This is a genomic window from Paenarthrobacter sp. GQ52 (assembly GCF_059759005.1).
On the sequence record NZ_JCAXEJ010000022.1, the window covers coordinates 1 to 55,865 of the forward strand.

Here is a 55,865-nt window from a genome sequence, read left to right on the forward strand (position 1 = left end):
ATGGACAAGGCTTGAGCTTTGGCGGGGGCTCGGATAGCGGCGACATGCTGATGCTAGCGGGCCGTCACCACTAACTTTGAGGGACCGTGGCGCCGCGACACCCCTTGAAAGCGGCGTGTCGGCCCGGATTGGAAATCAATGTAGGTGGTGGCCGCACGATGCGAAATCAAACAACCAACCGCAGCGGCCGCTGCCCCAACTGCACGGTGATTTCCTGTCCCCACGACGCCGTCAGCCGGTCATCTTCCATGCCGTCACCGAACACCACCAGCTGATCGGACGCCACGGTAATTCGCAGTACCTCGCCGGTTTCCAGGATGCCTTCGGTCAACGAGGCTCCCGTAACGGGTGATGGCCACGCTTCCCGGACGAACCATGCGAGCCGCGGATCGGACGGGGAGGGAAGGGCACGTCCACCACGTTCCAAGGCGATCGAGGCGCACCACCCGGTAGCGCCGGTGCCGGTGGAAACGATGAGGCCCGACGACGACTGCCGCTGAGTTTGTCCGCCGGGCTGGGTGAAACTCGGCGCTGTGATGGAGTACTTGGCCGACTGGTGCGAAGCGTGCCCGACGAAGACTTCATTGAGCGCCGAAAGCTGCTGGCCGTCGTCGAGCGTTGCCGTCACGGTGGTGAGGCTTTGGCAGCGCAGGCGTCCAACGTCGCCGGCACCCAGAAGGGCAGCGGCTGCCGACGGTGTGTGCCGGACAAGGATGCCGGGGTTCGCGCCGGGCTCGGGGTCGATGCCGATCACCGGTTGGCCGTTCAGATACTTGGCAACGTTCGCCACCAGGCCGTCCTGCCCCACCACGGCGATGATGTCTTCTGCAGTGAGCAGGAAACGGCTCAGGTCCGCGCGTTCCACTTCCGCTTGCCGCCAATCGGACGGTACTGCCGCCCTGATGGTTGCCAGGGCGGAGGTTAGCCGATCATGCCGGTCTTGCGCGTCCTGGATGCTGCGACCGCGGCTACGAAGGAAAAACTCGGCTTGGCCGCGGGTGGCGTGCCGGTCCAGAAGTTCCTGGAGTTCGGTTCGCCGGTGGACGATGACGATGCGCGGGGTTGCCATGACGGTCCTTACTTGGTGGCTTCTACAGGAGCGGCGGGTTCCTTGAACAGACCGGCAAGTGCTCCGCTGAGCAGGTCCGGAGTGATGGTGAGGTTCCCGATGTTCGGCAGGCTACCGGCTGCATCCTTGAGCGCCAAGGCGAGGAGCGTGGCCTGTTCCATACCGCGGTAGACCTCCATGGTTGCGGCTTCCCGGGCTGCGGCTGCTTCGCCAACCAGTCGGATCTGGTTTGCCTCCGCGGCGGCGCCGATGCCCTTTCGTTCAGCAGAGCCTTGGGCCTCAATCAAACCAGCGGCGGCCTTCTCTTCGGCAGCGCGGCGGGCGTTCGCGCCTTCCTGCGCCACCAGGTTCTCGCGGCGGACAGCCAGTTCGATTTGGCTCGCCATCTCATTCTCGGAGATCGTGCGTTCACGCTCGACGGCGACCGCCCGCCTTTCGTACACGGCGCGGTCCGCTTCGGCTTGGAGCTGCTCACGAACCGGAGTTTGCAGGGCACGTTCAACATCAGATTCGGGCCGCACGGCCAGTACCTGTACTCCGAGAATTTCGATGCCGGTGGACTGCAATCTGGCGTCTGCCCGGAGTGCTTCGGTGAGGACGAGCCGGAGCTGGCTCACTCCACGTTCGAGTGCTTCGGCGAGGGTTGTAGTGGCGATCTGGTCGATCGCGTGGCTCTGGCACAACTGCCCGATGATGGTGGAGACCTGCTCGCGTCCGGTCGCCGGCGCCGAGCCAGCGGTTTGGAGCCCGAAGTCGAGTCGGGTGGATACGGCCACGGGATCGATGAAGCGGTACGTGACGTTGGCTTGAACGCTCACGTCTTGGTGATCACGGGTGATGGCGTGGAACAGGGTCGGCAGTTCCTGATCGTCTACCGGAACTTCGCTCAGAACGGAGTTCGCTGGCCGGAACCAGAAGGCTTGGCCCACTCCTTGGTGGCGCACGGCACCCTTCTGCAGGTGCACGACGTAACCGGTGGGGCTGCCGAGGAAGTGGCTGATCCAGGGGTAGCGCTTGATGGTGGCCATGATGTTCGCCTCTTTCGTTTAGTTGTCGTCAAATTGACGATAACTAAACATTAGGGTCAGTCCGGCTTTATTGTCAACATGACGATAATTACCTACGATTACTTCATGCCTGAAACCCACGCGGCGCCCGAGCGCTTTCCGGTAACCGTCGACGTCGTAGCCCTCACGGTGCGCGACGGCGAGCTGAACGTCCTCCTCATCACGCGCCTCCTCGAGCCTTTCCGCGGAAAGCTGGCGCTCCCTGGTGGTTTCGTCCTCGCGGGTGAGGACCTGCTGGAGGCGGCTGGCCGGGAGCTCGCGGAGGAGGCCGGCGTCGAACATCTTCCGGGGCACTTGGAGCAACTGGGCAGTTACGGCCCGAAGGGGCGCGACCCTCGCGGTGACGTCCTCACCGTGGCGCACCTGCTGCTGGCGCCGGACTTTCCGGTGTTGTCGGCTGGAAGTGACGCTGAACAGGCTGCGTGGTGCGCGGTTCGCGACGTCCTGGAGGGGAAGCTTGAACTAGCTTTCGACCACGCGCGGATCCTTGACGACGCCCTGGAGCGGGCAAAGTCGAAGCTTGAATACTCGCCCCTGGGCGCTGCCTTCTGTGGTGAGGAATTCACCATCGCTCAACTCCGAAGCGTGTATGAGGCTGTGTGGGGCACGCGCCTGGACCCGCGGAACTTCCACAGAAAAGCCACGGGGACGCCAGGTTTTCTGGAGGACACCGGCCGAATGACAACGGGCGACGCCGGACGGCCGGCTGCGTTGTTCAGGCTCGCCCCCGAAGCGCGTCCGACGCCGGGCCAGCCCACCCGGGCGGTACTCAACCCGCCGCTGATGCGCCCGCGGGATTAGGCTGCGCGCCGAACCAGGGGGAAGGTAACGCTCTAGTGGCGCTTTCAGCTCGACCGGAACAGCCCCTCTGCAGGCGTTTGGCTAGGCGCCGACCGCCACCTTGGCCGCCATCACGCGATTTACCTGAGCCATGACTTCGTCAGGTTCGCCGTTTGCATCCACCACCACGAAGTCATCGAACTCAGGTAGCGAACGGTAAGCATCCCGGAATGCCCGCAGGTCGGCCACGGTCTCCTGGTCGGTGCCGCGTGCCGTGACGCGCTCGTGCGCGACGGTGGGATCAGCGTCGAAGTGCATGTGAAGATCAGCGGCAGGGAGCTTTTCCAGCAGCCATGGGAGCAAACGCCCGCGCTGCAATCCACTGGCTTGGCGTAGCGCGAGTTGGCAGTGCAGATGGCGATCCATGACTACCGGGCCGTCGAACTGCCGGGCGCGCGCATGGTTCACCAGCACGTTGAATAGGCGAACACCTGTTTCGATGAAGTCCGCAACCCGTGGCGCCACCTTCCAGCCATATCGCATCGAGAGAAGCGACATCCTCCGGCGAGCAGCGTGATTACTGAGCAGCAGGGCGCTTCGTCCTTCAGCGCGAGCCGAATCGACCAGGGCGTGGGCCGCCGTCGTTTTTCCTGAACCGTCAATGCCTGTCAGAACAATGAGCATGAGCCCTCCCTTCGTCTTCTGTGGGACTCGTTCTATGTACAACGCGGGGTTGGCCTCAGTTGTGCCAAGTGAGGTATAGATCACACACTGGCGCTGTTCGCTACGCTGCGTCGTGACAGGAGCGGCTCCGCAAAAGGGTACTAAGTTTCCTGTTCAAATACTTCGCCCCAGCGGAGTGCGCGCCTATCATGATGCTATGTACGTGCCCCTCAAGGGATGTGGTTCCGGTTTGAACCTAATTCCGCGGGGGTACGTAAGCGATATGGAGAGTAATTCTCCGATCGGTGCCCGTTGGCATGGGTGGCGCTTCAGAAATGGAGTACCAGCGGACGCCTTCCTGAATAGACAACCGTTATTGAAGGGATGCGTAGCTCAATGAATACACTTTTGATAATCGCCGGTGTTATAGCGATCATCTTGCTCCTCGTCGGCGGATTCAACCAAGCCCTCAGCTTCCTCCTGTGGGTGGGAATTATCCTGCTGGTGTTGGCCCTTATTGGCTGGGTACTAGGCCGTGGCCGGTCGCGCGTATGACGACTGATCCAAGCGAGGTTGCCGGCTTCGCGCAGGTTCGCGATGGGACAACCACGCCCGGACATCCCATTCCCAGGGATCCCGGGACGCCGGAAGCAAGCAACCAGGTACCTGTGGGTGATTCGTCGTCGGAAAGTCCGGAAGACTCCGTCGACGCTGGTCCCAGCGAATCAGCCAACCCGCCCGGGCCGGCAGAAGAGAAGGACGAAAAGACTGCGGACCATCGCGGTCTGACAACCGAAACCAACCCTACGGATTGAGCAGGGCAGGCGCGGCTGCGGACGGGAGGGATCCCGGTCCGCGGCCGCGTTTCTTTGGTCTTCGGCACCTTTGTCAGTATGCTTACTAATAGCTGGGGGTTATCAGTTCAGCGATTGGGGTAGTGATGCGGATCGGGTCGACTGTGGGGCTGTTCGTGGTGGTGTGGCTCATTATTGGGGCCGTGGCAGCAGGTCAGCGCGGGTACTTCACGGCTCCGCCCGCGCAGTGCTCGCAGCTTGCCACCATTGCACTAAATATTGTTGCGGGTCCATTGAATTACACAGGCTTGGATCCCCAGGGTGGCTGTGAGATTCCACAACCGTCTTGATGCGCCAGCGTTTTGGGGCTGTACGTAACGCATTCACCCTCAAATTGCTAAGATTGCTGACTAATTTCGTCAGAGCATGGACAGGCCACCAGCTGCACTTATAGGTTCGAAGTGTTCCATAAACACGTTCACCGCTTTGGAAAGGACAGGTCTCATGGACAAGCAAAACGCCACACCGGAAGAGGAAGTGGGAGGCTACGGTACTCCTACGGCAGAGCAAGAGGCCGGCGGCGGCCAGGCACAGCCCCGCGTGGAAGAAGACATCGAGGAAGCCGCCCTCGGAGAAGGCACCGGCGCCCCGAACCTTAGCCATTTGGATCCCGAGGACTCCGACAGTTCCGGAGAGCCAGGCGCGGGCCGCTTTGGCGGAACTGACGAGCAGTACTTGGCTGAGCAGTCCACCCAGCCGGACGGAAACGACGGCGACCTGCCGGACGGCAGCGGCAATGACCTTCCCCAGGAAGAGTCACCCAACGACGATGACGAAGAAAGTTTCGACGCCGGCTAAGAGCTTTGGCTGGCGCGCTTTAGACAGGCGCGCCACTGGTTAAGCAGCCAGCTGGCTGGCGCGCCACCAGCATTACCGCATGAGCACCCGAGACACGATCGAAGGAGCAAAACCTTGGCTACGGTAAATAAGTCAATCGAAGTGGATGTACCTGTATCTGTTGCCTACAACCAGTGGACGCAGTTTGAGACCTTCCCTCAGTTCATGAATGGAGTGGAGGCCGTTGAACAGATCGATGAAACGGGCCTTCATTTTTCGACCAATGTTGGTGGTGTGAAGCGGGAGTACAACGCCCAGATCATTGAGCAGGTCCCTGATTCCCTGGTCAGTTGGGCAAGCGTGGACGGACCCCGCAACGGCGGAACGGTGAGCTTCGAGCCACTCGACACCGGCAGGACCCGGGTCAACGTGGAGATCGTCTGGGAGCCGGATGGCCTCGCGGAAAAGGCCGGCTCCGCCCTTGGCGTGGACAGCATGCGCGTAGGTGCGGACTTGGACAAGTTCAAGAAGTTCATCGAGGCCCAGAGGCATGAAACGGGTGCCTGGCGTGGCACGGTTTCCGGTGGCGATGTTGATGACACCGGTGAAACCTTCGGTAGTGGCGCAGTGGCAACGGCTGAGTTCCCGCCCGTCGATCCGGATCTCGCAGCGCCGGCTGCCAATGAAGGGCCCGCCGAGCCGCCGCAGCCGCGCACTCCGGGGATCTAGCGCGACGGGTTGATCTAACTCAAACTGGACATGGAACCACATAAGCAGCTCCAACGAGGGCCGGCCATCACAACGGGCCGGCCCTCGCGGCATATCCCCGAAAGGCAGGAATTCCGCGGTCATGGCAACCTCCAGCAATGTGGAAGCTGAACAGAAATTCGACGCCGAAGCGTCCACTCCGCTCCCTGCCCTCGAAGCAATTGACGGGATAGGGAGTGTGGGTGAACCCGCGAGCCACAGCCTGGAAGCCATTTACTTTGACACCCGCCACCTGGCCCTGGCATCCCGCGGAATCACACTGCGCCGCCGGACCGGTGGGCCGGACGCCGGCTGGCACCTGAAGCTCCCGCACAGTGCGGGCAAGCGAACAGAGATCCAGGCACCGTTGGGCAACGCCGACGCTGTCCCGGTGGAACTCATGGACCGCGTGCTTGCCTACACCCGGGGTCACGCAGTGGCGGCTGTCGCAACCCTGAACACGGAACGAACCAGCTACGCCTTGTACGGCGAGGATGGCCATCGACTGGCTGAATTCGTGGATGACTACGTTCGTGCCAGAGCGATGCTTGGCGAACCCCGCGAGCTGGAGTGGAGGGAGTGGGAGGTGGAGCTGGCACCGGAAGAGGCCGACGACGATGCCGACACCTTGCTGAGCACCCTGACACAGCAACTCTCCGACGCCGGAGCAAAGCCGAGCGAGCGCACGTCCAAGCTGGCCACCGCCTTAGGCGACTCATGGCCTGCTTCGAAGCTAACAGACCGCGAAGAGCCCAGCGGCAACGGTCCAGCCGTCATTCCCGTGCTCAAGTACCTGAACGAGCAAGTGGCCGATCTGCTCCTTCAGGACTCCCATGTCCGCCTTGCCCGTGACGATTCAGTGCACCAAATGCGGTCACAGATACGCCGAATCCGTGCTGTCCTGCATGGTTACAGGGATCTCTTTGAACCGGACCCCGTGAAGGATCTCGAAAAGGAACTGAAGTCGCTCGCCAAGACCCTTGGCCGGTACCGGGATGTGGAGGTCTTGCACGAACGCTTGAAGAGCAGCTTCGACGAACTGCCAAGAAAGCTCGTCCTGGGTCAACTCCGCAATGAGCTGGAAGAGCGTATGGCATTGAGGGCCGAAACTGCGATGTCTGCCGTAAGGAACAGGTTGAACAGTCCCCGCTACTTCAAGTTGCTGGACGCTATGGAAGCCTTCATCGACGCTCCGCCCACAACGTCAAAGGGTGAGGCAGCGGCAAAGGAGACCACGGCGAAGCTCGTCAACAAGGCCGGCAAAAGGCTCCGCAAACGGCACGCCGAAGCGGTGGGTGCCGCCGTCGGGCCTCAACGCGATAAGGCATTCCACGAAGTGCGGAAGGCCGCCAAGAAGCTGCGCTTTGCCGCAGCGGCTGTGGAAGGCATCCACGGCAAACGCGCCGTGAAATTGGAAGACGCGGCGCACAGGATTCAGTCAATTCTTGGCGACCATCAGGACAGTGTGATGGCGCGGGCGGAACTGCTGAAGCTGGGTTCTGCGCCGGGCGTCAGCAACGGTGCTTTCACTTATGGAGTGCTCCACGCGATGGAGCGCACCGCCGCTGACGCCACTCAGCAGGAGTACCTGCGAAAGGGCAAGAAGGCGCGGAACCTACGCCTCAAAAAGTAGCTCCACGTTTTACTTCTTGAGGAACGCCAGCAGGGCCTCGTTGATTTCTGCACCATGCGTCCAGAGCAAGCCGTGCGGTGCGCCCTCGATTTCAAGGTACTCGGCGCTGGGCAGGGCATCCTTGAATCGCCGACCCGTGACGTCGATAGGCAGGATGTTGTCCGCCGTGCCGTGGACGATCAAGGCCGGGACATCGATCTTGGGAATGTCCGATCGGAAGTCCGTCAGCCAGGTGGGCTGGGCGGCTACTGAGGCGAACGCACCGGATTTGCTGGCAAGGTTCCAGCTGGCATCCACTGATTCCTGGCTGAGCCGTGCGGTGCCAAGGAAGGTGTCCGTGTTGTAGAAGTTCTTGAAGAAGTCGGTGAAGAAGGCGTACCGGTCGGCCTTAACGGACTCGGCGAGGCCATCGAAGACCTCCTGGGGGACGCCGTCAGGGTTGTCGTCGGTCTTCAGAAGGAAAGGCTCCAGCGAACCGAGGAACACGGCCTTTGCAACGCGCGCCGAGCCGTAGGTGCTGATGTAGCGCGCAACTTCGCCTGTACCCATGGAGAAGCCCACCAAAACGGCGTCGTTCAGGTCCAGGGTGTCCAGCACGGTCTTCAAGTCTGCTGCGAAGGTGTCGTAGTCGTAGCCTTCGGTCGGTTGGCTGGACTTGCCGAACCCGCGGCGATCGTACGTGATGACGCGATATCCGGCGTCGAGCAGTGCGGCCGTCTGCTTCTCCCAGGAGGATCCGTCCAACGGATAGCCATGAATCAGGACCACTGGCTGGCCGGTCCCATGGTCCTCGTAGTAAAGCTCAATCTCAGTGCTGTTTTCGTTTCCGACGGTGATGTAAGCCAAAACTCAAGTCCCTTCGATGCAGTTCAACACGAACGTTTCCAGCCTACTGTCCGGGGCTGACACTGACACCGGCTCCGGCTCAGGGTGGTGTTCCCACCACCACCATCCGCGGACACTGGTTGCCGACGCTGTTGCAGTGGATTCTTGGATCACCGCCGATGACGAAACCAAGGAACACTCATGCCCCTTGCCCTACGCCCCGCCACCGAGAGTTACGCCTCAATCGACGACCTCCTGGGCGACGGACGCCGCCGCTTCTTCAGCCACGGTTACAAGACCACCAACCCGCGGCTGCGGAACCTTCGCGTTGCCCACACCGTCGCTGAGTCCACACTGACTGCCCGAGCCAGCTTGGGTGTCGCGGGAGTTTGGTCAGTCAAAGGCAATCAAAAGCAAACACCGCACCTTGGCACCACGGACGTCCTTGTCCTTGCCTGCAGAATGGCGGAAGCCCTGCTGGCCAGCAGGTTTTCGCCGGATATATTGCCAGCCGCTTACCTGACGTCCGTCACCATCTCCGGCGGCAGTGAACCGGTGGAAGACACCTTGGGTGATCTTGGCTGCAAGGCTACGCTGCAGGACCACGGTGAAGGGTCCGTCCTGAGGTGCTCGGTGGCCTCCATGAGCGCGGTCCTTGAAGTAACCCACGCTCCGGCTGAACTTGGACTTGCTTCCGTCGAGTCACCCTCAGAAGAGGCGTTGGTGGGCGACGCCGCCACGCGACTCTATGGTGCCCTGTGGGCCGAACGGCAAGTCACGTTGTCAGACGTGGTTCTCGAAGCGGCACAGGGTGCAGCCCACGCGCAGCTCTCGTTTCGCCAGCAACCCACGTTGGGCCACCAGCTGGGTGACCGGCGCGGCCTGGAAGCTGCGTACCCGCAGGCGCTGTCCGCCGTCGAGTACTTTGTGGCCACCCTGCAACTAGGGCAGGTCCTGCTCTACAGCTTGGACGCCATGAACCGTTCCGACAGCAACACGCTCTGGATGCGCAAGACACGGGTTACTTTTACCGGTCCCGGCCCGAAGATTGGGGGCGGGCAGGGAACCGGTCTGAGTGTGGGGTTGCAGAAGAGCCGGCTGATCGGAAAGGACGGCGGGTCCTGGCGCTGCGCCGATGTAGTGGGAACGTTCGACGGCGGCGAGGTAGTCTGCAGCGTCGCTCACCAACTGCCGGCAGGGGCTGTTCAATGAGCGCGAAATCCGCGGTGGTCCGAGGCCTGGGCGGCGCACTTCCCGAACGCGTGGTCACGAATGAGCACCTCTCCTCCGTCATGGATACCTCCGATGAATGGATCCGGCGCCGGACCGGCATCGCCGAGCGGCGCCACTCAGACGAATCTGAGAGCACCAGCGTCCTTGCCACAACAGCTGGCCGACGAGCGTTGGCAAGCGCCGGCGTCGATTCCGTGGGACTGCTGATCGTGGCGACCTCGACGCCGGACAAGGTCTGCCCTGCCACTGCACCAAAGGTTGCGGCGAACCTTGGGCTACAAGGGATTGCCGCGTTCGATATCTCGGCGGTTTGTTCAGGATTTGTCTACGCGCTCGCTACGGCCAGCTGGGCCATTACCTCCGGCTCCGTTGGCTCTGCACTGGTGATTGGCGCGGACACCTTCACCCGGCTGCTGGACCCGACGGACCGCACCACGTCCGTGATCTTCGGCGACGGCGCAGGAGCCGCCTACCTCTCGGCCGGTACCGCAGAAGAACCCGGGGCCATCCTTGCTACAACGCTGCACTCCGACGGCGACGGGGAAACGCTGATTCAAGTTCCACGCAGCGCCGGTGCCTTCTTTGAGATGCAGGGCAAAGAAGTGTTCACGCAGGCGGTGACGGCGATGTCGGACTCCGTGCAGACCGTGCTGGCGAGTGTTGGCTGGACGGCTGGCGACGTCGATTCCCTGATCGCGCATCAGGCCAACCTGCGGATCCTCAACACGGTGGCCTCGGTGACCGGAATACCCGGCTCCAAAGCCGAGGTCCACTTGGACAGGGTGGGAAATACTTCAGCTGCCTCGATTCCACTGGCCATGACCGACGCCGGCACCAAGGGCCACAGGTCTCCCGGGGACAAAGTGGTCCTGACGGCCTTCGGCGGGGGAACCACCTGGGGTGCCATCGCCATGACCTGGCCTTCGATCTCGGTTGTGGACCCGCATTAGGGCCACTACCGATTCCTGCGGGCAGGGTGCCTTGCGGGATCACCGTGGCCCGGCCATCCCGGGCCACACTACAAAGGGGGAAACCACATGGAAATTACAGCTTTGGACGTCGTCGAGGCTATCCGATCCACCATGGACGAGCTCAGCCACATGGGCCCGGACGACTCCTTCGCGGACCTGGACATCGATTCACTGTCCCTCGTTGAAGCGGCCGTCATCCTCAGCAACAAGTTCGGCGTGCGCGTGGACGAATTCGAACTTGCAGACGCAGGAACTGCCCGGGTTGCGGCCGGACTGGTGACCGGGAAGCTTGCCCTGCAACCCGCCGTCTAACCGGAATCCACTAACGAGTCACCTAGCCAACACATAGACACAGATACAAACAGTGAGGACACCCATGGCCACTCCGGCAATTGCAGTTGTTTACTATTCAGGCTCCGGTCACACCAAGGTCCTCGCGGACGCAGTGGTGTCCGCTGCCGCCTCCACGGGAGCCACCGCAGCCCTCCTGCGCGTGGATGAACTTACCCAGGAGTCCTGGGACTTCATTGATGAAGCCGATGCCATCATCTTCGGCGCACCCACGTACATGGGTACTGCACCTTCAGCGTTCCACGCCTTCGCAGAAAAGACCGCAGGCCGTTGGGCTGTGCAGAAGTGGCACAACAAGCTGGGTGCGGGTTTCACCAACGCCGCATGCAAGGCAGGGGACAAAAACTCAACCTTGGATTACTTCGCTACTTTTGGCGCCCAGCACGGCATGAACTGGATCAACCTCGGCCTGCTCCCAGGCTGGAAGAGCACCAAGGGTACCGAAAACGACCTCAACCGCTTCGGCTACTTCAACGGTGCTGCCGCACAAACCTTCTCGGACGTTGGGATCGAGGGCGTCCACCCCGCGGATATCGCTACGGCCGCCCACTTGGGCCGACGCGTTGCGGAAATCAGTGCGGTCTTCGCCGCCGGAAAGGCCGCCCTGGAGAACCGCACCTCCGGGAATCACAGCTCAGACCGGGAACTCATCAGCACGGGAGCCTAGCCGTCCTCGCGCCGAGGAGCGGGCGGACAAGGATAACGCCTGGCGACACGGATAAGCCTGGCGACACGGATAACTCCTAGCGCCACGGATAAAGCCTGGTGACACCCATATTTGGGTGGCGCCAGGCTTTATCCGTGGCGCTGATCCGTCTGGGCGTCCCTACTCGGCTCCGGGGACAGGGTCTTTTCCACGAGTAACCGCACGGCAGGGTTGCCCAGGTGGAACAGATGACCTCCAGTGTCCAGTTTCATCAACCGTGGCTCGGCCGCACACCATGCCGCCCAGCGGAGGGAATCGGCAACAGGCACCACGGGATCGTCTGCGCTGTAGAGGACGGTGGCTGGAACTTCCAACTGTTTCCCGGGTGGTCTTCCCGGATACCCCGCTAGGAGATCGAGGTCCTCAAGGAGGACTTCCCGGGCGCGCGGGGACAGTGCGCCCGCAGCGGCAATTGCGGCAGCACCGGCGTCGTGCATTCCCGACGGCGGGCGCGTGGCGGCGAGGAAGACGTGGGCCACCCGCCCTGTGTGCTGTAACCGCAGGGCGATCTCGAATGCGAGGACAGCCCCCATGCTGTGGCCGTACAGGGCTAGCCGGGCAGACGCCGACGCCGTCACGCGCTCTGCGAGGGCATCAGCAGCCGCCCCCAAGGACATGAAGTCCCAGCCACGGTAGCTGAGTTTGGTCACCGTCACGCCGTCGAAGCGCCAGCCTGCGAAGCTGGCCGTGGTCCCACCGGCATGGTGTAGGCAAAACAGGTGCACGCCGGGGTCCTGGCCGTCAGTTGAAGGCGAGCCGGTGGCGGTCGTGCTCCAAACGGGACGCAGCAACATCATCCATGTGCTCCTCCGCCCACTCCTTCATTTCAAAGATGATGCGCAGCAGCGAGCGGCCGCGGGGAGTGAGTTCGTAGTCGGTGCGGATGGGAACAGACACCGTGACATGCCGGAGGACCAACCCATCGCGTTCCAGGGAGCGGAGGGTGGATGTCAGCATCTTCTGGCTGGCACCTGGTATGAGCTTCCGCAGGTCACTGTGGCGCTGCTGGCCGTCCTCAAGGGCAAGCATCACCAAGGTGACCCACTTGCTGCTGATGGCCTCCAGCAATTGCCGGGCCGGGCAAAGGTCCAAGGACGCGTTGTAGTGCTTCCGGGCTTTCTGGCGTTTCTGTTCAGCCGTGAGAGTCATATCCCCAATACTTTCCTCATCAAGTGGACTGCTGGGCTCAGTTTACTTGGGGCCTCTGACAGCTCGGGGAACGGTGTCGTAAACCTTAACTCACCGGCGTGGCTGAGACCCTCAGCTTGGCGTCAACCAACAGGGATTCCCCTGCCAAGGCCATGAATTGGAGATCCGAATGATGGTCCCCGTAAGCGAAGCTGCCCGCGAGATCAACGTTGTTCGCTAACGCGTGGGCCAGGACGGCCCGGGCTTTGGCATCACCCACCAGTGCTTGCTCGATCCCACCCGTGTACGTGCCATCGGCCACCAACGGGCGGGTGCATAACAGCTCAAGGTGGGGCCACCGCCGTCGAACCCGTACCAAGGCCGGCTCGAACGATGCCGTGACTGCAACCAGCTGCCGCCCGGAGTCCGCATGGGCGTCCAGGATGGACACCACAGGCTCCAGGAAAGCCCAGTCGGCCGCCTGCCCATCCTGCAGATCCGCCCAGCGCTCGCCGAGTTCGGCCACCTCTGTGACGCTTCGGCCGCGCCACCAGCGGAAGTAGTGGGCGTTCGTCGCCGAACGCGGGACCCCGTTCTCGGCTGCAGCCCGCAGACCTGCGAGGAACTCCCCGGCCTCTTCAGCGCGGGCATGTTCGGCGGCGTCGAAGCGAAGGAATTCGAAAATGGTGTTGTAAGCGGTGACGGTGCCGTCGATGTCTGTGTAGGCAGCTTGGATGCGGCTGCGGGAGGATTCTTCCACAGGAAGAATCCTAGGGACCGATCCGCCGTTCGGAAGCCCCTCAGGGCAGGGCACTTTGAGGTGCCCTGGGCACAAAAAAGTGCGTTCTTACGCGGCGCCGCGCTGTCAGTGAGGATCGATGACGGGGCACAAAGCGTCCCCGAAAGCACAGCCTCGAAAGGAAGCCAATGCCTACCATCCTCCACATCAACGCCTCACCGCGCTACGCCAACAGCGACTCACTGCGGTTGGCCCGGCACTTCATCGATTCCGTCCAGACTGCCGGTGCGGAGAGTTTCGAAGTGGAGACGCTGAACCTGTTCGACGACGGCGCGCTGCCCGTTTTCGGTCGCGTCGCCGCCGCTGCGAAGATGGCTGTTTTCACCGGACAGGACCAGACTCCCGATCAGGTTGCTGCGTGGGAATCCGCCCGTGCAGTATTCGACCAGTTCGCTGCCGCCGACGCCTACGTCTTCAACATCCCCATGTGGAACTCGGGCGTTCCGTATGTCCTGAAGCAGTGGATCGACATCATCACCCAACCCGGCTGGAGCTTTGGTTTCGACCCCGAGCAGGGCTACCGCGGCCTGCTGGAGGGCAAGCAGGCCCTGGCAATCCACACCAGCGGCGTTTACGCACCGGGCGTTCCGGCCGCGTTCGGCTCTGACTTCAGCAGCACTTTCTTTGCCGACTGGCTGAACTTCGTGGGCATCCAGGACGCCACGCACGTCCGCTTCGCCCCCACGGTGCTCAACGGAGACGTGGATGGCACCCGTAAGGTTGCCGAGGCGGACCTCAGTGACGCCGCCATCGAGTTCGCCGGCAAGCTCAGCGCCGCGGGAACCCTCCAGCTCGTCAACGACTAAGGCGGACGCAGTGCGCATCGGCATTTCAGGTACCTACTCCTCGGGCAAGACGTTCACGTCCATGGCCTTGTCCCACTACACGGGGCTGCCCCGGACCCGGGCAAGGACCATGCGTGAAATCCTCCCCGAGGCCGCGCCGGGCAAGACCCTTGAGGAGTGCACGGCCGCGGAGCTTATCCAGATGATCGTGACCCGCCACGTTGAGCGGGCCGTTTACGAGGACAAGCTCTCGGCAGGGTTCATTTCCGACGGATCATCCTTGCAGGAATGGATCTATGGGTCTGTGCGGGTTTCGCTTGGCCTGAATCCCAGTGCCTCGGCGCATCTTTCGGCGGGCGAGACCGTGGAGAAGACGCCGGAACTCGCCTTCTTCGAAGAGGTGATGACCAGCCTTGGCAACAGCTTCAAGAGGCACGTGCAGAACTCCTTCGATGTGTTCGTGCACCTGAAGAACGAGCTCCCGCTCTCCGCCGACGGGCACCGCCCGGTCAATGATCAGTTCCGGAACATGTCCGACGCCATCTTGCAGCAAACCATGGACGAGCTGGGGATGCCGTTCCATGTGGTGTCCGGTTCCGTGGAGGAGCGACTCGAGCAGATCGCTTCCCTGTTCAAGCTGGAGCCACGCATGAGCCCGGAGGATGCTGCTCGTTTGGCCTCCGAAGAGTACGCACAGTTGGACGTCCGTTCTGAAAAGGAACGCGTCCTGCAGTAATCCGCCTGACCCAGGATTCCGGATTCGACTCACCCGTTCGTCCGGCCGACTGCCATAAAGCGGTCGGCCGGACGCTCGTCATTAGTGGAGAACCCATGCCCACCCATCCTTCTGCTTCCCACCAAGCGCGGTCCAACCACGCGCGACTAGGCGAGTTCTTCCGCACCCGCCGCGAGCAGACCCGGCCGGAGGACGTCGGGTTACCGGTCAGCCCACGACGCCGGACTCCCGGACTCAGGCGGGAAGAGGTGGCCGTCCTGGCGAACGTTGGGGTCTCCTGGTACACCTGGCTGGAGCAGGGGCGGGCCATCGGGGCCTCCGCAGAAATTTTGGACGCGATAGCCAATGCCCTGCAGCTCAGCCTGGAAGACAGGAACTATGTCCGCAGGCTGGCGTCCGGGCGTCGGCCCAGCCCTGACGCCGGCAACAGACAAGCCGCTCACAGCGGCTTTCAGGGGACCGGGGAGGGTGGACAGCGTTTCGACGTCGACAACACCCAGCTGGCGCTTCTGCAGCAACTGGTGGATGCCATGGCAAATCCCAGCTACATCGCAGACCCGTTCTGGACCGTCGTGGCAATGAACCCGGCCGCGGCTGACACCTTTGATACCAGGGTGGGCGAAAGCTGCCTCCACCGCTTCTTCACCGATCCGGAGCTTGCCCGGCCCCACGTCCACAAAGAGATGATGGCCCGATCCATGGTTGCCCAGTTTCGTGCGCAATCAGCCAAGTTCCCTGACGATCCCCGGTTCGACACCATGGCCCGGAGCCTCTGTGAGGTTTCGAAGGCCTTCAACGAACTGTGGCAGCGCCAGGTGGTGAGCGACTCGTACCATGTGGACGTTGTCTACGACCACCCAACACTCGGCCGGCTCAGCTTCGCCCCCATGGTTCTGGGCGTGCCGCAGTTTCCCGCCCTCCGCCTCTTTACCTACCTGCCCAAAAGCGGGACAGGGACGCAGGCGGCACTGTCGGGGCTTGGCCGGAAGGCTGTTGTCTAGTGCGGGTCAGAGGTTCGTCATCCGTTCGCCGGCCTCGTTGTAGCGCCCACCCTCCACAGTGATTTTCGCTGCGGCGGCTTCGATCCCGTCAAGCTCTGCAGGCGAAAGTTCGACGTCGGCCGCCGCCAGGTTTTCTTCGAGGCGGTGCAGTTTCCGTGTGCCTGGAATAGGCACGATCCACGGCTTCTGCGCCAGCAACCATGCCAAGGCGATCTGGCCCGGCGTCGCGCCTTTTCGTTCTGCAATGCCGGCGAGCAGGTCCACCACAGCCTGGTTATTTTGCATGGCCTCGGGGGTGAACCGGGGGATGGTGCTGCGGATGTCGTTGCCGGATTCGAAGTTGGTGGAAGCGTTGATGGTGCCGGTCAGGAAGCCCTTGCCCAGCGGGCTGAAGGGAACGAAGCCGATGCCAAGTTCTTCGCAAACGTCCAGGACTTCTTCCTCCGGTCGGCGCCACCACAACGAGTACTCGCTCTGGACGGCAGCCACGGGAAGGACTGCATGGGCCCGGCGGATGGTGCCTGCCGCAGCCTCGGACATGCCGAAGTGCTTCACTTTTCCGGCGTCGACGAGTTCCTTGACGGCACCCGCCACGTCCTCGATGGGGACGTCCGGATCAACCCGGTGCTGGTAGTAGAGATCCAGGGCGTCCACTCCCAGCCGCTGCAGTGATCCTTCGACTACCTCTTTGATGACCTCGGGGCGGCTGGTGACCTTGCCGCTGGCCTTCCGCGCGGCGGGGTCAATGTCCCAACCGAATTTGGTGGCGATGACCACCTGGTCCTTGAACGGGGCCAGTGCTTCGCCGACGAGTTCCTCATTAGCGTAGGGTCCGTAGATCTCGGCGGTGTCGAAGAACGTCACGCCGCGCTCCACGCCTGTGCGGATGAGCGAGATCATTTCCTCGCGGTCCGGCCTCTCGCTGTAGCCGCCTGTCATGCTCATGCATCCCATGCCAATGGCGGAAACCTCAAGGCCGCCGGTGCCGAGTGTGCGCTTTTCCATGTTTGGTCTCCTATGGTGTTCGAGCTGATTGCTACCTCGACGGTATGGCCATGCTGAGACGCGAGGGAGTCCCTGGCATTACCCCTCAGTTCCCCTAGTTGCCCACAGCAACCAGACGTAAACTGGCCTTCGGTTCACATCGCCTGGCTCGGAGATTCCATGCTGTGGAAGGTACTTGTTCGCTTCCTGCGGCCGCATCAGCGGCTGCTGATCGCCGTCGTCGTCTTCCAGTTGGCCCAGTCCATCGCATCCCTTTACCTTCCCACCCTGAACGCTGACATCATCGACAACGGGGTGGCCACCGGGGATACCGACTACATCCTGCGCATGGGCGGCCTCATGCTGCTCATTACCTTGCTCCAGATCGCGTGTGCGGTGGTGGCCGTGTACTTCGGCGCGAAGGCAGCCATGGGAATGGGCCGCGACCTGCGGGACGCCGTCTTTGCAAGGGTGGGGGAGTTCTCGGAGCAGGAGGTCACCAGGTTCGGGGCGCCATCCTTGATCACCCGGTCCACCAACGACGTCCAGCAGGTGCAGCAGCTGGTCCTCATGTCCTGCACGCTCATGGTCGCCGCTCCCATGCTGAGCATTGGCGGCGTGATCATGGCTGTGCGGCAGGACGCGCAATTATCCTGGCTGATTGCCGTTTGCGTTCCGGTGTTGCTGGTGGCGGTCGGGCTGATCGTGACGCGGATGGTGCCGCTGTTCCGGAAGATGCAGGTCCGGATCGACGCCGTGAACAGGGTCCTCCGCGAGCAGCTCACCGGCATTCGTGTGGTGCGGGCGTTCGTCCGCGAGGACATGGAGACAGCCCGGTTCGGCAAAGCGAACGACGACGTTACTGATGTTGCGCTCCGGGCCGGCCGTTTGATGGCGCTCATGTTCCCTATGGTCATGCTTGTCATGAACGTTTCCAGCGTGGCGGTCATCTGGTTCGGATCTTTCCGGATCGAGGACGGCTCCATGCAGGTGGGCACCCTGATCGCGTTCCTGAGCTATCTGATGCAGATCCTCATGTCCGTCATGATGGCCACGTTCATGGCCGTGATGATCCCGCGCGCGTCCGTTTCCGCCGACCGCATCGGCGAGGTCCTGGACACCGATTCAAGCGTCCAGCCGCCGTCGAACCCTGTAACTGGCGGGATACGCCGCGGCGAACTGGAAATGCGCGACGTCGGATTCGCCTACCCGGGTGCCGAGCAGCCGGTGCTGAGCGGGCTTTCGTTGACCGCCCGGGCGGGGAAGACCACCGCCATTATCGGCAGCACCGGCGCTGGCAAGACCACTTTGGTGAACCTCATGCCTCGGTTGTTCGATGCGACCAGCGGATCCGTGCGGATGGATGGCGTGGATGTCCGGGAGCTGCACCCGGACCTGCTGTGGGGGCACATCGGGCTGGTGCCGCAGCGGCCCTACCTGTTCTCCGGGACGGTCCGCAGCAACCTGCAGTATGGCAAGCCCGATGCCACTGAGGACGAGTTGTGGCAGGCGCTCCGGGTGGCCCAGGCTGAGGACTTCGTGCTGGAAATGGAGGGCGGCCTGGATGCGGCGATCTCGCAGGGCGGTACCAACGTCTCCGGCGGACAGAGGCAAAGGCTCGCGATCGCCCGGGCACTGGTGAAACAACCTGAGCTCTACATCTTTGACGACTCCTTCTCCTCCCTGGATACCGCCACCGACGCCAGGCTCCGGCAGGCCCTCAAGCGCCACACCAACGGCGCCACGTTGGTGATCGTCGCGCAGCGCGTCTCCAGCATCGCGGACGCGGACCAGATCCTAGTGCTTGACGACGGCAGGATCGTTGGGCGCGGAACGCACGATGAGCTGTTGGAGACCTCCGAAACCTACAGGGAAATCGTGTCCTCCCAGCTCGCGGCGGAGGAGGCGGCATGAGTGCTGTGCCAGCCGGTCCCCGTGGTCCGCAGCGGCCGGCGATGGGCCCGGGCCGCGGAGGCCCCTTCGCCGGAATGAACATTCCTGCCGAGAAAGCCTCGAATTTTGGTGCCTCGGCACGGCGTTTGCTGGGGACCCTGCGGCCTGAACGCTTTTGGTTGATACTGGTGCTGGTCTTCGCCGTGGTCAGCGTTACTTTGTCCGTCATCGGACCCCGTTTGCTGGGCGAGGGCACCAACCTGATCTTCGCCGGCGTCGTCTCCAAACAGCTGCCCGAAGGCGCGTCCAAAGCCGAAGTGATCGCAGGCTTGCGTGCATCCGGCGAGGACAGCAAGGCCGACATGCTGGGGGCCATGACCCTGACCCCCGGCGTCGGAATCGACTTCACGGCGCTGGCTTCGGTGCTGCTGTGGGCGCTGGCACTCTACGTCCTGGCCTCGGCGTTCGGTTGGATTCAGGCGTACGTACTCAACGGCGTCGTGCAGCGGACCGTGTACCGCCTCCGCCAGCGAATTGAAGCGAAAATCCATCGGCTGCCCCTGCGCTATTTCGACTCCATCCAGCGCGGTGAGCTGCTGAGCCGGGTGACCAATGATGTGGACAACATCTCCCAAAGCCTGCAGCAATCCATCAGCCAAGTGGTCTCGTCCCTGTTGACGGTGGTGGGCGTGCTGGTGATGATGTTCCTGCTCTCGCCGCTGCTGGCGCTGATTGCCTTGGTGACTATTCCGTTGACGCTGGGGACCACGCTGCTGATCGCCAAGCGCTCGCAGAAACTGTTCGTGGCGCAGTGGAAGAACACCGGCGAACTCAATGGCCAGATCGAGGAAACGTACACCGGGCACGCGCTGGTGAAGGTGTTCGGACGGCAGAACGAAGTCCAGGAGAAGTTCCGCGCGAAGAACGGCGAGCTATATCAGGCGAGCTTCGGGGCGCAGTTCGTGAGCGGTCTGATCATGCCGGCCATGACGTTCATCGGGAACCTGGTCTACGTGGGGATCGCCGTGGTTGGTGGCCTGCAGGTGGCCTCCGGCTCAATGCAGTTGGGCGACGTGCAGGCATTTATCCAGTACTCCCGGCAGTTCACCATGCCGTTGGCTCAGCTCGGATCCATGGCGAATATGCTGCAGTCCGGTGTTGCCTCGGCCGAGCGGGTTTTCGACTTGGTGGATGAGGAGGAAGAGTCGCCCGAACCTGACCCTGTTCCGCCGTCGGGTCCGTCGCGCGGGCGTCTCGTCTTCGAGAATGTGTCCTTCCGGTACTCGCCGGACAAGCCACTGATCACGAACCTCAGCCTGGTGGCGGAGCCGGGGCAGAGCATCGCAATAGTTGGGCCGACGGGAGCTGGTAAGACCACCCTGGTGAACCTCATGATGCGCTTCTACGAGCTTGATTCCGGGCGCATAACCCTCGATGGCGTAGACATCACTTCACTGTCGCGGCAGGAACTTCGCTCGCGGATGGGCATGGTCCTCCAGGACACTTGGCTGTTCGGCGGGACGATCCGCGACAACATCGCCTATGGGCGCCCTTCCGCTTCCGAGACCGAGATTATGGAGGCCGCACAAGCAACGTACGTGGACCGGTTCGTAAAGTCGCTGCCCGAAGGGTACGACACCTTGCTCGACGACGAAGGCGGCAACGTATCGGCAGGTGAGAAACAGCTGCTCACCATTGCCAGGGCCTTCCTGTCCCGCCCATCGGTGCTGATTCTTGATGAGGCCACCAGCTCCGTGGATACCCGCACAGAGGTATTGGTGCAGAAGGCCATGAACGCGTTGAGGTCCGACCGGACCAGCTTCGTGATCGCCCACCGGCTCTCCACTATCCGGGACGCCGACCTCATCCTGGTGATGGAAGCCGGGCAGATCGTTGAGCAGGGGACCCACGCCGAACTGCTTGCCTCGCGCGGGGCGTACTCCCGGCTGTATGAGGCGCAGTTCGCGGCACCTGCTGCGCTTGAACCCTAGATTTATTGGGCCTGTGGCACTGGCCCAACTAACCGCGTCCTACCCGCGTCGGCGGGCCAAGGCGTAGGAAGGTTCACGCAGTCGCCTCGTCCAGCCGTACGTTCCTGCTGTTGGAAGCGGATTGAGGACCGGATCATATCGCTCAGCGGTATCTTGGCCCAGGGAGTCGGCGGGGCTGAGGGTCAACGTTCCGAACCTGGTCCACGGACCCAGCGGACTGGCGTGATGGAGTTCAAGGATCCACGAACCGCTGCCAAGGAGTGAGCGGAAAGCGCTCGGTTCGACGGGCAACCTGTCCGGGCTCCTGATGGTCCTTGCTGCTATCAAAACGGGGCCGTCATCAGACTTGTAGGGCATCATGCTGGAGAAAACCGCCGCCGCGGCATCCCGACGGAGCCGGAGGATGAAACGCCCAAGTCCTGTCGGTCCGGTGGTAGCAAGAAGCATGTCCGAGAGTTTGTCCTGCTCTGTGAAGCGCACGGCCAGTCCGATGATGTCCGGGAAGGCATCAGGCAGTCCGATCGAGCGGGAAAGCCTGGCATCCACCACGTTGCTCCCGGCGGTGTCCAGCCAAGGGATGCCCGAGGGCGCGCGCACACCGGAGTCCCTTTCCAAAGTTCCGACCAGCTGGATGCCCTTTGGGTGGATCGGCCTCTGCGGACGCACGACCTTGATGGCCCGGAAGACCGCGGCAAACGCGGATCCGGCGACGGCTTGCACTTTGCTGCTCACGGTAGCCACTTGACCACCCTATGCGGCGAAACGCTTGATTGACAGGCTCCTGACTTTCTCGGGTGTATCTTTTGCAGACGCAGGGTGGAGATGCTTAGGGCAACCGAGTTGGCCGCAGAGCGTTGGCGTCCCCGGCCTTCTTCGGGTCGAGCGGCACGGGACTAATCAGCACGGCCGGACCTCGATTCAACACGCCTCCGGCGATCACTTGGCATCGTACGCCGCCACGCCCACGCATCGCCTTATGGGCGCCCGGGGCAAGCATTTCATCCATCCACGCGCAAGGATGGGCCGGTCGCCCGGCTTTGAGCCGCACGGTGTCCTCACCGGACTCAAGCGTGAACTCATGGCCAAGCAAAGGCGCCAACTCCACTCCCCGCAGGATTACGTTCCGCCGGGTCAACAGGGGATCCAAGGGCCCGGCCTCGAGTTCCGACGCGATGGCTTCGAGGGCCTCCACCGCGAACAACGTCACGGCGGCATCCATGTGTGCGGCCTTGCCGAAGAACCTGTCGCCAACAATGCCTTTGCCCGCCACCAACTCGGCCTGCATGGCATCGGTAGTGGGGACGTCTGCCGCCCCTTCGCGGGCACGGCCAAAGTAGGCGTGTGCCGGCGACACCAAAAGGTGCAGCACTTCGACGTCGTACCTGTACTCAGCGGTCATCCCTCAACGCTAGACCCAGCTCGGACACTACGCATCAGCTATTGCCCGCCAAAGTAAAGGATGCTTTACTTTTCCCATGAGTAAAGCTTCCTTTACATCGAGGCGCGCGCCGGCCCACCACTACGTCTTGGCGGTCATCCTCGGCGTCATCCTGACGGTGGTGGTTTCCGTCGTGGTGGGAGCGTCGAACCCGGATGACTTCTGGCTCGCTGCAGCGATTGGCGCCCTTTGCGCCGCCTACCCGGCGATGTCCCTGGGCGGCAAGGTGTTCGTATCCAATCACACGATCACCCGCGATCCGCACGGCGAACAAAGCGTGGAATTGCAGTGGATGCGGCAAGCGGGAGCGGGGGCTTTCCTGGATGTCCTGGTCGCTATCGTGGTCGCTTCACTGGTGCTGGCCATCGGCCGTTTCGCCGTGGACGCACTTCCGGTCCTTATTGGCCTGATTGCCCTGAGCGCGGTTGACGCCGGGCTGCGATACGTGGCCATTCGCCACCGCGCGCTCAAGTGAAGAACAACCTCGCGGAGCGGCGCACCGAACGGCGCTGGACACAGGCGGACCTGGCGGCGGCACTTGGAGTTTCCCGGCAGACCGTCATATCCATCGAGCGGGAGAAGTTTGATCCCTCGCTTCCGTTGGCCTTCCTCATTGCGCGGACGTTTGACTGTGCCATTGAGGACATTTTCACCGCGGACTAGCGTGCTTGTGTCCCACGCCGCAGCGCTTTGAGCCCCTCCCGGATACTGTGGCACGGTGAACTTTGCTGAGGCCGCCGACGGCGCTGAAATCGCCTGGACATCGGAAGGCGAAGGCGAGCCGATGCTGCTCATCGCCGGACAGGCGACAGCCATGGATGGTTGGGGTCCGACGGCGGGGCTTCTGTCGCGCTATTACCGCGTCATCCGCTTCGATCACCGGGGGATAGGTCGGAGTGGGAAGGGCGAAGCCGAGCGCTACACTACGCGGCTCCTCGCGGAGGATGCAGCAGCTGTCCTTGACGCTGCAGGAGTGGATTTAGCACACGTGTACGGTCATTCGATGGGTGGTCGAGTTGGGCAGTGGCTCGCTATCGACTACCCGCAAAAAGTCCGCACGCTGATCCTCGCCGCAACGAGCGGTGGAAGATCGCCGGACGCCGGAATGCAGCCGGACAGGGCGGCCTTGGATGCGCTGGTTAGTGGTGACATGTCCCGGCTTGAACCGCTCTTCTTCGACGCGGATTGGGTCCAGTGCAATCCCGCGGCGACGCACACGTTCTTCAACTCCCACGCGTCAGCATGGGCCAAAGCGCGCCACTTCAAGGCCAGCCGCGAGCATGATGCCTGGCGGGACCTCAGCTCCATCCGGTCGCCGACTCTGATACTTCACGGCGTCGAGGACGCGTTGACGCCCTTGCCCAACGCGCTGCTCCTCCGCGAGCACATTCCCCGCTCGGTGCTGGTGAGGGTTCCTGGTGCTGGCCATGGCTTGCACCTGGACCATCCCGAAACGGTTGAGTGGATCCGGCAATTCATCGCCGGAAAGAGCCGTTCGTCAGGATGATTGGCAGGCCTGCTTGGGTGGTCGGCCCTAGAGGGAATGCCCACCAAGGTGCCGGACCAAGGCATCGACGATAGGGAGTTGCCCTTTGACGAGCTTTGTCCGGGCCACGGATTCTTCAAGCCACCGGGCGTCGTCGATCTCCGGGAATTCCTTGATGGCACCCGAGCCCTTGGGCCATTCCATGGGAAAGGTGTTGCTGACAATCTGCTGAGGTTGAAAGTCGCTGGCTTCGGCAGTGAACGCGGTGATTAGTTTGCCGGAGGGCTGCCGAAAAACGCCCAGGAGGTCGTAGTGGGCCGCTGGCGGTGGTGTGCCAATTTCTTCGGTGAATTCCCGTTGGGCGGCAACCAAAGGGTCTTCGTCCTCGGGGAATTCTCCCTTGGGAATTGACCAGGCGTGTTCATCTTTGCGGGCCCAAAAGGGCCCACCCATGTGGGCTATCCACAGTTCCAATTGACCGGCGGTGTTTCGTCGGTGAAGGAGGATGCCTGCGCTGCGTATTGTGATGTGCCCTCCCGGGGTCAGACCCTGCGCGAAAATTCTCAACCACGTCAAGGCTACTCGTGGAGTTGGCGCCGTTATCCAATTGATGTTGTGTGGCCGAATTTGCTTGTTCATTTCGCTTCCGGCAGGACCCGGGCTACTTGATAATCGAGGACAGGCGTTTCTCGGGGGTGGAACGTCGCTGCGGTCAGCGGCATCAGCCGTTGACGGTTCCGGGCGCATCAGCAGGAGGAAACAGCTATGGCATTGTCAGTGAGGCTCCTTCCACGTGGGGGAAGAAAAGCAATGGGGTTGGCCGTCGTCGTTGCGGTTGGCTTATCGATGTTCACAGGAATAGGCCCCTCGCATGCAGCGGACACCACGCCCATGGCTGAGGATCCTGGCCCCGTGGGCAGCTTTGCGTGGAAAGGGTTCAACTGGCAGAAGCGCTTTTGGGGCGGGGCGCCTATGTATAACGCGAGTTGGGATGCCAATAACGTGAGCACCCCGGACGCAAACGGGTACGTCAAGTTGTCCATCAGCAACCCCACGGGATCGGCTCCTAAGGGAGCGGAATTCCAATCCACGCGTGAAGGCTTCGGCTACGGAACGTACAGCACCACCGTGGAAAAGGATGTCAGCGCCCTCCAGAAGGAAGTGGTGTGGGGATGCCTGTTCACCTACGACCCCAATGCGGTGCCTGGCTATACGGAGATTGACCTTTGTGAAGCCTCGGCCTGGGGTGGGGGCGCCGCCTATGGTGAAAACTGGCCCGTGACCCAAGGGCATGGATATTGGTTTGACGCCAGCTTGCCTCCGGGGCAGGGAAACAACACCGTCACTTTTGATGTCACCAATGCCCCGATCCTCACCCACAGGATGGTCTGGGAACCAGGCAAGCTGACCTACGAGACATTTGCCGGGGAAGGCTACGACGGCACATTGCTCAAGAGGACCGTTTTGGAGGGATCCACGGTCCCGCTCCCGGCCAAGGAACAGATTCACTTCAACCTCTGGGTAACAGGTGGTGGAGGCGGAGATGCAGCACACGTGGTTCCCGAAACAGTCACCATCCGGGACTTCTCCTTCGTTCCCGCGAACCAAGGTCAGCTCACTGCGCCAACACCCACCATCTCAGGCGCAGCAGCCGTAGGCTCAACATTGACCGCAGTTCCGGGAACCTGGACCACCGGGACAGCCCTGAGCTATCAGTGGTTCCGGAACGGCACGGCTATTGCCGGCGCAACCAGCGCCGCCAGGGTCCTTGCCGCCGCGGATCAGGGCACCAGCCTGACGGTCCGCGTCACGGGAACCAAGGCTGGCTACGCAACTGCCGTCAGGGAGTCTGCTCCCACGGCGATAGTAGTAGCCGGGACTTTGGTAGCACCTACACCGATTATCACGGGAGCGCTGACGGTGGGTTCAACGCTCATTGCCAACCCTGGTACGTGGACGTCCGGGACCACCTTGACGTATCAGTGGTATCGCTCCGGTGTGGCAATCCCCGGGGCAACAGCCCGTTCCTACAAGCTGGTGAGTGCTGACCAGGCTGACGCGATGAGCGTGAGGGTTACCGGCACCAAAGCCGGCTACACCACGGTGGTCAAGTACTCAGCCAGCACGACCCCGGTGCAGTAAGCCAATGGGGCTGTAGACCAGTACGGCGAATACAACAAACCCGCCGTTGTGTCGCGCTGGAGGTAGCGACACAACTGCGGGTTCGTTGGTGAATGTGGTTCTTTTAGCCTACTTTTGTGCCCGGACTGGAACGATCCTCTTAACGGCGAGTCCGAGAGCCAGCATGGCAAAGGCCGCCAGTGCGAACCAGAAGAGGTCTCCGGCTCCGGTCAATGCGAGCGTGCCTGAGCCCATTCCAGCTGCTACTGCCCCTGTCACCGGGGTTACTGCGTTGTTGTACATGAGTCGATTTACCAAACTTTCTTTCTGTTGAATGCTGCATCCAGGTACGCCTTGGCGTGGACAGCCTGGAGGAAGATATCGATGACGGTTTCGTACATGGTTGCGGCCAGGAGCATGTACCTCCAGCCCCGGTAACGCACAGTGACTATGCGTTCCAGGATGAAAATGCCGGTGACGGTAATCCAGAAGGGCTGAAGGTTCAGGCCCATGCCGGAAATCAACGCGAACAGGAGGGAGCCGAAGTAGGCCAGCGTCACTAAGACGCCGATCATGGAAAGAAACTGGCGTCCCCAATATGGCCTGGTTACTTTGGTCCATCCATATTGCACGCAGTTCTCCACCGCGCCGCGCTTCCATCGCAGTCGCTGTGACCACAGTTCACGCCACGTGGGCATGACCTCGGTGACCAACGTGCAGTTGGATGGAGATGCGATGCGGTAGCCCAGGGTCAACAGGGCAAAGGAGAGTTCGTTGTCCTCGGTCAGCACCGAGGTGTCATAGACGCCGCCGTTGCCATTGCCGGGAGGGAGCATGCCCTTCAACCGGGCGGCCACGACGTCCCGCAGTGTCTTGACGCGGAAAAGCGCCGCTGTGCCGGTGACTACCAGGCACTTGCCGTGAAGTCGCTTCACGTCACGCGCGTAACGGGCGTATTCGTTGCGCTGCAGATGGCCAACAAAGCCGCCGCCCGGACCGCCGCTGAACACTCCGCCCACAGCGACTAGCAGTTCGTCCGCGAGCAGGTTCCTGGTGGCGTTCTCGATGAAGTCGACGGCCAGTTGCGAGTCGGCATCCTGGACCAGGAACAGGTCCTCCGGGTCAGCATCCGGAAGGAGCTCGCTGAGGGCGAAGTTCAGGGCACCGGCCTTCTTGTCTTTGTTGCCCACGGTGCGCATGACTTCGGCGCCCTGAGCGAGGGCAAGCTCTTCGGTGTCATCGGTGCAGTTGTCTGCCACCACGATCACGCGGTCCGGGCGCTGAGTCTGGTTATTCAAGGAGAGCAGCGTCTCGGTGATGCCGGCAGACTCGTTGTGTGCCGGAACCAGGACGGTGACCACCCCGCCTGGCGCCCGGTGGGATCGTCGCGGCCTGACAGCCGTCTCCGGCGCGTTAGCCGGTGCAGCTGCGTTGGCCGTGGTTTCCGTGAGCACTGTGATCCCTCCGTTCGTGCGTTGAAGCGTTGACTCACTTAGAGTTCCAACGCGAACGCAAGATCAGGGGAGGGAAACCATCAAGGAAGTCTCAAGGTTCCATCAGGACTTTCTGTATGGCGTCACGAACAGGGGGTAGGGACCACTGGTGCCAACTTTCCGGTGGAACCCGGACTTGTTCGCGTCACGAGCCGTACAACGCCGGGGGAGGCGTACAACTGCGGGGGGAGCTTAAACGCAAGAGGACGACGTCGGGAGGTCCCGGCGTCGTCCTCTTGCGTAGTGCTTGAGCTGCTTAGCGGTTCAGGCTGACCGTGAAGGTCTTAGGGCCGCTCAGGGTAACTGCGATTCCGCAATTTTCGGCGGCAGCGCGGTGTGAGAGGGATTCAATGGCGGCATCGATGGTGTGGTCGATTGCCGACTTGTCCCAGATTTTCAGCGTGATGGAGTCAGTATGTGTCGTCATTGTCAGTACTTTCACTCAGGCCGTTAACAGCCCCAAGCTTCTTCGCAGGGGCCGCATCCTCGTCGGTGAGGATTGCTGATTCAGCTTGTATGGGAACGAATTCCCTCATTCATGGTTCATGCTGCCCACCACGGTTGACAAGTAAATCCGGCTAAGTGTGACCGATTACACGTTCCTCATGACTCCGTTTAACCGCCATGGATAACGGTACAAAACCGAACATTCCCCACCGAAATCTCACAGTCATTTCGCGCCAGACTCTTGACCGCGTGATTCACGCGCTGGTAAACCTTGTGAGCGGAAATCGTTTTCTCACTGCGTTGCACCATCGCCCGATGATCGAAGGCGGTTCTGCTCGCGGTGTGTGAAACGTTCCAATCAAGGTGTGGCAGATCCCCCTGCCGCCCAGCATCAAAGGAGATGTTCTTTGGCTTACCCCTCGAAATGTTCCTACCGCAGTACCGGTGGCCGTGTATGGAAGGCCGTCCCCATGGCGGCCTCCGCTTCACTCGCTGCCGCGGCCATCGCACTGACGGGCGTCCCGCTCGCTCAAGCAGCCCCCGCCCAACTCCCGCAAGCAGCGCAAGCCGGCCTCCCCGGCGTCGTGCCTGCTGCGAAGGATCCATCCACCCTCAAGCGACAAGTGGAGAACCTGGACCGGGCGCCGGTTGCTGTCCTGACGGATCAGGGCGTCACGGTGAGCTGGCGCATGCTCGGCCTGGACAAGGACAGCGTCGGCTTCCAAGTCCTGCGCGACGGGGTAAACATCACCCCGGAACCCCTCCGAAGCGCCACAATGTTCGTGGACCCGGATGGAACGGCGGAGTCCAACTACGTCATAAAAACCGTCGGCAATGGGCAGGGCGAGGACAAGCTGAGCGAAGCGGTGACGCCGCTGGCGCAGAACCATGTGGCCATCAAGCTGGATAAGCCGGCCGATGGAGTGACCCCAGACGGCAAGCCCTACACCTACTCCGCCAACGATGCGACTGTCGCGGACCTCGACGGTGATGGCAAATATGAGGTCATTCAAACCTGGGCACCTTCCAACGCCAAGGACAACTCCCAGTCCGGATACACGGGCAACGTCTACGTGGACGCCTACAAGCTCGATGGCACCAAGCTGTGGCGCATTGACTTGGGCCGCAACATCCGCGCTGGCGCGCATTACACCCAGGTTTTGGCCTACGACTTCGACGGCGATGGCAAGGCTGAGGTTTCCCTCAAGACTGCCGATGGCACCCGCGATGCCGCCGGAACGGTCATCGGGAACGCCGACGCCGACTTCCGCAACAGTGCCGGTTACATCCTTTCCGGTCCTGAATTCCTGACCGTCTTCAAGGGCGGGACCGGCACCATCATGGACACTGTGGCCTACGAGCCCCCGCGTGGCACTGTCGGCGGCTGGGGCGACAACTACGGAAATCGTGTAGACCGCTTCCTGGCCGGAGTGGCCTACCTCGACGGGGTACATCCATCCATGATGGTCAGCCGCGGCTACTACACGCGCACCGTCCTGGTCACCTACGATCTGGTGGACGGCAAGCTCGTGAAGCGCTGGACCTTCGATTCGAACCTTGCCGGGGATGAATACAAGGGGCAGGGTAACCACAACTTGTCTGTTGCTGACGTGGACCAGGACGGCAAGGACGAGTTCGTCTTCGGTTCCATGACCATCGACGACAATGGCCAGCCTCTTTACAACACCAAGCTTGGCCACGGCGATGCCATACACACCAGCGACCTCGACCCGTCCAGGCCTGGGCTGGAGACGTTCGCGGTCCACGAGAGCATGCGCCAGAGCGGCAACCGGGGAGCAACATTCCGTGACGCCGCTACCGGTGAAGTCCTCTGGAGCATCCCCGCGGCCAGGGACACCGGTCGCGGTGCGGCAGGTGACATCGATCCCCGCTATGCCGGGGCGGAAGGCTGGGCCGTCGGAGGTACGGCCGCGTGGGATTCACCCGTTGGTCAGTTGGTATCGGCCAAGGGTGAGCTGATCGCCGGGAAGATCCCCGCCGCGAACTTCCTGGCATGGTGGGATGGTGACCTGCTCCGCGAAATTGTGGACCACGACTATGACGCAACGTTGTCCCGCGGCGTTCCCACCATCTCCAAATGGAACTGGGAAACCGAGTCCAGCGATCGGCTCCTGACTGCCGAAGGTGCACGCAGTAACAACACCACCAAGGGCAACCCGTCAATCCAAGCGGACATCCTGGGTGACTGGCGCGAAGAGATCGCCTGGCCGTCCACCGACAGCAGCGAGTTGCGGATCTACACCACTACGGCCCCCACCGAGGTTCGCCTGCGGACGCTCATGCATGACACGGTCTACCGCACAGCTGTGGCCCGCGAAAACGTCGCTTACAACCAGCCGCCGCACCCGAGCTTCTTCATTGGTGAGGGCATGCAGGCTCCGGCGATTCCCGATGTCGTCTACACGGGGACCAAGAAGTAGGCGGTTCCCTGCGGGCGAAGGCCCTTTAACGCAGAGTGCTTAATAAGTGAGTGCCGCCCGGGTCGCGTTGAAGCGGGCGGCATTCACTCTTTGGGGCTCACCGCTGTCCCGGCAGCCAGCCGCTCTGAGGCGGGATGAAGCCTGGGCCGCGGTCCTCATCATTCTGCCGTTCGGCGGCACTGCGGGTGTCGCTGTCAGCGGTTTCATCGGAGTCGCCCTCAAGGTCCACCAACCCGTTGGTTTGGTCAAAGACGTGGGTGACGGGATCGACGATCGGCGGCGAATCCGAGGTGGGGGTGCCGGAAGTCCCCGTGCCGGTTGCGCTGGCCGTGGTGGTTGACCCCGTGGTCTCGACGCTGGTCTCCGGTGCCTGCTTCTCGATGTACTCCTTGAACTTCTTCAAGTCTGACTCAGCCTGCCTTTCAACAATGTGCAACTTGTCTCCCAGGAATTCGAGGACGCCGTGCGGTTCGTATTCCAGGGACAGATGCAGGGACGTCTGGCTGGGGCCCGCCTCCTTGAAATCAACCCAGCCGGCATTCTTGGCACCCTCGACGGCGGCCCAGGCCACAGCGCGGTCCACGTCCTGCTGAACGATCTTGGCCTCCCAGCGGCGATGGACGCCCGCTATTTCGGCCACCCATTCCAGTCGGTCGTCGCTGAGCCGTGTCACGCGCTCGACCCCGCCCATGAAGTGCGGAAACTCCTCGAACTTGGTCCACTGCCTGTAGGCCGTACTGACCGGAACGTTGACCATGATGGTCTTGTTCACTTTCGTGGTCATCATGTCCTCCTACTCGATATTGATCAGCATACTTACATTATCGAGCTTTTGGGAGGGTAATAACAGGCCCGGTCAGCCCAAACGCTCTCTCACCTAACGGCCCCTTCCGCCCAACGCTCTATCACCGGGTGATAGAGCGTCGGCGGAAATGGCGCGTTAGGTGAGAGAGCGTCGGGAAGGACTGCACATGCGGCAGGCACAGAAGCTAGGAGATCACCCGGCCATTCTGGATGAGGTACTCAAGATGCCCGGAGATGTCGGCCAGCACGGAAATATCCGCAACAGGGTCGGCCCCGAGGACCAGCAGGTCAGCATCCGCGCCCGGCGCGATCACGCCAAGTTCACCTTCGCGCTCAAGCAGCAGCGCCGCCGTCGTGGTTGCGGAGCGGATGGCGTCAATTGCCGGCTGGACCTTGCCGAGCAGCCTGAACTGCTCGTTCTGGTGTCGGTGCATCCCGCCCAGAAGGTCCGAACCGAAGGCCATTTTGACTCCCGCTTCGTGGGCGCGGGCGATCGCTTCGAGTCCGCTGGTGAGGACGGAATCCACTTTGGCCCACATTTCCTCCGTGAGCCCGAATTCCTTGCCCTCTTCCTTCAGCGCCCAGTACGTGACAAGGGTGGGGACCAGGAAAGCGTCCTTTTCCAGGAATAGCTTGAGGCTCTCGTCGTCCAAAAGGTTGCCGTGTTCGATCGAGCGGACACCTGCTTCCAGGGCGCGGTTGATAGCGCGGGCGGTGTAGGCGTGGGCGGCGACGTAGCGGTTGGCGGCTTGGGCCTCTTCCACGGCGGCGCGCATCTCTTCCATGGAGTACTGGGTGGAGTCGATGCGGTCCGTGGGAGAAGAGACGCCGCCGGATGCCATGATCTTGATGTGGTGGGCGCCTTTGCGGATCTCGTCGCGAGCGGCGGCGCGGACCGCATCCACGCCGTCGGCCACGCGGCCGATGCCGCAACAGCCGCGCCCGTTGGGGTCATGGTCTTCGCCTGGCAGGCGCATATCTCCGTGACCGCCGGTCTGGCTGAGCGCGTGACCGCAGAAGTGGATCTTAGGACCCTCGAGCAGACCTTCCTCCTGAGCCATCGCCAGCCCAAAATCGGCGCCGGACAGGTCTCGGACAGTCGTGAAGCCGCGACGCAGCATCTGTCCCATGATCCGAGCCGTTTGCGCGTAAACGTAGGACGCCGGGGTGTAGGTGAGTGAACGGAAGTCGGCGCTGGACGCCACCACGTGGACGTGCGCATCGATCAGGCCGGGGATAACAAATTTGCCGGTGCCGTCGATGACCCGCGCGCCGGAGGGCATTTCGGCGTTCGGTCCGACGCTGCTGATCTTTCCGTCAACGCTTACGACGTCGGCAGTGGAGTAAGTGCCGGCCTCAACGTCCAGGACGCTCGCGTTGCGGATGACCAACGGGGTGGTTTCTGGGGTGGTACTCACGTTAAACGGCGTCCTTCGCAGGGGTTTCGGGGGCTTTGGTGGGATGCGCTTCAAAGGCCTGAACCAGTTCAGCCCGGTTCGCGTTGATGACGTCGACGGCGGTTTCCACACTTTCCTGCGTGTACTTGCCTTCTGCGTCCAACAGGGCCAGGACGCCCACAACATTGTGCTGCTGGTCAAGGACGGGCACGTTGATGACGGCGCCGCAGCCCAGTTGCTGGATGAGTCCGGAGTCTGAAAAGACTTCCCGTAGCGCTTCCAGATCGGGGGCGAGGAACGGCTTCTTGTCCTCAATGACCGTTCCCAACCAGCCGGGGGAGATCTCCACGGTCTTCTCGCCGCCTACCGGGTATTCGGCCGGGTGGCTGGTGAAAAGTCGCTTCAGGCTGGAGCGTTCCGGAATCCACTGCAGGGCGGTGAACAGGATGACTCCTGGTCCCTGCTGGATTGCCTCGAAGGTTTGCTGGAAAACTGCGTCTGCATTCATCGCTTTCACTTGCTTCCTGCCGCGGCCGGATCATGTTCGGCGCGGGCGTTGATGTCCTCCAACGACTTGCCCGCTGTGGAGGCGCCGAAGATCACGACGCCCAACACGCCGATGGTCAGTACCACCGTGGTCATGGTGAACACTCCACCGAAGCCAAGGGAAGCGGCGAAGATACCGATGATGGACGGAGCCAGGATGCTGCCGATACGGCCTACCGCGCTGGCCAGGCCGACACCTGTGGCACGCATCCAGGTGGGGAAGAGCTCCGGAGTGTAGGCGTAGACGCCGGCGTACGTTCCGTTAAGGAAGAAGGACAACGTTGCGGCTGCTACGAGGATCATGCCGGAGTCGTTGGATTGGCTCAACCAGAAGGCGCTGATGGCCGATCCCGCCAAGTACAGGGCAATGGTGTTCTTACGGTCAATCCGGTCACACAACCAAGCGGCGGAGAAGTAGCCCGGGATCTGCGCCAGATAAATGAGGATGGAGAACTCGAAGCTCTTGGTGATGGTGATGCCGCGGCCTACAAGGAGGGTGGGAATCCAGGAGAAGAAGCCGTAGTAGGAGAACGTGATGACGAACCAGATCAACCAGATCACGGCGGTCCGACGACGCATGGCCTTGGACCACATGAACTTGAGGGCGTTCCAGATGCTGATCTTCTGCTCGTGTTTAGTGATCTCTTCCTCGGCGGGCGGCAGGGGCGCGAGTGGTTTGCCGGTGGCCTTCACTACGCTCTGCTCAAAACGATCCACCACTTCCGTGGCCTCAGCTATGCGGCCACGACTGATGAGGTATCGCGGTGATTCCGGCAGGCTGCGGCGCCACCAGAGAAGGAGCAGGATGGGAATTGCAGTGATCACCTGGGCCCACCGCCAGCCGTCCTCGCCCAGCGGGACAACGAAGCGGCCGATGAGTGCAGCGCCCACGAAGCCGAAGGAGAAGAAGCCGGCCAAGGTTCCGATGAACCAGCCGCGACGCCTCGGAGGAATGAACTCGGAGAGGAACGGTGCAATGATCACACTTTCAGCACCTGCACCCAAACCTGCAAAGATCCGTGCAATGAGGAAGACTTCAAAGTTCGGGGCCATGGCCGCCACCACTGACATGACGCAGTAGAAGGCGAGTGCCCAGAGCATGACCTTCTTACGGCCAAAGCGGTCGCCCATCCAGCCGGCCAGGATTGCGCCGAAGAAGAAACCGAACGGGGCCGCCGAGCCCACCAAGCCGAGGCTGGCGGTGTTGAGGCCCCACAGTTCCTGGATGCGCGGGAGCAGGAATGCGACCACTGCCCCGTCCATACCGTCGAACGAGTAGCCGAGGCCTCCAATGAGGAGAAGCTTGTAGTGTGGTCGACTGAGAGCCAGACGATCCAAGCGTGCTGTAAGAGACATGGTGATTCCTGCCAAAGTGGGCCAAGTTGTACATTTTGAGGAATATGCACGGGTCTGTGCAGAAGCGATGTATCGAAGTTACGGCCAAAGTGTGAGGTAGGTCAATAGGTGGAAGAAGATTTCGACTCGTCAACGTTGACCGAGTGGCTGGATAGTCGCGTCCAAGGGCGGAAGCTCGCGGCGCGCCAAATGCAAGTGATCGGCATTCTGCGATCCCAGCCCCGGCTTGCGTCTTACGGCTCCGTCAGCGACATTGCCGCAGTGGCCGCCTCGAACGCCTCAACCGTGACCAGAACCGCGCAAACACTGGGATTTAAAGGGTGGGCGGACTTTCAATTTGAGCTGCGCTCGCGGTTCCTGGCGTCGCTGAGCGCAGTGGAGGTTGCGGCCGAACACAACGGCCACATCAGCAGTCCTGCTCAGGCTGCAGTGTCCACAGACCGCGCGAACCTGGCCCATTTTGAGCGCACCTTGGATGCGGACACGCTTCACAATATTGCGAAGGCAATCGCTGGTGCACGGCAAACTTTCATCATCGCTGCAGGAAGCTATGCCATCCCCGGCAAGGCGCTGGAGCACAACGCGATCATTGCCGGCTACAACGTCCGGCTCCTCGATGCAGATGTCGCTGCTCTCACCAATGCCATTGCACGGCTCGGTGCAGAGGACCTGGTGATCGCCATCAGTCTCTGGCGGGTTTACGACAGCACCATGCGGGCTGTGGACATCGCCCACAATCTGGGCACGCCCATCGTTTCCATCACCGACAGTGCGGGATCGCCCGTGGCGGTGCACGCTGACCATCGGATTGTGGTGCCCACGGAGGGCGCAGGCTTCTTCCCTTCCCTGACAGGTGCGGTGGCCGCGGTCCAGGCGATCGCCGTCGAGCTTGCCTCCTTGGACCGCGAACGCTCCAACCAGAACATCGCCGCCTCGGAGCGGACCTGGGATCAGATGCGTATCATGCATCCCCGCTCAAGTTCATAGGTCCGCCTCCTCAGCGGGGGCGGTGGGCCGCGCAAGTACTCTCGCGCCGCGATAATTCATCCTCGACACCCACATCCGGGCGTCCCCGGTGAATTTGCGTGTCGCCAGCGAATTGATGCCGACGACGGCGGGTGCCTCCCGTCGTCGTCGGCGTATGGTTAAGTCCCGGCTGCCTCTCGAAACGGACCAGTGTCATGGCGCGATTGATCATCATGGGCCCTCCGGGTTCCGGCAAAGGCACGCAGGCGGAGCATATCGCGCGGCATTTTGGGATCCCTGCCATTTCTACTGGTGAGCTGTTCCGCGCCCACGTCCTCGACAAGACGGAGTTGGGTGCTGAAGCCAGCGGATATATGGATCGCGGCGAATTTGTGCCGGACCACGTCACCACGGCCATGCTGAGGGTGCGGCTTGAAGAAGCCGATGCCGCGGCCGGTTTCCTCCTGGACGGCTACCCCAGGACCGTCATCCAGATTGGTGCGCTGGACGAGATCCTCGCTGATCGGCAGCAAGCCCTTGAAGCGGTCCTCGAACTAACGGGTTCCGATGATGAACTCATTGCCCGGATGCTGCTCCGAGCGCAGGAAGAGGGGCGTGCCGATGACACGGAACCCGTGATCCAACGCCGTCTGGAACTGTACCGGGACGAGACGCAACCGGTGCTGACGGCTTACGCGCACCGCGGGATTCTGCTTCGTATTGATGGATCCGGGCAACGGGAAACGATCACGAAGGCAGCGATTGCCGCGTTGGAGGGGGCGCTGAGGGGATAAGCGCTGGCGGGCTAGCTGCTGGCGGGTTAGCCGCTGGCGGCAGTCGGAAGCCCGGCAGGGGGCAGCTCAGCTGCAAGGGAGCGCAGATACGCGGCGAATCCTTCCGGAGCACGGGCGTGCGTCCGCCCCGAGGTCAAAACGCGGATGGTGTCCGTGGCGGTGACCGCAAAACCATGCCGGCGGAGCCGCTCAACCAGGACGCGGTCCTCGTGGGCGCGCAGCGCCGGGAAGCCGCCTGCAGTGAGATAGGCCGAGGCACGGATGCCCAGATTGGCGCCATAAATGTGCTGGTGATCCTCACGAAACGGATGGAGTTCCAGCCAACGGCGATGGATAACGGGATCCATGTCTGCCGGGTCGGGTTCCACCGATCCAAGTATGGCGTCCGCTCCCGCGTTGGCCAGTTCCACCTGCCGTGTCAACCAATGCTGCGGAACGGTGGAATCGGCGTCTGTGGTGGCCAGCCAGATACCCTCCGGCCCGTTCGCTGGCAGGCATTCCAATGCCGTGCGGAAACCGAAATCCCGGCTCGCCCCCGTGCTCCGCAGCTTGACGTTGACCACGCGGAAGCGAGGATCGTTGGAGACACGCGCGGCGGTGATCTCAGCCGAACGGTCACTGCAGTTATCCAACACCACAACGATCTTGGCTTCCATGGCGCGGTGCCGCCGTTCCAGCGCATCAGCGGCCGTCTTCAGCGCGAGCAGGGCCTTACCGATGTGTTGCTCCTCGTTGTGCGCAGGCATCACGACTCCCACGCTCTTGATATCGCGTCCGCCGGGCACGGTTATCCTGTCCCGCCCGGAGCGAGAAGGACCTCCAGCATGAAATCTTTCTCGCGGTAGAGTCCGTGCGTTGACCAGCCGGGTTGGTTGCGGGCCATCGCATGGACCGCCTCCGCATCCAATTCCCATCCGGAGATGGGGTGCCGCCAATGGCACAGGAGCAGTGTGCCGCCGGGACGGGTGGATGCTTCGATATTTGCCAGTAGTTCGGTGAGCTCATCCGGCGAAAGGTAATAGCCCGTCTCGGACAACACCACCAAATCGAAGGTACCCTCGGGCCACTCGCCGGGCATTGTGAGGTGTCTTGCCTCCGCGGATGGGAACTGGGAAAGCCGCTCAGTTGCCTGGGCAAGTGCAGCACTGCTGGCGTCCACAGCCAGGAACTGACCGCAACGTTTTGCGAGCTCCTCGCTGAGGGTGCCAATGGAACAACCTATTTCCAAGCCGGATTCATAGGATTCCTCCGGCAGAGCAGCCAAGGTCAGTGCCCTTTTGCGCCGTTCATACCAGCTGGTGGTGTAACTCCACGGATCGTCTTCCTTGGCATGGACCTCGTCAAAGATCCGCTCAGCGTCTGCGGCACTGTTGCTGCCCGCCTTGGAAGGATGCCAGGCGAAGGTTTCCCACGGCCTCTTGAAATGCTCAAGGAAGCCGTCCGACAGTAGCGTCTCATCGCCCGGCTTACTGGACAGCGGCTGCGTTTGCGAGGCGTGGGCGCTCATGGCGTTGGCCTTGGCTTGCTGTTCGTGGTTGTTCAATGGGACCCGAACCCACGACTCCCACGTTGCGTCATCCGGTCCTGACCATAGCCAGTACCAGATGGGATATTCCAGGAGCCCGTGGCCGTCCTTAGTTGCGACTTCCGCGGCGACAGTGCCCAAAGCGTCATGGTCCGTGTGCCCATCAGCACGGTACGGGGTCACAAGCACAACGTTCTCCGCGGCGTGGCCGAAGGACGCGACGGCTTCCCTGATGGCTTTGGCGATGACCTCGGTGTGGGCCGCAAGTTGCCCATCGGGAAGTTCCAGAAACCGCCATGTGGCGCTGGGAGCCAGCCCGGACACTCCCGTGTCGAACTCCGTGAGCCTGACAGCGGCAAGCTGTTCCGGCGTCGTGGTTTGTGAGTCCGGGTGCGACGCCTCGCCTGCCGAGCACAGCAAGAACTGCACTGCAGCCCCGGCCGCATGAAGTTTGGCCAGGAAGCCACCGGCGCCAAGAGATTCGTCGTCCGGGTGCGCGGCCAGCACCACGAAGGCTGTGGCCGCAAATTCGGACGGATCCAAGGGCAATTCCGGCAGGGCTGCAACTCCGCTGACTGCCCATTCCGACTCGACTGTCCCGGTGTCCGTGTGCGAGAAAGCTACCACCAGCGGTCCCCTTTCAGAGCCAGTGCGCCCAGTTGGGCATCGTCCCTCATGGCGTGATGCTGCCGGATGTACAGCGACAGGTCCGCCATGCGCTTTCCATACGTCTCGTTGAAAGCCAGCGGCCCGGGACCGAGGTTTTGCGACACCAGCATTTGAACACGCTCGACGGCGGCGGCAACAGTCCCGCGCACACGAAGGGCTTCGCTCCAGGCGCTCGGGCCGTCAGGATCTGAGCCCTCCAACTCGCCGGAGTCTATGCGTTCTGCCGCGACGGCAAGGTATCCGGTAGCGGACGTGATGATCCGATCGATTTCGCCTAGGGAAGCCAGTGCAATCTGATCGGGTTCGCGCCCGTTGTCTGCGGCTTTGGCCAGGGCAGCCGCGAAATCGCGAGCCACCGCGACGGCGCCACCCAGCCAGCATGCAGCAACGCCCATGCCACCCCATGCAAAGCCAGGACGCTTGAAATACCAGTCCTCTTGGCCCAAGGGCTGGGCTGCGACCTGGTCAAAATGGACTGTCCCGCTGGGGATTTCCTGCAGGCCGCGGCTGGTCCACTGAGGCGTTTCGCAGGTAACTCCCTGATGCTTTAGGTCAACGGCAAAGGCGGCTCTGGTGTTTTCCTCAGTGTGGGCGGTAATAACTGCGCCACCCAGTTGAGCGGCCAATGAGCACCACGGCTTTGATCCGTTCAGGGCGTAGTTGCCGTCAGCATCTCGCTTGGCTTCGAGCTTCATCCCAGCGCCTTCCGCTGCGAAGACTCCCCATGCTCCTTGTTGTTCGGCTCCGGCTCCGGCTTGGGCTTCGTCTCCAGCTTGGGCTTCGTCTCCAGCTTGGGCGAGGATTGCCAGCGCATCGAGGTGCGGTTCGAGCACTCGCCCGGCCGCGACATCCACGGCAGTCACGGAGGCAAGGAGCTCCCAGAGCTTGACGGTGCTTCCCTCGCCTGGCTTTGGCGCTGTCCGTCCAATATCCTCCGCGATGGCCAGCAGTGTGGGCACGTTGCCCACTGCTGCCCGCACTTTTTCAAGCACGGGTTCCAGTGCTTGCAGCTGCGCGGGCTCAGAACTAATGCGGACGGGCTGTGGGTGGGGGTCGGTCATGAGACCCAGCCTATTCTAAGGCGCCTTAGGGTCTTGCCATGTTGGGCGTACAGCGAACGACGGCGGGAGGTTCCCGCCGTCGTTCGCTTTGCTTTGTTTCTTGGTGCTAGATGATCAGGTTCATGGCGTTCCAGCCGGAGCCGACCAGGCCACGGGGGTGCCATCCTCCCCAGCCGTTGCTTGGATAGAGCCAGAGAGCTCCGCCGACGTCACGTGCGAGGAGGTCAACCCTGCCGTCGCCGTTGAAGTCGCCGGGGCCGACGATTGCGGTCATGGCGTTCCAGCCATTACCCGCTAGATGGGGACCGGCATATCCCCTTGAGCTTCCGTCGTAGCCATAAAGCGTGCCGATTGTGTCTACTGCTAGAAGATCCTCGTGATTGTCTCCGTTGAGGTCGCCTGGACTTATCGTGGTTGTCATGATGTTCCAGCCTCCACCAATCACGCTCTGGCTCAGCCAGCCGCCACGCCCGTTGCCTCTGTAGAAGGAGAAGTAGCCGCTGAAGTCCCGGGCTACGAGGTCTGCATTTCCGTCGTGGTCGAGGTCCCCTGCAGCTGTGATCTCCTTCATGACGTTCCAGCCTTGCCCGGCTTGGACCCTTTGAAGCCAGCCGCCGGAGCCGTTCCCCGGATAAAGCCACAGGGCGCCACTGAAGTCTCTTGACAACAGATCGGGCTTTCCGTCGCCGTTGAAGTCTCCCGGGGCAACAATCGATGACATCACGTTCCAGCCTTGGCCAACATGCTCCCTCGCGTACCAGCCTCCTGAGCCATTGCCGGGATATAACCACAGGTTCCCATGCCCGTCACGTGAAATGACGTCTGGCCTCTTATCGCCATTGAAGTCACGGATGAGTTGGGCTGGCCTGATTGTTACCGAATGCGTTGGACCTGTTGCATCAGGTTCATAGCCATTTATCGCAGATACGCTGAAAGTGAACGTCCCGGCAACTTTGGGAATGCCTTGGAGATCTCCGTTCTCACTGAGGGAAATACCGGGCGGCAGCGCTCCGGTGGCTACTTTGAAATGGGGAGTCAGGGAGCCGGTCGCAGTAAATTTGTGCAAGTAGCGGTCGCCAACTCTGCTGGCGGGCGGTGAGGTGGAGGTGATGGCAGGAGGAACATTCGTGCCATCAATTATTGCAACATCGCCCGGCGCTACGTCGGCAACATAGATCCTGTTGTTGGGTTCATCAACCGCTATATCCCTGCCGGAGAATACTTTCGGTACTTTGCCTTCAGCACCTGTGATTCCGTCAAAAACAAGTAGATTCTTTTGCGTTCCACTTGAAGCGTAAATTTTATTTGTGGATTCATTGACCGCGATGTCAGCAAAAAAATACGTTTCACTCGTCGGAATATAGTCGATGGTCTTGGTGGTGCCGTCTACCATTATTAGGCTGTAACCGGACCGGTTGATGGCATATATGCGGTTCGTCTTATGGTTCGCTACCATGCGTCCAGGGTTGACCCCCGCTGCAATCGGCAAGTACTCGACGGTGTTGTCCTTCGCATTCAGGATTGCAATTGAATGGGGTTGGCCTATGTAAACCGTATTCGTTGCCTCATTGACCACCAGTGACTGTCCGGTGCTTGCCATGCTGATAGTGCTAAGCGCATTAGTTGCGCCATCGAGGACCACAATCTCCATTCCTGGTCCGCCGGTCATGTACAACTTATTTGTGACTACGTTCAAGCCAAATACTGATACCATCTCTGGTGTTCCTACTGAGGTGACGGCGTTTGTAGCAGCATCAATGATGGACACACTGTTATCGTGCAATGCGTAGACTTTATTTGTTGTCTCGTTGACGACCAAGGCCCTGGGTGATCGGGTAGTCGAAATTCGCGTTGTCTGGTTGGTCGCGCCGTCAATGACAGTAATCCCGCCCAGCGCTGCATGGGCCACGTAAACCTTGTTGGTCTTTTTGTTTACCGCCATGTGTTGCGGGTGTTCGGCGACTGGAATATCTTTAATGGCCCTGGTCCGGACATTCACTTTAGTTACTGACGTGTCCATCCAATGAAGGACGTAGACACTCTCTGTAGCACTGTTGAAAACCATCTCACCACTGTTGGGGGCCGGGATCCGGTCCGTGAGAATGTCAGCCTGCGCCGGCCCCACTCCCACTCCGACGAGGATCGTCGCCGTCGTCAGCAAGACGAGAAGCCCGGCAGCAAGACGCCTCCCCGTGCCACTGACAAAAGACATGGATATACCCCGAGCGGCCAAGGCTCAACCCCCATAATTCGATTCGCGACTATCGCTTCAACCAGCGAAGCTTACAGCCCGCAGCGCGCCGAATGTGATCCGGGTCCCAATGTTTCATCCAAGCGGTCAAAGCTTCGGACCCCCAACGCGCGCACCCCCCACGAAAGTTCCTATTGGTCCCAACATGAAGCCGGATCTTCACAGCTTTTGTCATGCTTGTCACATCTGTTTGTCATTAACAGTGACAGGTTCCGTAGCTTGGAGAGGTCAGCAGTTCCGAGCCAGGAGTAACCATGCCGCAATCCAACGAATCCGCCACCGTTCCCGCCGACTCACACAGCCCGCCGAGAACCAAGCCCACCTTCCTGAATAACCTCGGCGCGGACCTCCCAGCGTCCCTCGTCGTCTTCCTGGTCGCCCTTCCTCTTTCCCTGGGCATCGCCGCCGCCTCCGGTGCTCCCGTCATGGCAGGCCTCATCGCCGCAGCAGTCGGCGGCATCGTCGCGGGCAGCCTCGGGGGCTCCCCACTACAGGTGAGCGGCCCTGCCGCCGGCCTGACCGTCGTCGTTGCCGGTCTGGTTGATGAGTTCGGCTGGCAGGTGACGTGCGCAATCACCGCTGCTGCCGGCGTCGTGCAGCTGCTCATGGGTGTCAGCCGCATTGGCCGGGCGGCGCTGGCGGTGTCGCCGGTGGTGGTCAAGGCGATGCTCGCAGGCATTGGGATTACCATCATCCTCCAGCAACTTCATGTGCTTCTCGGCGGTCAGGCCGCGGGCTCAGCCATCGAAAACCTCACCGGGCTTCCAGCGGCCATCACCAATGTTGAGCTCCACTCTGCGCTGCTGGGTCTGGCCGTCGTCGCAATCCTGCTGACGTGGAAGTTCCTCCCCGCAGCGGTGCGGAAAGTCCCCGGACCGCTTGCCGCCGTCGTCGCCGTGACAGCCGTTTCCGTTGCGGTTGCACCAAGCGTCGAGCGCATCAGCTTCAGCGGGTCCATTTTCGACGCAATCGCACTTCCCAGCTTGCCCGACGGAAACTGGCGCGCCGCGGCCATGGCCGTCATCACCGTGGCGCTGATCGCGAGCATCGAGTCGCTTTTGTCAGCCGTCGCCGTGGATAAGATGCACGGCGGCTCGCGCACCAACCTGAACCGCGAACTCGTCGGTCAGGGCTCAGCGAACGTCGTTTCCGGCATGCTGGGCGGACTCCCCGTGACCGGAGTGATCGTCCGCAGCGCAACCAACGTTGAAGCAGGCGCCAAGAACCGCACCTCGGCCATCCTGCACGGGGTGTGGGTCCTGGTGTTTTCCGCGCTTTTCGCCGGCCTCATCCAGTTGATTCCGTTGTCCGTACTCGCGGGTCTGCTGCTGGTGATCGGCGCAAAGCTCATCAAAATTGCCGACATCCGCACCAGCCTCCGCACCGGCGACCTCCTCGTCTACAGCGTCACCTTGGTCTGCGTCGTGGCCCTCAACCTCCTCGAGGGCGTCATCATTGGCCTCGCGCTGGCTGCCCTGTGCGTGCTCTGGCGTGTTCTCCGCGCGCAGATCCAGGCCCATGCTCCCTCAGCTGAGGCGCTGCCGTGGCGTGTCACCATCGCCGGCTCATGCAGCTTCTTCGCGCTGCCCCGGCTCAACCGCGTCCTCCATTCCGTGCCCGAAGGCCAGGACGTGGTGGTGGAACTCAACGCCGACTACCTCGACCACGCCTTCCGCGAAGCCCTGGTCGCCTGGCAAAAGCAGCAGCGCAACACCGGCGCGTCGGTGATCCTCGAAGAACACGGCACCACTGCTTTCAGCGACGCCGAGGACAACACCCCGCAGCGCCAGGACCCGCGCGAATTCCCGCTGCCGCCCCGCACGTCCTGGCTGCCCTCTGGTGACGGTTCAACCTCGGAAGACGACGACGGCGGGAGGCTGCCGCTGCGCTCAATCCTCCTGGGCATCGACAAGTATCACCGGCGCCACGCGGACAAGGTCCGTCCGCTGGTGCAGGACCTCACGGAAGGGCAGAATCCGGACACGCTCTTTGTTGCCTGCGTGGACTCCCGGGTGAACCCCAACCTGATCACCAGTAGTGGACCGGGCGACCTCCTCACGCTCCGGAACATCGGCAACGTGGTGTGCAACGACGGCAGCGATGCTTCGATCGACTCGGCACTGTCCTTCGCCGTGAAGGGCTTGGCCGTGGACTCGATAGTGGTCTGTGGCCACTCCAATTGCGGTGCCATGAAGGCCGTCATTGCAGATGCTGAGGGTGCTTCGCCTGACATAGGCGATGGCTTCGACGCGTGGCTGGAGCATGCGCGGCCGAGCTACTCCGCGTTGCTTGCCGGGCACCCTGTAGCGGTTGCCGCTTCGGCTGAGGGGTATAGCCGACTCGACCAATTGAGCATGGTGAATGTGGCCCTTCAACTCCGGAAATTGGAAGAACACCCTGTCACAGGCCCCGCCCTGGCATCCGGTCAAATGCAGGCCACCGGATTGTTCTACGACATCTGCACTGCCCGGGTTGTCCTGGTGACGCCGGAGGGCATCAAGCAGCTGGATCCGAGCATGGCTGTCCGCGCGTAGCTCCTCATTCGGGCCGCCGGACCCGGGCCGCCACCACCCACTTTGAGCTGCGATCAGCCCCGACACGCCCCCTGGGGCGGCGTGTCGGGGCTGCTGCAATTTCAAAGTGGGTGGCAGCGGTCCGCACCCACTCCACAGGGGTCCCTCCGGTTTCAAATAACGAGCCCCGGGGTACGGGAATTAACCACAGCAACGTGCGGAATACTGGATTCAGAACCACGATTTCCGGCAGGCGAGGGCTGCCGTGTGAGGAGGTGGCGGGAACGTGAACGCCGAGAACAACGCCTTCAGGCGCAAGCTCGAGAGGGGCGCGGAACTGCGGGCGGTGCGCTCCTGGGGCGGAAATGCCGAGGAAGATGCAGAGCTTGAGGCCGCGGATGCCCAAGAACGCGAGAAGCGCCGCAAGGTAGACGACGCTGCCCGGGTTGAGTACCTCATCCGGGACGCCATGAACCAAGGCAAGTTCGACAACCTGAAGTATGCCGGCAAGCCAATCCCCGGCTTGGGGGAGCACTACGACCCCGACTGGTGGGTCAAGGGACTCATCCAGCGGGAACGGCTGAGCGGGATCGGCCCGCCCGCCATTTTGCTGCGGATCGAGGACTCGGAGCTCGACGCCAAGCTGGACCACCAATACACGGACAAGCAGGTCCGGGACATCCTCGAGGACTTCAACAAACGCGTGATCGAGGCGCGCAGGCAACTACAAGGCGGGCCTCCCGTGATCACTAGGCTCCGTGATGTGGAGGCCGAGGTGGAAAAGTGGCGGCAGCGCAGGGCGGCCGCAGCATCTCCCGAGCCGGAAACCGAACCGCCGGGCAAGCGGACGTGGTGGCAGCGCCTGTGGAACGGCTCCGGCTAACCCAACTGAGTCGCATTTGTGCGCGTTTTGAGCGCCCAAAACGCGCACAAATGCGACTTACTTGGGCGGGGACGGCACAAACAGCAGCCGACGGCGGGACTGAACTTCCGCCGTCGGCTGCTGTTCTGCGAAGGGTCCCTTAGGCGAAGCTGTCCTCCTTGGCCTCCGGAACGGCCGCAGCCGGCTTCCGCGCAACCAAGGCCGAGAGGTGCGCCTGGTGTTGGCGGAAATGGCCGTGGGCGGTGAGGCCGAACTCGTAGGCGGACTCGGCGTGCTGGGTGAGGTCGACACCGGTGACTTCGTGCTCCAGGGGAACCCGGAATCCGATGGTCTTGTGGATAGCCCGGCCGATCACCAGCGTTCCCAGACCGGACAGGGCGATGGTGATCAGCACGGCGACTGTCTGGGCAATAAGCTGCTGCGGGCCGCCACCGTAAAGGAGGCCGCCGGCCATGCCCTCGGTGGGGAAGGCGATGAAACCCAAGGACAGTGTGCCGATGACGCCGGCGCCGAAGTGCACGCCCACCACGTCCAGGGAGTCGTCGAAACCGAACCTGTACTTCAGGTCAACGAACCATGCGCAGGCGGCGCCGGCAACAAGGCCCAGCCCGAGGGCGGCAAGAGGGCTGATGTTGGCGCAGGAAGGCGTGATGGCCACCAAGCCAGCCACGACGCCGGACGCCGCACCCAGCGACGTCGGGTGTCCGTGACGGATCTTCTCGACAACGAGCCAGCTGAGCATTGCCGCTGCCGGTGTGACCAAGGTGTTGATCCAGATGAGGCCGGCCTGCTCGGCCGTGGTTGCTGCGCCGCCGTTGAAGCCGAACCAGCCGAACCAGAGGATGGCCGCGCCAATCATGATGAAAGGCACGTTGTGCGGGCGGTGGTTGGGGTCCTTGGCGAATCCATGACGCTTTCCCACGATCAATGCGAGGACGAAAGCGGCGGTTCCGGAACTGACCTCAACCACTGCGCCGCCGGCGAAGTCGATGACCTGGCCGAAGATTTGGGTCACGGCACCCCCGGCGCTCATGAGGCCACCGCCCCAGATCATGTAGGCCAGCGGGCAGTAAACTACGGTGATCCAGATCGGCACGAACAGTGCCCAGGCGCCGAACTTGGCGCGGTCGGCGATCGCACCGCTGATGAGGGCCACGGTGATGATGGCGAAAGTAGCGGCGAAGCCGGCCTTGATGAGATCGGGCGAGCCGATCAGGTCCTGGAGGCCGAAGTGCGCGAAGGGGTTGCCGAACAGGCCGAGGAAGCCGTCGCCGGTGGTCATCGAGTAGCCCCAGAGGACCCACACCACGCCAACGATGCCCGCCGAGATGAAGCTCATCATGATCATGTTGAGTGCAGCCTTGGCTCGGGTCATGCCACCGTAAAAAAGGCCGAGGCCGGGGGTCATGAACAGCACCATTGCCGCCGACAACATCATCCAGACGTGTTGCGCAGAGATCTCCACCTGCGTTCCCTTCTCATTGAGCCTGTCCGAAACGGGGCCGTTGTTCCGGCCCACGCCAACCCCCCGATCAATATTCGGTGAGCTATGTTTCCGACTCAGAAGAGCTAAGTTGCAGGTAAGTTACAGAAATCTCCCGTTCGTGAAGATCACGTCACTGCCATGTTTCGGGGATGTTAACGGCGCTTCTCTTGCGGCCCGGCTGGATAGCCTCCGCGTCGGCTGGCGATGATGATCACCAAGGCGATCGCTGTGGGCAGGGCCGCGGCCAGAGGCACAAGTTGGGCACCTACTGTGGTGAGGGCGAAAGCTCCGTACACGGCGCCGACGGCGATACCCAGCTGGATGGTCACCACGGTGAGCCCGTTGGCAGCATCCTTGTGCTCGCCACCTGCACGGAGAATCGCGGCCTGGTTGTAGATGCCCACCGCACCGAACGCGATGCCCCACAGCGTCATCAGCCCGAACGCCCCCACCCAGGTGCCGCCCAGCGCAGGCAGCAGGGCGAACGCAAGGGTCAAAAGTCCGACGGCGGCAATCACCGAGGTGCGTGGGCGGGAGTCAGCCGTCATGCCGGCAATCCAAATACCTACAAGGCTGGCGATTCCCACCACGGACAGGGAGATGCTGGTTGCAGATTCCGGCAGACCCGAGGCGAGCAAGAACGGAGCCACGTAGGTGAACAGCGTGAAGTGGGCAAGCAACAAAAGTGGCCACGCGATGGCCACAGCGATCACGCCGGGCAGTTTCATTGCCGCACGGAGGGACGGAATCTTCTGGCTGGCTTGGTCATGCGCGCCCGGGAGAAGCCAGAACGCCAGAACTGCCAGGAGCGCGCCCACTCCGGCAAGGACCAAGAACGAGGCCCGCCACGTCATGAGTGAACCCATCAGCGTCCCAATGGGAGCGCCGACGGCCAGCGCAATGCTGTTGCCGCTGAACACAACAGCCATGGCCTTGCCCACGGAATGTGCTGGAACGATGCGCGCCACATACGGCGCCATACTGGACCACAACATTCCGTGCGCGATGCCGCCAAGGAGCCGCGCCCCGATCGCCCAACCCAACGTGGGGCTGAGTGCGAGGAGTACGTTGCTGAGGGCAAACGCCAGAACAGTGCCGATCAACAACGTCTTGCGGGGAACCCGTCCAGCCAGGAACCGGGAGAGCGGAAGGGCGGTAAAGACAATGATCGCAGCGTAGACCGCAGTGAGATAACCTACGGCCGATTCGTCCACGTCGAGATCACGGCTGATCTGGGGGAGCAGACCCGAGGGCAGGAGCTCGGTGGTCACTGCGGTGAAACCGGCAGCCGCCAGTACCAAGAGGCCGCCCCACGGGATCTTCTTCGGTTGCTGCGTTTCAGCACGCGACGCCTTGGATGATGGCGTTCCGACGACCACGGGGTGCTGCTTCAAAGATTGCTCCTCTGGAATGATTCTGGGGATTTCGTAGGGATCCCTACAACGTTATGCAGCCACGGTGATGCGAGGGAGTCTCTGTCAGAAACCCCCTCCGGTTTGCAACACACTTTGTCCGTCAGCCATTCCTCGCGCAGACTGGGCCTGTGAAGCCCTTTCTCTTGCTGGCCACCCGCGCCGAAGATGCCGCAGCCGATGACGAATACCAGGCCTACCTCCGGTACTGCGGCCTGAAACCGGAGGAGTTGGTTCGTATTCGGCTGGAATCCGGGCCTTTGCCTCCCCTTGAACTGTCCGACTATTCCGGCGTGATCGTCGGTGGCAGCCCTTACACGTCCAGCGATCCTGTGGAGGAAAAGAGCGCAGACCAGATCCGGGTTGAGACGGAACTCTCATCACTCCTGGACCGAATCGTGGCCGATGACTTTCCTTTTCTGGGGGCTTGCTACGGCGTCGGCACACTGGGCGTGCATCAAGGAGCCGTGATAGATCGCCGATTCGGCGAAGCAGTGGGGCCCACGGAGATCACGCTGACTGTTGAGGGGGAGCAGGATCCCATGCTTAGCGGCGTCCCGCACACCTTCGAGGCGTTCGTTGGGCACAAAGAAGCGTGCAGCCAACTTCCCGAGCACGCTGTGCTGTTGGCCAGTTCAGAGGCGTGCCCGGTGCACATGTTCCGGATCAAGAACAACCTCTACGCCACGCAGTTCCACCCTGAACTCGACGCCGACGGCCTGATCACCCGCATCAACATCTACAAGAATGCCGGTTACTTCCCGCCCCACACAGCCGATGAACTCATCGAGACGGCCAGCCAGTCATCCGTGACAGAACCCATGCGGGTGCTCCGGAACTTCACGAAGCGCTACGCCCGCTAGACCCTTGAGTTGCGGGGCCTGCTTTGCAGCCTTACGCTGCGGGATACCGGGCAGATCGGGCCTCACAACGTGGGTGGTGGTTTGATGTGGGGCCTGCTCTGCAGCCTTTGGCTGCGGGATACCGGGTAGATCGGGCCTCGCAACGTGGGAGGTGGGGGTGTGGTTTGTTGTGGGGCCCGCTCTGCAGCCTTTGGCGAAGGGATCCCGGGTAGATCGGGCCTCGCAACGTGGGGGGTGGGGGTGGTCACCGCCGGGTCAGCTGCGGCGTCGCCGGTGTGGTTGGCGCGGGGGAGGGCGGCGGAGCCGGTGCCACGAACGGCCCGCTCGGGTAGAGGGCCACAGCCTCCACCATGTAGTTGGCCCATTGCGGCCCGGCGATCATGTACCCGTCCAAGGATTTGTAGAACTTGCCGTTGATGGTGACATTCTGCCCCGCCCGCTGCTGTCCCGCCGTCGTATCGCCAAAGAACGACGCCGTAGCGAGGGTCGTGGTGTAACCGGCCACCCACGTAGCTCCGTTGTTGTTGGACGTCCCCGTCTTTGCGGCCACGGGGACCTTGGTGTGGACCTTGGGTTCAATCCAGACGCCGGAACCCACCTTCATCACATCCTGAAGGACGGCGTTCACACCGCGGGCCACGGCCGGTTTCACAGCTTCCCGGCATTCGGGTGTTTGAGCTTCGAACTGGCGCCCTTGGAAATCGCTGATCCCGGTAATGGCAATGGGCTTGCAGTAGGTGCCGTCATTGGCAAAGGTGGCGTAGGCGCTGGCCAGAACCATCGGGGCCACGCCAATGGAACCAAGGAGATTGCCGATCTGGTGCATGTTCACCGGCGCGTTGTCCAAACCGCTGTGGAGGCCAACGGCGTCCACCATTTTCTGGATCCCGCAGAAGTCCAGTTGGGCTGCAGTGGCGAAAGTGGCGGTGTTGATGGAGTTGTAGAGGCCGTAGTTGATGGGCATCGGGCGGTAGTAGCCGTCGTCGTTATTTTGCAGGTCGTCGTCGGCACCCAGGTTCTGGGCCTTCTGGGCTGTGCTGTAGCCGCCAAGGACCTTGCCACAACTCGAACGCCAGGGGAAACCCACCGGGTACACCCTGCGCGAGGCGTCGACCGTGGCGGTGGGGTGCTTGCCCTCATTGAGCCACTCGGCGTAGATGAACGGTTTCATGGTTGAACCGGGCTGGAAACCGCCCGCCCCATTGAGGTCGTAGCCGTTCTCGTCTTTGGCATCCACATTGAAGTTCAGCTGGGTGTCGTACTTTCCTTCCTGGGGTACGAACACCGTGTTTTGGGCCATCGCCAGGATCTTCCCCGTGCCCGGCTGAACAGTGGTCATCGCTGCGCCCCACTTGTCCGGGTTGGCTCCGGCGGACGCGTCCACTTGTTGCTGGGCGAGATTCTGGAGGCGACTATCCAACGTGGTGGTGATGGTCAGGCCACCGCGGTAGAGGAGCCGCTCACGTTCCTCCAACGTTGAACCGAAGGCCTCGTTGTTCAGGATGAGGTGGGAAACGTAGTCACAGAAGTAGGTGGCGAATGATGTGCCCGCACACCCTTGCAGGGAAGGAGTTATGTCCAGTTCGATAGGTGTGGCCACCGCTACGCCGTGGTCCACAGCCGTGATCTTGCCCTGTTCCAGCATCCGGCCCAACACCAGATTGCGGCGGTCGAGTGCAGCCTGGGGATCGGCAATGGGGTCATAAATGCTGGGACCATTGACCAAACCGGCCAGGAGGGCTGCTTGGGGCAGGGTCAGATCCATGGCGGAGGTACTAAAGAAGTAGCGGGATGCGGCCTCGATGCCATACGCGTTCCGGTTGAAGAACACGATGTTCAGGTAACCCTCAAGGATCTGGTCCTTGCTGAAGCGCTTCTCCAGTTCCAGGGCAAGCTTGATCTCGCGCAGCTTGTCGCCCACGGTCTTCTGGCCGCTGAGGACCACGTCCTCCGGCCGCCCGTCGGACAGGCGGGACTCGTTGAGGACGTTGGTGACGTACTGCTGGGTGAGCGTGGAAGCGCCTTGCCGTGTGCCTTGGGTCAAGTTGGAGCTCAGGGCCCGCATGATGCCTTGGGCGTCCACACCCGCATGCTCGTAGAAGCGGCTGTCCTCGATAGCGATGATCGCCTCACGGATGAACGGCGACATCTCCTCCAGGGGGACTTTCACCCGGTTCTCGGCGAAGAAGGTGGCTATTAGTTGCCCGTCTGCAGAGACTACCGTGCTGGAAAGCGAGGGGGAATCGACGTCGAGCTCGGCCGGAAGGCTTTGATAAAACCCTACGGACCCGCCCACGGTGGTGCTGGTGAAGGCAACCACGGGGGCCAGGAATCCTGTGATCAGCACCCCGCAGAGAATGCTCACGAAGAAGAACCCGAAGACCCTCAAAAGGACCTTGCCCAGACTTATCTTTGGATCCTTGTTCCGCTTCATTTTCGTGCCACTCCCTAGGGATGTCAGGCTGAAAAGTAGCTACAGAATACGTCCGCCAACGCTGTGGGGCTATGGGTTTGACGCCCTATTATGGTCCCAAATCGGACTCAATCCAGCGGCAGCGTAACCCTCACAGTGGTGCCCCGCCCAACCGCAGAATCGATGTCTACTGTCCCGCCGGCGTCGTGCACTGCAATGGACATCAGCAGCAATCCGAAACCGTGCCGCCGGCCACTGGGGGCGGCGTGGATTTCGAAACCGCTGCCATCGTCCGTGATGGTGATTTGGATGCCGTGGTAAACGGCGTTGAGCCGGACGGTGAGCTGGCTGGCGTTCGCGTAGTTGAGGGTGTTGCTGAAGGTCTCCTGCGCCACGTGATACAGGAGGGCGGCGGCTGAGGAAGAGATCTCGATGCCGTGATGGGGAGTGTGCCAGTGCACTGTGACGCCTGCACGCCGGAGCGGTGCGGCCAGCCGGTCGATGCATCCTGCGACACCCAGCGCGTAGAAATCCACGGGGTGCTGGTCCTGGATGATGCCCTTGACGGAGACCACCTCGGTTAGTGCTGATGCCTGTTCCATTGCTTCCCCCACATCGTCGTGTTTCATACTGGAAATTCGTTGCCGAAACCCCTGTGTATTGGTGCTTCGTCTGTTTCCAGCGTGGCGCTGCTATATCAAGGAAGCTTTTCGATTGGCTCAAGTTCTCATCAAGTTTGCGGGGGAGGCTTGCGGACCCTTGCGGGGTTCTTCAAAAAGCGCCCGACGACGGCATTTGAGTGCCGTCGTCGGGCGCTGCTCTTTGTGTTTAAGACAGAGCCGCGAGCACCAGCCGGCAGGCGCTTGGGATCGGTTGGATGATGTCGACGGCGGTTGTCTCCGCCAGCCGCCGCGCGGTGGCGCTGAGTGGGCCGCCGGCGATGATGACCGCCTCAGTGTTGTCAGTGGTCGTAGCCTCTGTGACGGCCTGCGCCAACTCTTGGAACTGGCGTTCAGGGTCTGCCGCCAAGACCAAGGGTTCGGACAGCGTCAGCCGGACACCGGTGAAATGCTCCTGGAACCCGTGGTCTGCCACCAGCTTGCCCAGCGCTTCCACCAACAATGGTGTGCTTGTTGCCATACCGAAGTGACGGAGCCCGCCGTGAGAGTCCTGTGCTGCGGCGTAAACGGAGCCTTGTCCTATGCCGATCACCGGGATATCCAGTTCGTCGTCCAACTGTGCCCGCCCCGGATCACCTATCGCTGCAACGATCACAGCGGCCACCCTGCCGCCGTCGGGCCCGGAAAGATAGCCGTGCACAGCATTGCGGACGTGCGCCTCAGATTCGGACAGGGAGGCCGGATCCACGATCATGGAAGGCCCGGCGGCTGCGGTAATGCCCACAACCCGGAGACCACGCGGCGCCAAGGTCTCCTCAGCCAGGTCCACCATCATGGTTGTGGTGTCGCCGTTGGTGTTTGGATTTACCAGGAGGACAGTGTCCGGGGTTGGAAGGTCAGTGTCCATAGATCGCAGCTTCCTCGTCATCGCCCGGTTCAGCGTCCTCTTCCAGGGGCTTGTTGAAGGTCTCGGGAGGGAATTGGACCACGATCGCCAGGACGACGAACAGCACTGCCAGGGTGGTGAACATGCCCGGCAAACCGGCGGAGTCGAACACGGCGCCGGAGATGAGCGGGAACAGGCCTCCGGACAAAGAACCTGCTGCCAGGATGATGGACGTACCGAAACCACGGGTGCGCGTGGGGTAGAGCTCCGGCGCAAACAGCCAAATGGTGGTGTTAAGGATGATCACCGAGAAGTTGAAGAGGACTCCGAAGATCACAACGAGCACGATGTCGGTGGCAAGGAAGGCCATGGACAGCCCGGACAGGCAGCCAAGAATTGCGGCCGCTGTGAGCACTTTCTTCCGGGGCAATCGGCTGGCGAGGTAGGCGGCTGTGCAGGCACCCAGCAATGAACCCGACTGCATGATCAGAGTGAACCAGAGGCTCGTGTTCACGGCATAACCGCGGGACACCAGGATGGTGGGCATCAGCGTCAGCATGGAAATCTGGGCGGCGTAGGACATGCAAACGGCAATGCACAGCAGCACCGTACGCTTGAGGAGCTTGCCGCGGAGGGCGTCCTTCCAGTGGCCGGACGATTTCACTACCACAGGATCGGGTACTGCCGTGATGTATGTTTCCGGGTCCTTGATGGGGCCGGAGAGCTTGTTGCGGGCAAGCCGGGTGATGACGAGGTTGGCCTCGTCGATTTTGCCTTGGGAAGCCAGGAATCGCGGTGTTTCCGGGACGTACCTCCTGAAGAACATCACCAGCAGGGCGGGGATGAACAACAGGCCGAACACCCAGCGCCACTTGTCCGGGCCGTCGAAGAGCGTGAAGACGAGGATGCCGAAGGCCGGTGCCAGCATGTTGCCCAGACCGGCTGCGGTGACGTTGATCAGTCCCACAGCGGTGCCGCGGTGTTTGGCGGCGAAGAACTCCGCCATCATGATCACGGCGACGGCTATTTCACCACCGAGCCCGAAGCCGACAATGAAGCGGCCCGCGGCCAAAATGGGATAGTTCGGGGCAACGGCGCAGAGCAGCGAGCCACCGGCGAAGATGATGAGGTTGATGACCAGCATGTGCCGCCGGCCGTACTTGTCGACGATGAGGCCCGTCGCAAGACGTCCAAGTGCGGTTGCCGTAAACGTCATTGTGTTCAGCAAACCGATTTCGGTGGCTCCCAATCCCCACGATTCGCGGAGGATGGGGCCGGTGATTCCTACGGCATTTTGTTCGAGGGCGTCGAAGAAGACGCCCAGCAGGATCATGAAGACAATCTGGCGATGTGCGCCAGTCACCCCAATCCGTTGATACGCGCCTTCGATTTGTTTGGCCAGGGATCCGGTCCGCGGTGTTGCAGCCTCCTGGGCAAGGTCTTTTTCCACAGTGCGCTCCTATCTGAGCTCTGAAGGTTTCATTCATTGCCACGCGAATGGTTCCGTCATGCGGAATGCGAATATCACATGAGGGAATGTGATGGAGATTACACTTTGGGATACCAAAAGGCCATGGTTGGCGTGTAAACAGAATGTGACCGGGAGCTCATTAAGAGGTGGAGCCTGCTGCATTTCTGACTCGCTTTAGAAGCTCAGATGCCCTAATGCACCCGAAATAAGTTGATTTTGGGCATCATTGAGGTCGAAGAAGGTCAGGAAGCCGCACCTCCCAACTCCCGAACCTCGCTAAGGACGATCCAGGCAATAGTGGCCCGTGAGCCCGTTAGTATGCCAGCGCCTCACCGAGCCGCCTATGAAGGTTTAGGCGGTGCTTTCGCCTGCCTGCAGCGCCGCCTGTTCAATGCGGGCACAGTGGGCTCCCCACTCTTCCGTGGACCGGCCCGGGATGTTCGGATCGCCCGGTCTCTGCCCAATGTTGCCGTCAATGAGTTCGCGAATAATGTCCGCGTGCCCCGCATGCCTCGACGTTTCCACGCACATATGGACCAGGATCTGGTGGAGAGTGACGTTCTTCTTCTCATCCGACCACCACGGCACGACGCCCGGAGCGTCCAGCGGGAGTGATTCGATGGTTTCATCGCTGTACTTGGCCGAGAAGTGGTGCAGCTCCAGGATCTCCTCCCGGCTCTCACTTGCCGGAACCCACATGTCCGAATCCGGTGCCGCATTGTCGGCAAACCACGGCAGCTCCCTGCCGCTGGACCGGCCAAAGGTCTCGCCGAAATACCCCAGCTCCACACTGGCCACATGCTTGACCAGGCCCAGCAGGTTGGTTCCCGTGGGTGTCATTGGCCGGCGGGCATCGTACTCGCTCAGCCCGTCCAGTTTTCCGAGCAGGTCCGTCCGGCGGAGGCGCAAGTATGTGAGCAGCGTCGCTTTTTCATCCATGGTCAGGACTCTACCGAAGGGGTCCGACACTTTCGGGACCGCGACCGGGACCGCGACCGCGACTTCGCGGTAAGCGTGCTGGATCGCCGGAACGCTCGGGCGGCTTGGCAGCTTTCCCGCCGACCGTGCACGTTTCCGGCGACCTGGGACCCCAGCGTAGGACTCGACGACGGCACTACCGCGGGCTTTTGTCGATGACACAGAAGCCGATGGTCAACATTCGCCCAGCCGGATCGCGGCAGCATCCCTTGTGGCACAACAAGGGATGCTGCCACAGTGAACCATGGCCACTGAGGACGACGTAAGACGCATCTGCCTGAGCATGCCCGGAGTGACCGAGCGCCAGAGCTGGGGGCAGCCCGCGTGGTTCGCCAAGTCCCTCATGGCCCGCATGTGGGAAGAAGGCGTGGGCACGGTGAAAACCGAAGAACGCGAAGCACTCGCAGCCATGGAACCCGACACCTTCTTCTGGACTCCGCATCACGAACAGTCCCCGAAGCTGATGCTGATCCGGCTGGAACGAATCGACACGGAAGAGCTCGACGAACTGCTCCAGGAGTCGTACCGAATCGCCGGTGGCCCGGGCAAACC

General features: G+C 61.9%; 55 protein-coding genes (1 of these 55 running past the window's edge). 26 read left to right on the forward strand and 29 right to left on the reverse strand.

Translation table 11 applies throughout. The features are described 5' to 3' along the window. Positions 1–166: 166 nt before the first annotated feature. Positions 167–1,069, reverse strand: a complete 903-nt coding sequence (locus AC6CH8_RS20230) for a diacylglycerol kinase catalytic domain-containing protein (protein ID WP_498192066.1) — start codon at positions 1,067–1,069, stop codon at positions 167–169. Positions 1,070–1,077: 8 nt separating this feature from the next. After that, positions 1,078–2,097: an SPFH domain-containing protein gene (locus tag AC6CH8_RS20235; RefSeq protein WP_498192067.1), complete on the reverse strand. Its 1,020-nt coding sequence runs from the start codon at positions 2,095–2,097 to the stop codon at positions 1,078–1,080. 78 nt (positions 2,098–2,175) lie between these two features. Here AC6CH8_RS20235 and AC6CH8_RS20240 point away from each other — a divergent pair, with 78 nt between their 5' ends. Further along, positions 2,176–2,937: an NUDIX hydrolase gene (locus tag AC6CH8_RS20240; RefSeq protein ID WP_498192068.1), complete on the forward strand. Its 762-nt coding sequence runs from the start codon at positions 2,176–2,178 to the stop codon at positions 2,935–2,937. An 81-nt stretch (positions 2,938–3,018) separates the two neighbouring features. On the opposite strand, the gene AC6CH8_RS20245 is transcribed toward AC6CH8_RS20240, so the two are convergent. Further along, on the reverse strand, positions 3,019–3,600 hold the full coding sequence (locus AC6CH8_RS20245) for a dTMP kinase (protein ID WP_498192069.1): 582 nt from the start codon (positions 3,598–3,600) through the stop codon (positions 3,019–3,021). Between the two features lie 375 nt (positions 3,601–3,975). On the opposite strand from AC6CH8_RS20245, the gene AC6CH8_RS20250 reads away from it, so the two are divergent. From AC6CH8_RS20250 to AC6CH8_RS20270, 5 genes are all read left to right on the forward strand, one after another. Continuing rightward, the gene (locus AC6CH8_RS20250) at positions 3,976–4,134 is read left to right on the forward strand and encodes a hypothetical protein (RefSeq protein ID WP_017200690.1); all 159 of its coding nucleotides are present in this window, start codon (positions 3,976–3,978) and stop codon (positions 4,132–4,134) included. After that, on the forward strand, positions 4,131–4,394 hold the full coding sequence (locus AC6CH8_RS20255; protein WP_420179023.1) for a hypothetical protein: 264 nt from the start codon (positions 4,131–4,133) through the stop codon (positions 4,392–4,394). Before AC6CH8_RS20250 ends, AC6CH8_RS20255 begins: the two co-directional genes overlap by 4 nt. Positions 4,395–4,799: 405 nt before the next feature. Further along, the gene (locus AC6CH8_RS20260; RefSeq protein WP_091470236.1) at positions 4,800–5,231 is read left to right on the forward strand and encodes a hypothetical protein; all 432 of its coding nucleotides are present in this window, start codon (positions 4,800–4,802) and stop codon (positions 5,229–5,231) included. 114 nt (positions 5,232–5,345) lie between these two features. Beyond that, positions 5,346–5,939, forward strand: a complete 594-nt coding sequence (locus AC6CH8_RS20265; RefSeq protein ID WP_420179022.1) for an SRPBCC family protein — start codon at positions 5,346–5,348, stop codon at positions 5,937–5,939. 121 nt (positions 5,940–6,060) lie between these two features. After that, positions 6,061–7,590: a CYTH and CHAD domain-containing protein gene (locus AC6CH8_RS20270; RefSeq protein ID WP_498192070.1), complete on the forward strand. Its 1,530-nt coding sequence runs from the start codon at positions 6,061–6,063 to the stop codon at positions 7,588–7,590. Positions 7,591–7,599: 9 nt separating this feature from the next. Here the strand turns inward: AC6CH8_RS20270 and AC6CH8_RS20275 are convergent, their stop codons facing one another. Next, positions 7,600–8,436: an alpha/beta fold hydrolase gene (locus AC6CH8_RS20275; protein ID WP_498192071.1), complete on the reverse strand. Its 837-nt coding sequence runs from the start codon at positions 8,434–8,436 to the stop codon at positions 7,600–7,602. A 180-nt stretch (positions 8,437–8,616) separates the two neighbouring features. On the opposite strand from AC6CH8_RS20275, the gene AC6CH8_RS20280 reads away from it, so the two are divergent. The 4 genes from AC6CH8_RS20280 to AC6CH8_RS20295 all read left to right on the forward strand — a co-directional run bounded on the left by AC6CH8_RS20280 (position 8,617) and on the right by AC6CH8_RS20295 (position 11,637). Continuing rightward, the gene (locus AC6CH8_RS20280; protein WP_420179019.1) at positions 8,617–9,627 is read left to right on the forward strand and encodes an AvrD family protein; all 1,011 of its coding nucleotides are present in this window, start codon (positions 8,617–8,619) and stop codon (positions 9,625–9,627) included. Beyond that, complete coding sequence (locus AC6CH8_RS20285; protein ID WP_498192072.1) at positions 9,624–10,598, forward strand: beta-ketoacyl-ACP synthase III; 975 nt, start codon at positions 9,624–9,626, stop codon at positions 10,596–10,598. The genes AC6CH8_RS20280 and AC6CH8_RS20285 overlap by 4 nt, the downstream gene beginning before the upstream one ends. 87 nt (positions 10,599–10,685) lie before the next feature. After that, entirely contained in the window at positions 10,686–10,931 is a 246-nt protein-coding gene (locus tag AC6CH8_RS20290) for an acyl carrier protein (RefSeq protein ID WP_017200682.1), read from the forward strand. Positions 10,932–10,995: 64 nt separating this feature from the next. Beyond that, positions 10,996–11,637: a flavodoxin family protein gene (locus AC6CH8_RS20295; RefSeq protein WP_498192073.1), complete on the forward strand. Its 642-nt coding sequence runs from the start codon at positions 10,996–10,998 to the stop codon at positions 11,635–11,637. Positions 11,638–11,765: 128 nt separating this feature from the next. Here AC6CH8_RS20295 and AC6CH8_RS20300 read toward each other — a convergent pair whose 3' ends face one another. From AC6CH8_RS20300 to AC6CH8_RS20310, 3 genes are all read right to left on the reverse strand, one after another. Next, positions 11,766–12,473 (reverse strand): thioesterase II family protein, encoded by a 708-nt coding sequence (locus AC6CH8_RS20300; protein ID WP_498192074.1) that lies wholly within the window; start codon positions 12,471–12,473, stop codon positions 11,766–11,768. Further along, the gene (locus AC6CH8_RS20305) at positions 12,418–12,825 is read right to left on the reverse strand and encodes a winged helix-turn-helix transcriptional regulator (RefSeq protein ID WP_017200679.1); all 408 of its coding nucleotides are present in this window, start codon (positions 12,823–12,825) and stop codon (positions 12,418–12,420) included. Before AC6CH8_RS20305 ends, AC6CH8_RS20300 begins: the two co-directional genes overlap by 56 nt. Before the next feature lie 85 nt (positions 12,826–12,910). Next, a complete protein-coding gene (locus AC6CH8_RS20310; protein WP_498192075.1) occupies positions 12,911–13,564 on the reverse strand; it encodes an HAD family hydrolase in 654 nt (217 codons plus the stop codon). 167 nt (positions 13,565–13,731) lie between these two features. Here AC6CH8_RS20310 and AC6CH8_RS20315 point away from each other — a divergent pair, with 167 nt between their 5' ends. The 3 genes from AC6CH8_RS20315 to AC6CH8_RS20325 all read left to right on the forward strand — a co-directional run bounded on the left by AC6CH8_RS20315 (position 13,732) and on the right by AC6CH8_RS20325 (position 16,125). Beyond that, the gene (locus AC6CH8_RS20315) at positions 13,732–14,409 is read left to right on the forward strand and encodes an FMN-dependent NADH-azoreductase (protein WP_429330534.1); all 678 of its coding nucleotides are present in this window, start codon (positions 13,732–13,734) and stop codon (positions 14,407–14,409) included. A gap of 10 nt (positions 14,410–14,419) precedes the next feature. After that, entirely contained in the window at positions 14,420–15,124 is a 705-nt protein-coding gene (locus tag AC6CH8_RS20320; RefSeq protein ID WP_091470258.1) for an AAA family ATPase, read from the forward strand. Positions 15,125–15,219: 95 nt separating this feature from the next. Continuing rightward, positions 15,220–16,125 carry a helix-turn-helix transcriptional regulator gene (locus AC6CH8_RS20325; RefSeq protein ID WP_498192077.1) on the forward strand — a complete coding sequence of 302 codons (906 nt, stop codon included), beginning with the start codon at positions 15,220–15,222 and terminating at the stop codon, positions 16,123–16,125. Between the two features lie 6 nt (positions 16,126–16,131). Here the strand turns inward: AC6CH8_RS20325 and AC6CH8_RS20330 are convergent, their stop codons facing one another. Next, complete coding sequence (locus AC6CH8_RS20330; protein WP_474661266.1) at positions 16,132–17,130, reverse strand: aldo/keto reductase; 999 nt, start codon at positions 17,128–17,130, stop codon at positions 16,132–16,134. A gap of 159 nt (positions 17,131–17,289) precedes the next feature. Between AC6CH8_RS20330 and AC6CH8_RS20335 the strand changes: the two genes are divergently transcribed. Together AC6CH8_RS20335 and AC6CH8_RS20340 are read left to right on the forward strand one after the other, a co-directional pair. Continuing rightward, positions 17,290–19,023, forward strand: a complete 1,734-nt coding sequence (locus tag AC6CH8_RS20335) for an ABC transporter ATP-binding protein (protein ID WP_498192078.1) — start codon at positions 17,290–17,292, stop codon at positions 19,021–19,023. Beyond that, positions 19,020–20,993, forward strand: coding sequence for an ABC transporter ATP-binding protein (locus tag AC6CH8_RS20340; protein ID WP_498192079.1), 1,974 nt, complete (start codon positions 19,020–19,022; stop codon positions 20,991–20,993). The genes AC6CH8_RS20335 and AC6CH8_RS20340 overlap by 4 nt, the downstream gene beginning before the upstream one ends. Positions 20,994–21,032: 39 nt before the next feature. Here AC6CH8_RS20340 and AC6CH8_RS20345 read toward each other — a convergent pair whose 3' ends face one another. Continuing rightward, entirely contained in the window at positions 21,033–21,734 is a 702-nt protein-coding gene (locus AC6CH8_RS20345) for a hypothetical protein (RefSeq protein WP_498192081.1), read from the reverse strand. A gap of 85 nt (positions 21,735–21,819) precedes the next feature. After that, the gene (locus AC6CH8_RS20350) at positions 21,820–22,392 is read right to left on the reverse strand and encodes an MOSC domain-containing protein (RefSeq protein WP_498192082.1); all 573 of its coding nucleotides are present in this window, start codon (positions 22,390–22,392) and stop codon (positions 21,820–21,822) included. 76 nt (positions 22,393–22,468) lie between these two features. On the opposite strand from AC6CH8_RS20350, the gene AC6CH8_RS20355 reads away from it, so the two are divergent. The 3 genes from AC6CH8_RS20355 to AC6CH8_RS20365 are packed head-to-tail and all read left to right on the forward strand — an operon-like array spanning position 22,469 to position 23,938. Further along, a complete protein-coding gene (locus AC6CH8_RS20355; RefSeq protein WP_498192083.1) occupies positions 22,469–22,906 on the forward strand; it encodes a hypothetical protein in 438 nt (145 codons plus the stop codon). Beyond that, on the forward strand, positions 22,903–23,094 hold the full coding sequence (locus tag AC6CH8_RS20360) for a helix-turn-helix transcriptional regulator (RefSeq protein ID WP_054808874.1): 192 nt from the start codon (positions 22,903–22,905) through the stop codon (positions 23,092–23,094). Before AC6CH8_RS20355 ends, AC6CH8_RS20360 begins: the two co-directional genes overlap by 4 nt. Positions 23,095–23,149: 55 nt before the next feature. Further along, entirely contained in the window at positions 23,150–23,938 is a 789-nt protein-coding gene (locus AC6CH8_RS20365; RefSeq protein WP_498192084.1) for an alpha/beta fold hydrolase, read from the forward strand. 27 nt (positions 23,939–23,965) lie between these two features. Here the strand turns inward: AC6CH8_RS20365 and AC6CH8_RS20370 are convergent, their stop codons facing one another. After that, positions 23,966–24,445, reverse strand: coding sequence for an NUDIX hydrolase (locus AC6CH8_RS20370; protein WP_420181200.1), 480 nt, complete (start codon positions 24,443–24,445; stop codon positions 23,966–23,968). A 237-nt stretch (positions 24,446–24,682) separates the two neighbouring features. On the opposite strand from AC6CH8_RS20370, the gene AC6CH8_RS20375 reads away from it, so the two are divergent. Continuing rightward, positions 24,683–26,059 carry a hypothetical protein gene (locus AC6CH8_RS20375; protein WP_498192086.1) on the forward strand — a complete coding sequence of 459 codons (1,377 nt, stop codon included), beginning with the start codon at positions 24,683–24,685 and terminating at the stop codon, positions 26,057–26,059. 108 nt (positions 26,060–26,167) lie between these two features. Here the strand turns inward: AC6CH8_RS20375 and AC6CH8_RS20380 are convergent, their stop codons facing one another. The 3 genes from AC6CH8_RS20380 to AC6CH8_RS20390 form a co-directional block, all read right to left on the reverse strand. Further along, positions 26,168–26,341, reverse strand: coding sequence for a hypothetical protein (locus AC6CH8_RS20380; protein ID WP_166660328.1), 174 nt, complete (start codon positions 26,339–26,341; stop codon positions 26,168–26,170). An 8-nt stretch (positions 26,342–26,349) separates the two neighbouring features. Further along, a complete protein-coding gene (locus AC6CH8_RS20385) occupies positions 26,350–27,492 on the reverse strand; it encodes a glycosyltransferase family 2 protein (RefSeq protein ID WP_498192087.1) in 1,143 nt (380 codons plus the stop codon). Between the two features lie 295 nt (positions 27,493–27,787). Further along, positions 27,788–27,958 (reverse strand): hypothetical protein, encoded by a 171-nt coding sequence (locus AC6CH8_RS20390; protein ID WP_178994140.1) that lies wholly within the window; start codon positions 27,956–27,958, stop codon positions 27,788–27,790. 427 nt (positions 27,959–28,385) lie between these two features. Here AC6CH8_RS20390 and AC6CH8_RS20395 point away from each other — a divergent pair, with 427 nt between their 5' ends. Further along, positions 28,386–30,419: a rhamnogalacturonan lyase gene (locus AC6CH8_RS20395; protein ID WP_498192088.1), complete on the forward strand. Its 2,034-nt coding sequence runs from the start codon at positions 28,386–28,388 to the stop codon at positions 30,417–30,419. 97 nt (positions 30,420–30,516) lie between these two features. Here AC6CH8_RS20395 and AC6CH8_RS20400 read toward each other — a convergent pair whose 3' ends face one another. From AC6CH8_RS20400 to AC6CH8_RS20415, 4 genes are all read right to left on the reverse strand, one after another. Then, entirely contained in the window at positions 30,517–31,203 is a 687-nt protein-coding gene (locus AC6CH8_RS20400; RefSeq protein WP_498192089.1) for an SRPBCC family protein, read from the reverse strand. A 205-nt stretch (positions 31,204–31,408) separates the two neighbouring features. Then, positions 31,409–32,641 (reverse strand): metal-dependent hydrolase family protein, encoded by a 1,233-nt coding sequence (locus tag AC6CH8_RS20405; protein ID WP_498192090.1) that lies wholly within the window; start codon positions 32,639–32,641, stop codon positions 31,409–31,411. A 1-nt stretch (position 32,642) separates the two neighbouring features. Then, positions 32,643–33,128 (reverse strand): GAF domain-containing protein, encoded by a 486-nt coding sequence (locus AC6CH8_RS20410; protein WP_498192117.1) that lies wholly within the window; start codon positions 33,126–33,128, stop codon positions 32,643–32,645. A gap of 5 nt (positions 33,129–33,133) precedes the next feature. Further along, the gene (locus AC6CH8_RS20415) at positions 33,134–34,522 is read right to left on the reverse strand and encodes an MFS transporter (RefSeq protein WP_178994163.1); all 1,389 of its coding nucleotides are present in this window, start codon (positions 34,520–34,522) and stop codon (positions 33,134–33,136) included. Between the two features lie 108 nt (positions 34,523–34,630). Here AC6CH8_RS20415 and AC6CH8_RS20420 point away from each other — a divergent pair, with 108 nt between their 5' ends. Next, positions 34,631–35,509, forward strand: coding sequence for a MurR/RpiR family transcriptional regulator (locus AC6CH8_RS20420; RefSeq protein WP_498192091.1), 879 nt, complete (start codon positions 34,631–34,633; stop codon positions 35,507–35,509). 194 nt (positions 35,510–35,703) lie between these two features. Next, positions 35,704–36,282: an adenylate kinase gene (locus tag AC6CH8_RS20425; protein WP_420179001.1), complete on the forward strand. Its 579-nt coding sequence runs from the start codon at positions 35,704–35,706 to the stop codon at positions 36,280–36,282. Positions 36,283–36,308: 26 nt separating this feature from the next. On the opposite strand, the gene AC6CH8_RS20430 is transcribed toward AC6CH8_RS20425, so the two are convergent. The 4 genes from AC6CH8_RS20430 to AC6CH8_RS20445 form a co-directional block, all read right to left on the reverse strand. Further along, entirely contained in the window at positions 36,309–37,067 is a 759-nt protein-coding gene (locus tag AC6CH8_RS20430; RefSeq protein WP_498192092.1) for a glycosyltransferase family 2 protein, read from the reverse strand. 2 nt (positions 37,068–37,069) lie between these two features. After that, the gene (locus tag AC6CH8_RS20435; protein WP_498192093.1) at positions 37,070–38,434 is read right to left on the reverse strand and encodes a PIG-L family deacetylase; all 1,365 of its coding nucleotides are present in this window, start codon (positions 38,432–38,434) and stop codon (positions 37,070–37,072) included. Further along, the gene (locus tag AC6CH8_RS20440; RefSeq protein ID WP_498192094.1) at positions 38,428–39,537 is read right to left on the reverse strand and encodes an acyl-CoA dehydrogenase family protein; all 1,110 of its coding nucleotides are present in this window, start codon (positions 39,535–39,537) and stop codon (positions 38,428–38,430) included. The genes AC6CH8_RS20435 and AC6CH8_RS20440 overlap by 7 nt, the downstream gene beginning before the upstream one ends. Positions 39,538–39,643: 106 nt before the next feature. Continuing rightward, positions 39,644–41,749, reverse strand: a complete 2,106-nt coding sequence (locus AC6CH8_RS20445) for an FG-GAP-like repeat-containing protein (RefSeq protein WP_498192095.1) — start codon at positions 41,747–41,749, stop codon at positions 39,644–39,646. Between the two features lie 293 nt (positions 41,750–42,042). Between AC6CH8_RS20445 and AC6CH8_RS20450 the strand changes: the two genes are divergently transcribed. Both AC6CH8_RS20450 and AC6CH8_RS20455 read left to right on the forward strand, forming a co-directional pair. Then, complete coding sequence (locus AC6CH8_RS20450; RefSeq protein ID WP_498192096.1) at positions 42,043–44,322, forward strand: SulP family inorganic anion transporter; 2,280 nt, start codon at positions 42,043–42,045, stop codon at positions 44,320–44,322. Positions 44,323–44,587: 265 nt separating this feature from the next. Beyond that, positions 44,588–45,184, forward strand: a complete 597-nt coding sequence (locus AC6CH8_RS20455) for a DnaJ family domain-containing protein (protein ID WP_498192097.1) — start codon at positions 44,588–44,590, stop codon at positions 45,182–45,184. 139 nt (positions 45,185–45,323) lie between these two features. Here the strand turns inward: AC6CH8_RS20455 and AC6CH8_RS20460 are convergent, their stop codons facing one another. Together AC6CH8_RS20460 and AC6CH8_RS20465 are read right to left on the reverse strand one after the other, a co-directional pair. Beyond that, entirely contained in the window at positions 45,324–46,649 is a 1,326-nt protein-coding gene (locus tag AC6CH8_RS20460; RefSeq protein ID WP_498192118.1) for an ammonium transporter, read from the reverse strand. A gap of 173 nt (positions 46,650–46,822) precedes the next feature. After that, positions 46,823–48,049, reverse strand: a complete 1,227-nt coding sequence (locus tag AC6CH8_RS20465) for an MFS transporter (protein ID WP_498192119.1) — start codon at positions 48,047–48,049, stop codon at positions 46,823–46,825. A gap of 164 nt (positions 48,050–48,213) precedes the next feature. Here AC6CH8_RS20465 and AC6CH8_RS20470 point away from each other — a divergent pair, with 164 nt between their 5' ends. Then, complete coding sequence (locus AC6CH8_RS20470) at positions 48,214–48,945, forward strand: glutamine amidotransferase (protein ID WP_498192098.1); 732 nt, start codon at positions 48,214–48,216, stop codon at positions 48,943–48,945. 244 nt (positions 48,946–49,189) lie between these two features. On the opposite strand, the gene AC6CH8_RS20475 is transcribed toward AC6CH8_RS20470, so the two are convergent. The 5 genes from AC6CH8_RS20475 to AC6CH8_RS20495 all read right to left on the reverse strand — a co-directional run bounded on the left by AC6CH8_RS20475 (position 49,190) and on the right by AC6CH8_RS20495 (position 55,274). Beyond that, on the reverse strand, positions 49,190–51,379 hold the full coding sequence (locus AC6CH8_RS20475; RefSeq protein ID WP_420178994.1) for a transglycosylase domain-containing protein: 2,190 nt from the start codon (positions 51,377–51,379) through the stop codon (positions 49,190–49,192). A gap of 107 nt (positions 51,380–51,486) precedes the next feature. Continuing rightward, positions 51,487–51,987, reverse strand: a complete 501-nt coding sequence (locus AC6CH8_RS20480) for a sensor histidine kinase (protein WP_166660329.1) — start codon at positions 51,985–51,987, stop codon at positions 51,487–51,489. A 199-nt stretch (positions 51,988–52,186) separates the two neighbouring features. Further along, positions 52,187–52,885, reverse strand: a complete 699-nt coding sequence (locus AC6CH8_RS20485; protein WP_498192100.1) for an aspartate/glutamate racemase family protein — start codon at positions 52,883–52,885, stop codon at positions 52,187–52,189. After that, positions 52,875–54,314 carry an MFS transporter gene (locus tag AC6CH8_RS20490; protein ID WP_498192101.1) on the reverse strand — a complete coding sequence of 480 codons (1,440 nt, stop codon included), beginning with the start codon at positions 54,312–54,314 and terminating at the stop codon, positions 52,875–52,877. The genes AC6CH8_RS20485 and AC6CH8_RS20490 overlap by 11 nt, the downstream gene beginning before the upstream one ends. A 372-nt stretch (positions 54,315–54,686) precedes the next feature. Continuing rightward, a complete protein-coding gene (locus AC6CH8_RS20495) occupies positions 54,687–55,274 on the reverse strand; it encodes a DinB family protein (RefSeq protein ID WP_498192102.1) in 588 nt (195 codons plus the stop codon). Positions 55,275–55,557: 283 nt separating this feature from the next. On the opposite strand from AC6CH8_RS20495, the gene AC6CH8_RS20500 reads away from it, so the two are divergent. Continuing rightward, a protein-coding gene (locus AC6CH8_RS20500; RefSeq protein ID WP_476116532.1) for an MmcQ/YjbR family DNA-binding protein crosses the window boundary here: on the forward strand, positions 55,558–55,865 show its 5' portion. 7 nt of this gene lie beyond the right edge of the window; the window shows 308 of its 315 coding nt (coding positions 1–308); its start codon is at positions 55,558–55,560; the stop codon falls past the right edge of the window.

Excerpts from the sequence above, each read along its gene's own strand:
- AC6CH8_RS20230 (WP_498192066.1), bottom strand. The coding sequence starts at position 1,069 with ATGGCAACCCCGCGCATCGTCATCGTCCACCGGCGAACCGAACTCCAG.
- AC6CH8_RS20235 (WP_498192067.1), bottom strand. The coding sequence starts at position 2,097 with ATGGCCACCATCAAGCGCTACCCCTGGATCAGCCACTTCCTCGGCAGC.
- AC6CH8_RS20240 (WP_498192068.1), top strand. The coding sequence starts at position 2,176 with ATGACGATAATTACCTACGATTACTTCATGCCTGAAACCCACGCGGCG.
- AC6CH8_RS20245 (WP_498192069.1), bottom strand. The coding sequence starts at position 3,600 with ATGCTCATTGTTCTGACAGGCATTGACGGTTCAGGAAAAACGACGGCG.
- AC6CH8_RS20250 (WP_017200690.1), top strand. The coding sequence starts at position 3,976 with ATGAATACACTTTTGATAATCGCCGGTGTTATAGCGATCATCTTGCTC.
- AC6CH8_RS20255 (WP_420179023.1), top strand. The coding sequence starts at position 4,131 with ATGACGACTGATCCAAGCGAGGTTGCCGGCTTCGCGCAGGTTCGCGAT.
- AC6CH8_RS20260 (WP_091470236.1), top strand. The coding sequence starts at position 4,800 with ATGGACAGGCCACCAGCTGCACTTATAGGTTCGAAGTGTTCCATAAAC.
- AC6CH8_RS20270 (WP_498192070.1), top strand. The coding sequence starts at position 6,061 with ATGGCAACCTCCAGCAATGTGGAAGCTGAACAGAAATTCGACGCCGAA.
- AC6CH8_RS20280 (WP_420179019.1), top strand. The coding sequence starts at position 8,617 with ATGCCCCTTGCCCTACGCCCCGCCACCGAGAGTTACGCCTCAATCGAC.
- AC6CH8_RS20285 (WP_498192072.1), top strand. The coding sequence starts at position 9,624 with ATGAGCGCGAAATCCGCGGTGGTCCGAGGCCTGGGCGGCGCACTTCCC.
- AC6CH8_RS20290 (WP_017200682.1), top strand. The coding sequence starts at position 10,686 with ATGGAAATTACAGCTTTGGACGTCGTCGAGGCTATCCGATCCACCATG.
- AC6CH8_RS20295 (WP_498192073.1), top strand. The coding sequence starts at position 10,996 with ATGGCCACTCCGGCAATTGCAGTTGTTTACTATTCAGGCTCCGGTCAC.
- AC6CH8_RS20300 (WP_498192074.1), bottom strand. The coding sequence starts at position 12,473 with ATGATGTTGCTGCGTCCCGTTTGGAGCACGACCGCCACCGGCTCGCCT.
- AC6CH8_RS20305 (WP_017200679.1), bottom strand. The coding sequence starts at position 12,825 with ATGACTCTCACGGCTGAACAGAAACGCCAGAAAGCCCGGAAGCACTAC.
- AC6CH8_RS20315 (WP_429330534.1), top strand. The coding sequence starts at position 13,732 with ATGCCTACCATCCTCCACATCAACGCCTCACCGCGCTACGCCAACAGC.
- AC6CH8_RS20325 (WP_498192077.1), top strand. The coding sequence starts at position 15,220 with ATGCCCACCCATCCTTCTGCTTCCCACCAAGCGCGGTCCAACCACGCG.
- AC6CH8_RS20330 (WP_474661266.1), bottom strand. The coding sequence starts at position 17,130 with ATGGAAAAGCGCACACTCGGCACCGGCGGCCTTGAGGTTTCCGCCATT.
- AC6CH8_RS20335 (WP_498192078.1), top strand. The coding sequence starts at position 17,290 with ATGCTGTGGAAGGTACTTGTTCGCTTCCTGCGGCCGCATCAGCGGCTG.
- AC6CH8_RS20340 (WP_498192079.1), top strand. The coding sequence starts at position 19,020 with ATGAGTGCTGTGCCAGCCGGTCCCCGTGGTCCGCAGCGGCCGGCGATG.
- AC6CH8_RS20350 (WP_498192082.1), bottom strand. The coding sequence starts at position 22,392 with ATGACCGCTGAGTACAGGTACGACGTCGAAGTGCTGCACCTTTTGGTG.
- AC6CH8_RS20355 (WP_498192083.1), top strand. The coding sequence starts at position 22,469 with ATGAGTAAAGCTTCCTTTACATCGAGGCGCGCGCCGGCCCACCACTAC.
- AC6CH8_RS20375 (WP_498192086.1), top strand. The coding sequence starts at position 24,683 with ATGGCATTGTCAGTGAGGCTCCTTCCACGTGGGGGAAGAAAAGCAATG.
- AC6CH8_RS20380 (WP_166660328.1), bottom strand. The coding sequence starts at position 26,341 with ATGTACAACAACGCAGTAACCCCGGTGACAGGGGCAGTAGCAGCTGGA.
- AC6CH8_RS20390 (WP_178994140.1), bottom strand. The coding sequence starts at position 27,958 with ATGACGACACATACTGACTCCATCACGCTGAAAATCTGGGACAAGTCG.
- AC6CH8_RS20400 (WP_498192089.1), bottom strand. The coding sequence starts at position 31,203 with ATGACCACGAAAGTGAACAAGACCATCATGGTCAACGTTCCGGTCAGT.
- AC6CH8_RS20410 (WP_498192117.1), bottom strand. The coding sequence starts at position 33,128 with ATGAATGCAGACGCAGTTTTCCAGCAAACCTTCGAGGCAATCCAGCAG.
- AC6CH8_RS20415 (WP_178994163.1), bottom strand. The coding sequence starts at position 34,522 with ATGTCTCTTACAGCACGCTTGGATCGTCTGGCTCTCAGTCGACCACAC.
- AC6CH8_RS20425 (WP_420179001.1), top strand. The coding sequence starts at position 35,704 with ATGGCGCGATTGATCATCATGGGCCCTCCGGGTTCCGGCAAAGGCACG.
- AC6CH8_RS20440 (WP_498192094.1), bottom strand. The coding sequence starts at position 39,537 with ATGACCGACCCCCACCCACAGCCCGTCCGCATTAGTTCTGAGCCCGCG.
- AC6CH8_RS20445 (WP_498192095.1), bottom strand. The coding sequence starts at position 41,749 with ATGTCTTTTGTCAGTGGCACGGGGAGGCGTCTTGCTGCCGGGCTTCTC.
- AC6CH8_RS20450 (WP_498192096.1), top strand. The coding sequence starts at position 42,043 with ATGCCGCAATCCAACGAATCCGCCACCGTTCCCGCCGACTCACACAGC.
- AC6CH8_RS20475 (WP_420178994.1), bottom strand. The coding sequence starts at position 51,379 with ATGAAGCGGAACAAGGATCCAAAGATAAGTCTGGGCAAGGTCCTTTTG.
- AC6CH8_RS20480 (WP_166660329.1), bottom strand. The coding sequence starts at position 51,987 with ATGAAACACGACGATGTGGGGGAAGCAATGGAACAGGCATCAGCACTA.
- AC6CH8_RS20485 (WP_498192100.1), bottom strand. The coding sequence starts at position 52,885 with ATGGACACTGACCTTCCAACCCCGGACACTGTCCTCCTGGTAAATCCA.
- AC6CH8_RS20495 (WP_498192102.1), bottom strand. The coding sequence starts at position 55,274 with ATGGATGAAAAAGCGACGCTGCTCACATACTTGCGCCTCCGCCGGACG.